This window comes from Algoriphagus sp. UBA3586 (assembly GCF_002376385.1).
GTDB classification, from domain to species: Bacteria; Bacteroidota; Bacteroidia; order Cytophagales; family Cyclobacteriaceae; genus Algoriphagus; species Algoriphagus ornithinivorans.
In genome coordinates, this window is the sequence record NZ_DFMT01000012.1 from 115,033 (window position 1) to 157,356 (window position 42,324).

General features: G+C 38.5%; 37 protein-coding genes and 2 tRNA genes (1 of these 39 only partly in view). 29 read left to right on the forward strand and 10 right to left on the reverse strand.

Translation table 11 applies throughout. The features are described from left to right. The 4 genes in view from B2906_RS02995 to B2906_RS03010 are tightly spaced (at most 1 nt apart) and all read left to right on the forward strand, a layout consistent with a single transcriptional unit that may run on beyond the window. Nucleotides 1–1,507: the 3' portion of a hypothetical protein gene (locus B2906_RS02995; protein ID WP_219958823.1), read on the forward strand. The gene continues 62 nt to the left of window position 1, outside the view; only the last 1,507 of its 1,569 coding nucleotides appear in the window; its start codon lies off the left edge, out of view; its stop codon occupies nucleotides 1,505–1,507. Continuing rightward, nucleotides 1,500–2,966, forward strand: coding sequence for a glycosyltransferase family 2 protein (locus B2906_RS03000; RefSeq protein WP_286935528.1), 1,467 nt, complete (start codon nucleotides 1,500–1,502; stop codon nucleotides 2,964–2,966). Before B2906_RS02995 ends, B2906_RS03000 begins: the two co-directional genes overlap by 8 nt. Continuing rightward, a complete protein-coding gene (locus B2906_RS03005) occupies nucleotides 2,963–4,192 on the forward strand; it encodes a YaiO family outer membrane beta-barrel protein (RefSeq protein ID WP_286935530.1) in 1,230 nt (409 codons plus the stop codon). Before B2906_RS03000 ends, B2906_RS03005 begins: the two co-directional genes overlap by 4 nt. Nucleotide 4,193: 1 nt before the next feature. Further along, nucleotides 4,194–5,375 carry a hypothetical protein gene (locus tag B2906_RS03010; protein WP_286935533.1) on the forward strand — a complete coding sequence of 394 codons (1,182 nt, stop codon included), beginning with the start codon at nucleotides 4,194–4,196 and terminating at the stop codon, nucleotides 5,373–5,375. Here the strand turns inward: B2906_RS03010 and B2906_RS03015 are convergent. Further along, nucleotides 5,372–7,318 (reverse strand): LTA synthase family protein, encoded by a 1,947-nt coding sequence (locus tag B2906_RS03015; protein WP_286935535.1) that lies wholly within the window; start codon nucleotides 7,316–7,318, stop codon nucleotides 5,372–5,374. The genes B2906_RS03010 and B2906_RS03015 overlap by 4 nt on opposite strands. A 151-nt stretch (nucleotides 7,319–7,469) precedes the next feature. Here B2906_RS03015 and B2906_RS03020 point away from each other — a divergent pair, with 151 nt between their 5' ends. The 4 genes from B2906_RS03020 (at nucleotide 7,470) to B2906_RS03035 (ending at nucleotide 10,692) form a co-directional block, all read left to right on the forward strand. Beyond that, the gene (locus B2906_RS03020) at nucleotides 7,470–8,012 is read left to right on the forward strand and encodes a class I SAM-dependent methyltransferase (RefSeq protein WP_219958828.1); all 543 of its coding nucleotides are present in this window, start codon (nucleotides 7,470–7,472) and stop codon (nucleotides 8,010–8,012) included. A gap of 71 nt (nucleotides 8,013–8,083) precedes the next feature. After that, the gene (locus B2906_RS03025; RefSeq protein ID WP_091653823.1) at nucleotides 8,084–8,338 is read left to right on the forward strand and encodes a DUF3253 domain-containing protein; all 255 of its coding nucleotides are present in this window, start codon (nucleotides 8,084–8,086) and stop codon (nucleotides 8,336–8,338) included. An 18-nt stretch (nucleotides 8,339–8,356) separates the two neighbouring features. Then, complete coding sequence (msrA, locus tag B2906_RS03030; RefSeq protein ID WP_219958829.1) at nucleotides 8,357–8,935, forward strand: peptide-methionine (S)-S-oxide reductase MsrA; 579 nt, start codon at nucleotides 8,357–8,359, stop codon at nucleotides 8,933–8,935. 89 nt (nucleotides 8,936–9,024) lie between these two features. Beyond that, on the forward strand, nucleotides 9,025–10,692 hold the full coding sequence (locus tag B2906_RS03035) for a DUF6909 family protein (protein ID WP_219958830.1): 1,668 nt from the start codon (nucleotides 9,025–9,027) through the stop codon (nucleotides 10,690–10,692). Between the two features lie 221 nt (nucleotides 10,693–10,913). Here the strand turns inward: B2906_RS03035 and B2906_RS03040 are convergent, their stop codons facing one another. From B2906_RS03040 to B2906_RS03055, 4 genes are all read right to left on the reverse strand, one after another. Continuing rightward, the gene (locus B2906_RS03040) at nucleotides 10,914–11,369 is read right to left on the reverse strand and encodes a DUF4440 domain-containing protein (protein WP_219958831.1); all 456 of its coding nucleotides are present in this window, start codon (nucleotides 11,367–11,369) and stop codon (nucleotides 10,914–10,916) included. 94 nt (nucleotides 11,370–11,463) lie between these two features. Then, nucleotides 11,464–12,921: an amidohydrolase gene (locus B2906_RS03045; protein ID WP_219958832.1), complete on the reverse strand. Its 1,458-nt coding sequence runs from the start codon at nucleotides 12,919–12,921 to the stop codon at nucleotides 11,464–11,466. A 648-nt stretch (nucleotides 12,922–13,569) separates the two neighbouring features. After that, the gene (locus B2906_RS03050) at nucleotides 13,570–15,441 is read right to left on the reverse strand and encodes a gamma-glutamyltransferase family protein (RefSeq protein WP_219958833.1); all 1,872 of its coding nucleotides are present in this window, start codon (nucleotides 15,439–15,441) and stop codon (nucleotides 13,570–13,572) included. 113 nt (nucleotides 15,442–15,554) lie between these two features. Continuing rightward, complete coding sequence (locus tag B2906_RS03055) at nucleotides 15,555–16,580, reverse strand: carboxypeptidase-like regulatory domain-containing protein (protein WP_286935538.1); 1,026 nt, start codon at nucleotides 16,578–16,580, stop codon at nucleotides 15,555–15,557. Between the two features lie 234 nt (nucleotides 16,581–16,814). On the opposite strand from B2906_RS03055, the gene B2906_RS03060 reads away from it, so the two are divergent. Both B2906_RS03060 and B2906_RS03065 read left to right on the forward strand, forming a co-directional pair. Further along, nucleotides 16,815–18,176 carry a DEAD/DEAH box helicase gene (locus B2906_RS03060; protein WP_286935539.1) on the forward strand — a complete coding sequence of 454 codons (1,362 nt, stop codon included), beginning with the start codon at nucleotides 16,815–16,817 and terminating at the stop codon, nucleotides 18,174–18,176. Between the two features lie 44 nt (nucleotides 18,177–18,220). Next, nucleotides 18,221–18,664: a DinB family protein gene (locus B2906_RS03065; protein WP_286935541.1), complete on the forward strand. Its 444-nt coding sequence runs from the start codon at nucleotides 18,221–18,223 to the stop codon at nucleotides 18,662–18,664. Nucleotides 18,665–18,915: 251 nt separating this feature from the next. On the opposite strand, the gene serA is transcribed toward B2906_RS03065, so the two are convergent. Next, complete coding sequence (serA, locus tag B2906_RS03070; RefSeq protein WP_286935542.1) at nucleotides 18,916–20,808, reverse strand: phosphoglycerate dehydrogenase; 1,893 nt, start codon at nucleotides 20,806–20,808, stop codon at nucleotides 18,916–18,918. A 221-nt stretch (nucleotides 20,809–21,029) separates the two neighbouring features. Between serA and B2906_RS03075 the strand changes: the two genes are divergently transcribed. After that, complete coding sequence (locus B2906_RS03075) at nucleotides 21,030–21,563, forward strand: DUF4920 domain-containing protein (protein WP_286935543.1); 534 nt, start codon at nucleotides 21,030–21,032, stop codon at nucleotides 21,561–21,563. After that, the gene (locus B2906_RS03080) at nucleotides 21,564–21,767 is read left to right on the forward strand and encodes a hypothetical protein (protein WP_286935544.1); all 204 of its coding nucleotides are present in this window, start codon (nucleotides 21,564–21,566) and stop codon (nucleotides 21,765–21,767) included. It abuts the gene before it with no gap. Between the two features lie 151 nt (nucleotides 21,768–21,918). Here B2906_RS03080 and B2906_RS03085 read toward each other — a convergent pair whose 3' ends face one another. Next, nucleotides 21,919–22,806 carry an HAEPLYID family protein gene (locus B2906_RS03085; protein ID WP_286935545.1) on the reverse strand — a complete coding sequence of 296 codons (888 nt, stop codon included), beginning with the start codon at nucleotides 22,804–22,806 and terminating at the stop codon, nucleotides 21,919–21,921. Between the two features lie 43 nt (nucleotides 22,807–22,849). Further along, on the reverse strand, nucleotides 22,850–23,233 hold the full coding sequence (locus B2906_RS03090; protein ID WP_286935546.1) for a hypothetical protein: 384 nt from the start codon (nucleotides 23,231–23,233) through the stop codon (nucleotides 22,850–22,852). Nucleotides 23,234–23,370: 137 nt separating this feature from the next. Between B2906_RS03090 and B2906_RS03095 the strand changes: the two genes are divergently transcribed. Then, complete coding sequence (locus B2906_RS03095; RefSeq protein WP_286935547.1) at nucleotides 23,371–23,745, forward strand: DUF983 domain-containing protein; 375 nt, start codon at nucleotides 23,371–23,373, stop codon at nucleotides 23,743–23,745. On the opposite strand, the gene B2906_RS03100 is transcribed toward B2906_RS03095, so the two are convergent. After that, nucleotides 23,742–25,259, reverse strand: coding sequence for a BCCT family transporter (locus B2906_RS03100; RefSeq protein WP_286935548.1), 1,518 nt, complete (start codon nucleotides 25,257–25,259; stop codon nucleotides 23,742–23,744). The two genes, B2906_RS03095 and B2906_RS03100, sit on opposite strands and share 4 nt — an antisense overlap. Before the next feature lie 260 nt (nucleotides 25,260–25,519). Between B2906_RS03100 and B2906_RS03105 the strand changes: the two genes are divergently transcribed. From B2906_RS03105 to B2906_RS03165, 13 genes are all read left to right on the forward strand, one after another. Further along, nucleotides 25,520–25,903: a DoxX family protein gene (locus tag B2906_RS03105; protein WP_286935549.1), complete on the forward strand. Its 384-nt coding sequence runs from the start codon at nucleotides 25,520–25,522 to the stop codon at nucleotides 25,901–25,903. An 87-nt stretch (nucleotides 25,904–25,990) separates the two neighbouring features. After that, the gene (locus tag B2906_RS03110; RefSeq protein WP_091653794.1) at nucleotides 25,991–26,671 is read left to right on the forward strand and encodes a TetR/AcrR family transcriptional regulator; all 681 of its coding nucleotides are present in this window, start codon (nucleotides 25,991–25,993) and stop codon (nucleotides 26,669–26,671) included. Next, nucleotides 26,661–28,367 (forward strand): peptidase domain-containing ABC transporter, encoded by a 1,707-nt coding sequence (locus tag B2906_RS03115; RefSeq protein WP_286935550.1) that lies wholly within the window; start codon nucleotides 26,661–26,663, stop codon nucleotides 28,365–28,367. The genes B2906_RS03110 and B2906_RS03115 overlap by 11 nt, the downstream gene beginning before the upstream one ends. A gap of 3 nt (nucleotides 28,368–28,370) precedes the next feature. After that, the gene (locus B2906_RS03120; protein ID WP_286935551.1) at nucleotides 28,371–29,726 is read left to right on the forward strand and encodes an HlyD family secretion protein; all 1,356 of its coding nucleotides are present in this window, start codon (nucleotides 28,371–28,373) and stop codon (nucleotides 29,724–29,726) included. Continuing rightward, nucleotides 29,723–31,108, forward strand: a complete 1,386-nt coding sequence (locus tag B2906_RS03125) for a TolC family protein (RefSeq protein WP_286935552.1) — start codon at nucleotides 29,723–29,725, stop codon at nucleotides 31,106–31,108. Before B2906_RS03120 ends, B2906_RS03125 begins: the two co-directional genes overlap by 4 nt. Nucleotides 31,109–31,120: 12 nt before the next feature. Next, nucleotides 31,121–31,408 carry a DUF1330 domain-containing protein gene (locus B2906_RS03130; RefSeq protein ID WP_286935553.1) on the forward strand — a complete coding sequence of 96 codons (288 nt, stop codon included), beginning with the start codon at nucleotides 31,121–31,123 and terminating at the stop codon, nucleotides 31,406–31,408. 32 nt (nucleotides 31,409–31,440) lie between these two features. Next, the gene (locus tag B2906_RS03135; RefSeq protein WP_286935555.1) at nucleotides 31,441–32,157 is read left to right on the forward strand and encodes a hypothetical protein; all 717 of its coding nucleotides are present in this window, start codon (nucleotides 31,441–31,443) and stop codon (nucleotides 32,155–32,157) included. Nucleotides 32,158–32,299: 142 nt separating this feature from the next. After that, nucleotides 32,300–33,289 carry a sugar kinase gene (locus B2906_RS03140; RefSeq protein WP_219958849.1) on the forward strand — a complete coding sequence of 330 codons (990 nt, stop codon included), beginning with the start codon at nucleotides 32,300–32,302 and terminating at the stop codon, nucleotides 33,287–33,289. A 1-nt stretch (nucleotide 33,290) separates the two neighbouring features. After that, nucleotides 33,291–33,953 (forward strand): bifunctional 4-hydroxy-2-oxoglutarate aldolase/2-dehydro-3-deoxy-phosphogluconate aldolase, encoded by a 663-nt coding sequence (locus B2906_RS03145; protein ID WP_286935556.1) that lies wholly within the window; start codon nucleotides 33,291–33,293, stop codon nucleotides 33,951–33,953. A 247-nt stretch (nucleotides 33,954–34,200) separates the two neighbouring features. After that, nucleotides 34,201–34,809 carry a TIGR04282 family arsenosugar biosynthesis glycosyltransferase gene (locus B2906_RS03150; protein WP_219958851.1) on the forward strand — a complete coding sequence of 203 codons (609 nt, stop codon included), beginning with the start codon at nucleotides 34,201–34,203 and terminating at the stop codon, nucleotides 34,807–34,809. Nucleotides 34,810–34,821: 12 nt separating this feature from the next. Continuing rightward, the gene (locus tag B2906_RS03155) at nucleotides 34,822–35,451 is read left to right on the forward strand and encodes a DUF6134 family protein (RefSeq protein ID WP_219958852.1); all 630 of its coding nucleotides are present in this window, start codon (nucleotides 34,822–34,824) and stop codon (nucleotides 35,449–35,451) included. Nucleotides 35,452–35,521: 70 nt separating this feature from the next. Beyond that, nucleotides 35,522–36,160 (forward strand): TIGR04283 family arsenosugar biosynthesis glycosyltransferase, encoded by a 639-nt coding sequence (locus B2906_RS03160; RefSeq protein ID WP_286935562.1) that lies wholly within the window; start codon nucleotides 35,522–35,524, stop codon nucleotides 36,158–36,160. 8 nt (nucleotides 36,161–36,168) lie between these two features. Further along, a complete protein-coding gene (locus B2906_RS03165) occupies nucleotides 36,169–37,224 on the forward strand; it encodes a VOC family protein (RefSeq protein WP_219958853.1) in 1,056 nt (351 codons plus the stop codon). Here the strand turns inward: B2906_RS03165 and gap are convergent. Next, complete coding sequence (gap, locus tag B2906_RS03170; RefSeq protein ID WP_219958854.1) at nucleotides 37,221–38,237, reverse strand: type I glyceraldehyde-3-phosphate dehydrogenase; 1,017 nt, start codon at nucleotides 38,235–38,237, stop codon at nucleotides 37,221–37,223. The two genes, B2906_RS03165 and gap, sit on opposite strands and share 4 nt — an antisense overlap. Before the next feature lie 186 nt (nucleotides 38,238–38,423). Between gap and B2906_RS03175 the strand changes: the two genes are divergently transcribed. From B2906_RS03175 to B2906_RS03185, 3 genes are all read left to right on the forward strand, one after another. Next, nucleotides 38,424–38,495: transfer RNA gene (locus B2906_RS03175), tRNA-Glu, on the forward strand. A gap of 96 nt (nucleotides 38,496–38,591) precedes the next feature. After that, a tRNA-Glu gene (locus B2906_RS03180) sits at nucleotides 38,592–38,666 on the forward strand. A 176-nt stretch (nucleotides 38,667–38,842) separates the two neighbouring features. Continuing rightward, on the forward strand, nucleotides 38,843–42,262 hold the full coding sequence (locus B2906_RS03185) for a HEAT repeat domain-containing protein (RefSeq protein WP_286935563.1): 3,420 nt from the start codon (nucleotides 38,843–38,845) through the stop codon (nucleotides 42,260–42,262). The last annotated feature ends 62 nt before the right edge of the window (nucleotides 42,263–42,324 follow it).

The window sequence follows — 42,324 nt, forward strand, 5'->3', positions numbered from 1 at the left end:
AGAGGGTTTACTTCCTTTTCAGGATTCCGCGGCTTTAATTCAGGAACTGAAGCTTCAGGAAGACATTCCTTCTTTTACCTATAGATTTTTCATTCCAAAGGCCAATATAAACTCAAAAATCACAGCTGACTCCTCCTTTTTATGGGTTGAGACTGATACTGCTTTTATCTCAAAATCATTCAAAAATGGCACTCTTATAGATTCGCTTTATGGGCAATTACAGGGGAATTCTGCCAATCTTCTATTTTTTGTATACGAGGAAAAAACAAATGTAGAAGGGCTACAGAGTTATCTGGAAACTATGTATGCTACTGGAGACTTTGTATTGGCTGAAGACAAAGAGCAACCCGAAAACGACATCATGTTATTGGCTTCATCCAATAATTATCAACCTTTAGACGCCTATAAAAATCGTCTGCTTGGGGATTTCAAATTATTGGCTGTAACCCTGATTATCCTATTTTTCATATTTACTGCGGCAAGCATGATCATTTTCATGTTGATATTCAAAACCCAAAGAAATCAGCGAGAAGAGAATATTAAGAATTACGAAAATGAGATTATTGGCCCACTAACCAATCTTCTTTTTGAAAAAGATTTGGATGAAATCAGCCAAATGAGTGATCAGGAGATTTCTGAAATTTTTCCAAGATCACTTTTCAAAAAGCGCTTATTCAAGCAGGTACTGATAGAAAGGATCATAGGTCTTAATAAAAAAATGAAGGGTGAGTTTAAAGATAAATTAAAGACCCTTTATAAACGGCTTGGCCTGGTTGACCTGACTAAAGCCAATTTAAAAGATTCTCGTTGGGATATAATCGCTTCAGGTTTAGTCCAGGTCAATGAAATGGATTTGAGTGAATTGATTAATGAAGTTAAAAGCTTTACCAATTCCAAAAATTTCCATGTGCGTTCTTTGGCTGGGGCAACCCTCCTCAACCTTTCTGAAAAAGTCGATTTGAGTTTTTTGAAAGATCAGGATTATCCTCTCTCTGATTGGCAACAGATGAATTACCTCCGCATCATCAAGTTTGTGGGGTCCTCCAAATTTCTGAATATTCCAATCCTTTTTAAATCAAAAAATCCATCCGTGAGAGAATTTGCCATCAAAATGGTAAGAATGCTGGGTAGGGTAGATTTGATAGCTGAATTGCATATGATTAATGAGGCTTCTACGGAAGAGGAAAAAATTGAATTGATTAAAACTTATGATGCGTTAGGAGCCCATATGGAAGTGGAGTTTATCAATAACTGTATGTTATCCAATAATCCAGATTTGAAGAAAATCGCGGTGAAAGCTGCAGGGAATTTAGGGAATTCCTATTCAGAGGTCATTCTGATGGACATTCTTCTTCAAAATATTGATTTCAGACTTCGTAGAGCATGTCTAACGAGTTTGAATAAATTGAATGCTCAAACTTTCGAAAAGTTTGTAGCAACTCAGCCTTTACCGGAAAACAAAGCACTTAAAGCCCAAATTCAAGACCCTCTGTTAAGCAATGTATAATTTTCTGTTCTATTTTCTTATTGAACTCATAGGGCTCTTTTACTTGATCCTCAGTTTCTCTGTGATCGTGATTTACTTCATCATTATGATATTGAGTGCTCTAGAGATGAGGGATTACAGACGAAAAAATAGATTTGCGGATTACGAAGACATCATCACTTCTCCAATCGCTCCGGGGGTAAGCATACTTGCCCCAGCTTACAATGAGGGCTCTAATATTGTTCAAAATGTCAAAAGTCTGCTCTCCCTTCATTATGGAAAATTTGAGGTAATTATCATCAACGATGGCTCCAAAGATGATACTTTGACCAAGCTTTTGGATGCTTTTGAGTTGCAAAAAGTTTCTTACGCCTATAATCCGGAGATTATTACCCAAGAAGTGAAGGGAGTCTATAAATCTCAGAATAAATCATACAGAAGGCTGACTGTAATAGACAAGGAAAATGGGGGCAAAGCAGATGCGCTTAATGCAGGAATTAATATTTCCCAAATGGAAATATTGGCTTGTATAGATGTGGATTGTATTCTAGCCAATGATTCTCTGACTAGAATGGTTCGCCCATTTATGGAGGAAACCAACCGTAAGGTAATCGCAGTAGGAGGAGCAATTGGAATTGCAAATAACTGTGATGTACAGGATGGAGCAGTGACCAAATATAGGGTGCCACAAAGTACCTTGGGTCAATTTCAGGTCATTGAATACTGTCGGGCATTTTTGATGGGAAGAATGGCCTGGACCAGAATAAACGGGCTCATGCTTATATCAGGAGCTTTCGGATTTTTTAGACGAGACTTGGTTTTGAATGTGGGTGGATATTTCCCGAAAACAGTGGGAGAAGATATGGAGCTGGTTGTGAGGATGAGAAGATATATGGAAGAAAAAAAGATTCCATATAAAGTTTCTTTTATACCAGATCCTCTTTGTTGGACCGAAGTTCCAGAAGATGTTGAGGTTTTGGGAAGGCAGAGAAACCGTTGGATGAGGGGAACAATTGAGACCCTACAGCTTCACAGGAAGATCGGCTTGAATCCGAAGTTTGGTATTCTAGGAACCATATCTTACCCTTTCTGGTCTGTTTTTGAAAAGATGGCACCTATCATTGAGATTTTTGGGTTGATATATACTTTGATCCTTCTAATCATCGGTGATTTTTCAGCTATTTACTTCGTGGCTTTATTGTTCATGATTTATCTGTTGTCTCTATTGGTATCATCTTTTAGTATCCTTTACGAGCAGATTTCATACAATAATTACAAAAATAAAAGTGATCTCAAGAAGCTAATTTGGATCATTTTGATAGAGCCATTATACATTCATCCCAAGGTGCTTTTGTGGGGACTGAAAGGTCATCTTGACTTTATCATCGGAAAAGGTGGATGGGGACAAATGATCCGGACTGGATTTAAAACTGCTGAGGAAAGAAAAACAATAGAAGCCCAAGCTGAGAAAAGCCTATGAAAAATCTAACACTGATATTTCTAATTCTGATTGGATCTTATGGTTTCAGCCTTGCCCAGGATAATTTTGATCCGGACCAGCTTTTCTATGAAGCTAGAACTTTAATCCTTGACGGAAAATATCAGGAAGGGCGATCAATTGCTTTTAGGGCTTTGAACAAATATCCCGAATACGCGGATATTTTGATACTTGTCGGAAGAAGCTATGCCTGGGAAGGGAAAAATGATTCCGCTAGTATTTATTTAGAAAGAGCGATCGTTGCATCTCCAAAATATGCTGATGCTTATGTAGCCTATTTGGATAATTTGTCTTGGGCCGAGCAATACCAAAAAGCAGATGAAATTTTGCAAAGAGCAAAACAGAATTTCGAAGGAAAGCTTCCTGATCCAATTAGATACCGAGAGTCTAGATTATTGTATTACCAAGAAAATTATGACGAGGCCTATACAGTTGCACAAAACCTTTTTGATCAGGGATTCAAGCAGGAAGGCCTGTTAGGTTATATTCAAAATTTGCAAAGACTGAGAAGAAATTCTGCTTTAGGTGTGACCTACGATTACGATACATTTCAAGGTGAAATTAGCCCTTGGCACACTTGGTCAGTTTATGGAAGAACCATGACCAAGCTGACTGGATCTTTAATTGCCAGAGTTACTCAAAGTTCCCGATTTGATGGATTTGGAACCTTATATGAATTGGATGCATATCCTTCACTTGGTAAAAGTTCCTATGCTTATTTAAACATTGGGGGATCAAGCGCCTCCTTCTTTCCTAAATTAAGAATGGGTGCATCCATTTATTTCAACTTGCCAAAAGCTTGGGAAATCGATGGTGGATACCGTTATCTAGGTTTTTCGGAAGTCACCCATATTTTGACAGGTTCACTTGGGAAATATGTGGGGAGTTGGTGGTTGAACTTCAGGGTCAACGTGGTTCCATCTGCTAATAATGGTACCAGTACATCAGGTAATTTTCAGGCCAGGTACTATTTCAAAACCGCAGAAGATTTCTTTTCACTACAGCTAAGTACCGGAGTTTCTCCTGATGAAGAAAGCAGAGATCAGTCCCAGCTATTGAACTCTTACCGTGCAAGACTTGGCTATCAGCAATTAGTCAGTCCTAGGTTTATGATTTTTGGATTTACCGGATATAGCAGGGATGAATTAGCTGCAGATCGATTTAGAAATAATATTAACATTTCCATAGGTACTGAATATAGATTCTAAAATGGGACAGGAATTAAAACTCTTTTTTCTTCGCCTTTGGCCATTCTTTTTGATCTTGGTTGTGATTCCGGGAATAAGCTTTGGTGTCTGGTGGATAGAATCAAAAAAAGACCTTTCTGTTTTAGTAATTGACAAAACAGTCCCTAATTCGACTTTCAGAGAGCACAAAGGCCTGTTCTGGGCCTTGGAATATGATAAGTACATCAAAAAGGATGGCTTTTATTACGATGAAAAAAAAGACTATTTAGGTTTTTTCCCTTCCGAATTTCAAGAGGATATAGGAGAAGTAAAAGACTTGATTCAGCCTACCAAGCTTGATTTAGAAAAGCTGGTTCAGGATCATGAGTTGTTTTATTATGCGGATACATATGGTGTGTATGAAAATAATTTTTTTGCCAGTCAAAGAAGAAGCAACGAAAGAAGTAAAAAAATCTATGGCGGTCTGAGTCAGGCAGATATAGATTTATTGACTTTAGCAAAGGAAAATGAAAAAACCATTGTAGCTGAATATAACACCATGGCTTCTCCAACACTAAGATCAATTCGATCTCAATTTGAACGTTTGATGGGTTTGAAATGGACGGGTTGGATTGGGAGATACTTTGATGAATTGGATGTCAATAAAAATGGAGATCTACCTCAATGGTTGATTAGTAATTATAGAAAGCAAAATGACAATCAATGGCCTTTTGTTGGGCCAGGGCTGGTGTTTGTCAATGAACTAGGAGAAATAGAAATTTTTGTAGCGAATGAAGATTTCACTAACACAACACCGTTGATTCGTACGCAAAAAGTAAATAAGCATGGCTTCAGTCTACCGGAAGTAGTGCCTTATCCTGATTGGTTCGATATTGTTTTAATTGAAAGGGATTATCAGGTAGTTTCCTATTTTGATATAGGAGCTACCAATCAGGGATTAGAGAGGCTCAGAGAAATGGGGCTTCCGAGATTTTTTCCTGCTACGGTATTTAAACCAAATGGAAAAGGAGAAATTTACTACATGTCCGGTGATTTTTCCGATATGCAGGGTGATCTGGGCGCTGCTAGTTTTAAAGGGCTGCCATTTTTCTACAGAGGGCTTTATGTAGCTTCTGATTACAGAGATAGGCAGAGCTTTTTCTGGAATTACTACCTCCCTTTGACTAGGCAGATTTTAAAACGAACCCACCAAAAACAGAATTAATTGCTGGCCAAATTAGGTGGTGGTAAGAGTTTTCTGGTCTGGATCATGTAGTTGTTTTTGTTTTTAAAATCCTCAAACTCCCCAATCATTTGCGTTAAATCATCCGGAGAATTAATCGGATCAATGTTTAACTGATCAGAAACCTTAAATAATTGACCATCAGAAAGGAATAACTCGCCGTGGATATATTCCATCAACTGATTTTTGTTTCTCATCAATGGCATAGCAATACGGGATTGAAAATTCCTTGCAGTATCTAAAACCTGCCCTTGCCAAGTGACTTGCTCAGGCAATTCTATTCCAACTTGAGCTTCCAAAAAGGCTAAAATACTGGGCGTTATTTCATAGTGACTTGTAACCCCTTTGAAGTAATCTGTTTTCTCCAAAAGAGGAGAATAAATAATCAAGGGAACATGAAATCTATCCAGTCGAGAAGACATGGGGATTTCAGGTAGACGGTGATCTCCAGTGATTATAAATATGGTATTGGAAAACTCCGGTCTTTTTTTGTATTCATTGATGAACTCTTTTACAGCATCATCTGCATATAAAACTGTCATGTATATGTCCTCATATGCCAAATATGAATTAAACTCGGAAGGGTTTAGATTAAGATAATCCCTTAAATGAGTTCTCAGTTTCTCACTATAAAAAGGCCTTTCCGGAACGATATAGGGGTCATGAGAAGTTTGAGTTTGAAATATTCTGACTTGAGGTTTGGTCACCGTCTCGGGTAATTTTTCCAGCCCATTTCGGAAAAGCTCCTTGTCGGCATATCCCCAAGAGAAATTCCCGGATGATGGAGCTCTGGAATATTTAGGATCAAATAACTTTTCATCAACAAACTGAACAGGCCGTTGATAATCGATAAAATCCCCAACATGGTCGAAGTTTTTGTCTGCACCGATAAAGTATCTTATCTCATAGTCATTATCTCTTAAAACACTTAAAAGAGTTTCATGATAGGGGAATTCATCATACAATTCCAAAAAGCCTTTTGCTCCAAAAGGCAAACCACCAAATACTCCAGGTTGCAGCCCAAATGTTCTACCTGTGGAAGAGAGAGCATTTAACCATACCAAACTATGTTGCTCAAGTGAATCTAAAAATGGAGTAAAACTGCCTAGATATGCATCTCTTCCCGAGTAGGCTTTCCCAAAACTTTCCAGAAAAATAAAGACCAAATCAGGGGCTTTTTCCAGAGAATCAAAATAGGGGCTTAGTACATCAGGGTATTCTGCTTTATGCAGAAAAGGGTAGGAGTCACTGGTAAATTCCTTTTTGACAATCAAATCATCTTTTCCGGATCTTAAATAGAAGTCAAAATAATACTCTCCTCCATACATCCAGTAATCAAATGATTGCTCAGCCAGAAATTGACTTTTATTCAGTTTAATATTTTGTTCTACCTCAGTGGATGAGGCTTCTTTAGCTAAATCAAAGGTGATAAAGGAAAAGACTCCAATTCCAAGGATAGCGGAGAATATGGCATAAGTTTTAAGTGAAAAATAAAAGAATCGAGTTCCGTAATGGAAAAGTGCTATTAGGGCTAAAAAAATAACGATTCCTCCAAACACGGAAATAAAATTCAGTTGTCCTGATGCCTGTACGGTAAGAATTAAATCATTCCAGTTATAAGCAAAAAGATCTTTGCCTAGGGGGAGTAATGTTTTAATGAAGTAAAATATCAATGCTACTTGAACAATTACGACAATTGTCAATGCAATTTGAAGGAGAATTTTAGCCAGATTTCCTGAAAGCAATGAAAGCAAAACATAAAGCGTGAAAAAAATTCCCAAGAGATAAAGACTCCAGGCTATATCCGATAAAAAACTACCGACTATGACATCGGTTGGAGTCAGATTTAAAACGTGATTTTGAAATACCAAATACAGCTCTAAGGCTCTCAGTATTGTCATTAAAACAATGAAAACCAGTGCCATGCCCCAGAAATTCTTGAGGATTTGGCGTAATCTATAAGGTAACGTGGATCTAATGGATGCCTTTTGGGACATAATAAAAACTATAATTAATCAGGATGTCGGGGAAAATATAGGGTAAAATCGGGTATCTTCAAGGTCTCAAATCACTATTATGAGTAAATCTAATCTTCTTATAGAGTTATATTCTAATTTAAGCACCACTGGAGCGCTTACTTTTAGCTCAAAAGCTTTGGTCAATAAAATGATTTCCCAAGCAGATCTAACCGAGTCCAAATTAATTGTAGAAATGGGAGGAGGAGATGGAAGTATTACCCAGGGTATCTTCAACCGCATGCGTCCTGATGCTGAGCTTTTGGTTTTCGAAATCAACCCATCTTTTTGCGAAGCTATGAAAAAGCAGTTTCCACAGGAAAATATCAGAATCATCAACGATTCTGCCGGAAACTTGGATAAGTATTTAGATGGAAGAAAAGTTGATTTTATCTTTTCATCCTTGCCATTTTCTTTTCTTTCTAAGGAGGTAACGGATGAAATTTTAAGCCAGTCTAAAAATGCTTTAAGCCAAGGCGGTGCTTTTATTCAAATTTGTTATTCCTATTTATTAAAGAAGCTGTTTCAGAAATATTTCGGAAAGGTACAAGCCAGCTTTACTATCAAAAATCTCCCTCCAGCTTTTGTGATGGTCTGTCAATGAGATGGACCTACCTTTAATCCAATATTAAAGTTGTAGGGTTATTCAACTTTACCAATTCACCGATCTTTCTCATGGATATTTTAAAAGTAGCCATTTTGGAAATGAGTAGAATTCGGGCAGATAAAAGTTTTTGTCCTTCTGAAGTGGTACGTGCCATGTATCCAGAATCATGGAGGCATTTTCTCACAGATGTAAGAGAAAAGGCTTGGGAAATGTATTTGGAAGGAGAAATAAACTTAAGTCAGAAAGGGAAAAGTTTAGATAAGCATCAAAAACCAAGAGGACCTTTAAGAATTTCGAAACCAATTTCGGAGGGAGGCTGTTGACCTGTAAACTTTGATATTATGAACGAACTTCAACTTCCGAAAACCACAGTTTCCATACCAGATGGCCTTTCCTTGATTACTCTAGGAGCAGGATGTTTCTGGTGTACTGAAGCAGTCTTTCAAAGACTGGAAGGAGTAGAGCAAGTGGTTTCCGGGTATTCTGGGGGATTCGTGGAAAATCCAACTTATAGAGAAATCTGTTCTGCGACGACAGGTCATGCAGAGGTAATTCAGGTTTATTTTGATCCTAAAAAAATTAGTTTGGAGCTGATTTTAGAAGTTTTTTGGGCAACCCATGATCCAACCACATTGAATAGACAAGGAGCCGATGTAGGTCCTCAATATCGTTCCGCTATATTCTTCCACAATGAGGAGCAAGGAAGAATTGCGTCAGACTTGAAGGCTAAACTCAACCAAGAGCAAGTTTTTGATAATCCTATTGTGACAGAAGTAACAGCTTTTACAAATTTTTATAAGGCCGAAAATTATCATCAGGACTACTACAACCAAAATGGTTATCAGCCTTATTGTCAGTTCGTTGTAAAACCTAAAGTAGACAAATTGAAAAAATTCTTTTCGGATCATTTAAAGAGCTAATCACTCATTAGAAAGATCAGATTTTAAATACTATTCAGATTTCAGCTCAGAAAAGCGTATTTTTGCTGAATTTAACCTAAATAAAACGAATGAAGAGAACCAGAGCACAGGAATCCAGAGCAGCTATTGAGCGACTTTACATCACCATGAGACATCTTTTTACCAGAGGCAGCTATAAGCCAATGGGAGTTTCGGGTGAAAGCTTGGTACAATCACTAATGGTGCTGAGTCCAGAAATTTATGGAACAATCACAGATTCGGAAAAAGTAGAACTAGACGGACTCCTTTATGTGATGGAGAGACTTCCCAGGGGAATCGAAGAATGTAGACTGGTTCGATTGATCAGTAGAGAAGGTTTAGAAACATCTCATCTAAGTCCAATAGTGCCTCCCAAAAGAAAGAGAAACTGCTACCGCTTGGATGAACAAGTGATGTATGTAGAGATGACGAGAGGTCGCTCTGATATCTACGATATTCTAACTCACTTAACCTTTTTATATATAGAATCCAATAAGATCTATAATAACAGCACTGATCCAAAAGGGAAAATTTCCTTGAACTGGACCATGTTGGAAGATGTGGTAAAAAAAGAATCAGCAGGAGAGGATTTTGACAGAGAGGCAGCTGCGGCTTATTTGAGCCATTTGATAGGTAGAACTTTCGAAGAAACAGTTGCCGCAGTTGATAAATTTGAAAGAAGCTCAAATTCCAATAGCCTTTTCTCTATCGTTTACCATATGGGTAAATTGGCTTTGGAAGAAGCTAAGCACAATCATGATCGAGAGATATCTTTCTCAGCAACTTTGAGAGAGCGAATTGGACACCACGTTTATGGCGAGCTTTGGGCCAAAAAAATCAAAATGACCTTAGATGAATTGGACTTGCTTAAGCGTCCAATCCATGTCATTTCAGCCAATTTACACTCTGTTTTGAATACCATTTATGCCCCTCAGAAACTAGGTTCAAAGACCTATGAGGACATAGAAAAAGTGGTCATGGACATCTCTGTGAATGCAAAAGGGAATCATGGCAAGGCTATTTATGATTATGCATCAAAGCATGGTTTTGTAGATATTCCGGATGAATCCGGAACTAATATTGGCGCACAAATTATAGATACTGCTCTGCTTGAAAAGGCTGAAATTATTCCTGGAATAGCCTTGCCAAAAGAAAAGGAAAAGAGGCCTGTATTTGTAGTGATGGATTATGCCTTTGGTGAGCAAGCTTATGAATGTTTTGATGAGCTATTGAAGCCTTATAAAAAGGGAGATAAGGAATTGCCACTTAATATCGTCTCTACCTCTATCATGGGTAAAGCAGGGATATTATATGGAGGTAAAGGTGACCTGATGATTCCTGATGCTCACGTTTTCGAGGGAACTGCCGATAATTATCCTTTCAAAAATGAGTTGAAAAAGTCAGACTTTGAAGGATTTGGACTTGGTGTTTACAGTGGAAGTATGGTAACTGTATTGGGCACTTCCTTGCAGAACAAGGATATCCTGAAATACTTTATGGAATCTTCCTGGAATGCTGTTGGGCTGGAAATGGAAGGAGCACATTATCAGAAAGCTATTCAATCTGCTTCTAAAATCAGAAAAAGCATCAAATCCAATGTAAAAGTTCTTTATGCTTATTATGCTTCTGATAATCCTTTGGAAACAGGTAGTACTTTAGCTTCTGGTGCATTGGGTATGGAAGGAGTAAGGCCCACTTACTTGATTACTTATAAGATATTGGAAAAGCTGTTTTCTTAATTGACGTAAATAATAAAAATGATTATCCGGAATCTTACCACTGGCAAAATCTCCTTTGTTCATTGGGAGGGAAGACGGATGACCGAAGACCGAAGCTTCCGAATACTGATCCATTGAGCTAATAATAGGCCGTTTTTTTCTTTGCTGTCAATAAAGCGGATACACACATAATAAATCCATTAAAAAAGGCTGATTAAATTTAATCAGCCTATTTTTTATTGTTAATCTTTTTCAACTCTTGTGGAGTGCAACATATCCAGTCTCCAACCATCTTTGGTTTTTACAGCTGTTGCACTTTCCAGCCATCTTATTTCTCTGACAATTTCCCCATTCAATGAAATTGTTGCGAAATTATGATAAGCAATCCAAGCTCTATTTCCTTCAATTTTGGTTTCAATGAACTCAAACCTGTTGACTCGGCTAGGAGGGTTTGGGTTTTGTTTGGCTCTGTCGAAATAATTTAAAATGGTTGGGATATCCCATAATTCCCCCTGCTCCAACAGTATAAAATCATCTGTATAGTAGTCCTTTAATTTTTCAGAATGAAAGGAAGAAAAAAGATCATCAAAAGAGTTTTGAATTAAATCTTGAATCTGTTTTTCTTCATTCTGAGTTTGAGAAAAAGCAGAAAGGCATATCAAACTCAGGAAAAGAGTAGAAAGAATTAATTTTTTCATAGTCAAAGAGAGTTTAGTATAAAAATGCAGCTGTCTCAAAATGCACTGAGATACTACGTAATAAATCAGGACTATTTGAGACAGCATAGAGGTATTATTGTAAGTTTGAATTAATAGGAGGAGGGCCATCTGGAACGAAGCCTTTGTAGACATAGTCGCCTTTTTTCTCCTTAAATTCAGCTTTTACGGACTCTACTAATTCAGGGTTTTGGAATAAATCTACCATTGTCATCGATAGTGCCTTAGCAGCATAAGCCATTCCCTTATGGCCAATGGACATTCCTCCGGAAGCTACAACCGCCCATGAATGCCATGGAGTCCCATTCGGAGCAGTAGTTGCAGAAAGACGGATAGTAGGAACTACCCAGCTAACATCACCCACATCTGTGCTTCCTCCCATGCTATGTTCTGCAGTTTCTTCCATGGGTTCGATTTTGGAGACCAAACCGATTTGAGGCTTTCCAGTAGCCTCTTGGATCTTTTTTGCGAAGTTTTGCTCCTCTTCGGTATAGCTTATAGAGCCTAGGCTCTCAAGATTTTTCTGAAGTGCTGCTGAGCCGGTTCTATTAACTAAAACCTCATGCACCCCTGAAATTAAATTGACCTTATAATCTACATTAGCCAAAATAGCAGCTCCTTCAGCCATTTCTTCCACACGCTTCCATACAGGCACTAATCCTTCTCTACTGCTGTCTCTTACTCTTACCCAAATTCTGCTATAATCAGGAACAACATTTACAACCTGGCCAGCATCTTGAATATGGTAATGGATTCTAACAGTAGGTTTGATATGCTCACGATAATAATTAATTCCGGAAGTGTATAGTTCTAGAGCATCACTGGCACTTCTTCCATTCCAAGGATCGGCAGAAGCGTGTGCAGCCTGACCAAAAAATTCCACTTGAAAATCAACTAGAGCCAGTCCTTTCTGAACAGCAGCTTTTGTTTCAGCAGCAGGATGCCAATCCATCACTACATCTACATCCTTAAAAAGTCCTGCTCTCACCATCCACAATTTCCCAAAGAACTTTTCTTCAGCAGGAGTACCATAAAATCTGACTGTACCCTTAATTTTTCCCTGATCTATCAAGTCTTTAATGGAAGCTGCTGCTCCTAAGGATGCTACTCCAAATAGATTGTGTCCACAACCATGACCAGGAGCTCCTTCATTCAAAGGGCTTTTATAAGGAACCTTGTTTTGAGATAAACCGGGTAAAGCATCAAATTCACCTAATATGCCGATCACCGGAGATCCAGAACCATACTCAGCCACAAATGCCGTAGGAATTTCAGCAACACCTCTTGTCACTCTGAACCCTAGTTCTTCTGCATAATCAGCCAAAGCTTTGGCTGATTGAGTTTCTCTAAAAGCGATTTCTTCAAAGGACCAAATCCTATCGCTTAGGTCGGTCAGTGCATCAAATCTTTTGTCTACAGAGGCTTTAACTTCTTCCTTTAATGGGTTGGTTTTCACCTTCTTTTGAGCAAAAGAAATATTGCTCAAGCTTAAAGTGAATATAGCAGTTGTAATTGCTAGGTAATTGTATCTCATCTATTTATCTATTTAATTTTTTGATGTGTTTCTACTAAAATACCTCCCGTCATTCGGAGGGACAGTCCCTCGCATCTTTTAATGAAGTATTTCTAATTATTTCTACTGAATTTTCTATAGTTCCATACCTACGGCATGGAGATGGGTTTGTGCTCATTTTTGCTACCTAGCTAAAATCCCTACGGGATTGGATATTCCCACAATGTTTATCGAATATCTTGCTGGCACGGTGATACCGGTTCTTATTGGAAATTCTGCGCCAGCGCTAGAGGATAATTTACCTACCTTACCTCGGGTTTCACCCGAGCCTGTGCGCCTCTGGTGTGGCTATTGAGGGGTTTAAGCCCTTCAGGCTTTTCATTAAGGAGGCAAAACGGAACAGATTGAACATTGAACCATGAACTATTGAACCTATAAATTCATCAATAATATCCAAGAGCCTTGGGCTTCGATTACTCAATTAACCAATTATACAATTACTCCTTTTCTTGCTCAAGGCATATTTTTAGTTATTTCAATTGTATTTCTTTTAAAATCCCCCTTGCCCCCTTTTAATTTTTCTCACTTTTTTGAAATTTATATAAAGGTCCAAAGGGGGAATTGATCCGTATCTCGCCGAAGGCATTTCTTAATTGTAATATTTAAAATCTACCAAGCTATTCCATAATCATCTCCATAATTGGAGCTTCCTCCCCAGAAACTGCCATGCTTCCAGTCAAACCAAATGGCATTGATAGGTCCTGAAGTTCTTGGCCAGAAATCCATGATATAGCCTTTTTTCATTAATTCTGCTCTTATCCAGGTAGGTGTATCATCTCTCAATGACATGGCGCCCGGTTTAATCTCATGAGCCCCGAAAGAGCTTTGCATTTGGTAAGAATTGATATTCGCAGCCTCTGCAGCTTCCTGCACATCCATGTCAAATTCTACAATGTTTAGGAAGTATTGTAGCAGGTTTTGGTCTTGAGAGTCTCCGCCTTGAACAGCAAATGATAAAAATGGCTTTCCATCTTTTAAAGCTAGGCTTGGAGTAAGAGTAACCCTTGGTCTTTTTCCTGGTTCAGGTAAATTATAAGGATTTAATTTTTCGTCCAATACAAAGCTTTGCATACGCTGAGAAAGTCCAACGCCTGTATTCCCTGCAATCACGGCAGGAACCCATCCACCACTTGGAGTTACAGAAACTACCCAACCTTCTGCATCTGCTGCTTGAATAGAAGTGGTGCCACTTTGAAATTCCTGTAAAAATGGATCATTTGGACCCTGAATTGGCATTCCTGGATTATTGATTGCCATTGAATTATCGGAATTATTCAAAAGGCTTTTAAACGGATTACTCCCTCCCTGAAAAGGGTAAGGATCACCAGCCTTGATCGTTGGATCGTTTTTATCTTTGATAAGCTTGGCTCTTTCTTTGGCATATTCTTTTGAAAGAAGGCCTTTGATTGGACTTCTAGGCTCGAATGCTGGGTCTGAATAATAAAAGTCCCTATCAGCAAAAGCCAAATTCATCGCTTGGTAAATCGTATGGATATATTCGGAAGAATTATAGCCCATTGATTTCAAGTCAAAGTTTTCGAGGATATTTAAACTTTGTAATAAAGCTGGACCCTGAGTCCATTCTTGAAGTTTATAGACGTCTATACCTTTGTAATTCACAGACAAAGGCTCCTCAATTTTCACTTTCCAATTAGCTAAATCTTCTTCTGTGAACAAGCCGCCTTGCTCTCGAGTACCTCTTACAATTTCTTTTCCAATATCTCCCCTGTAGAATCTATCATTAGCCGCATAAATAGCTTCTTTTCTTGATTTCCCATTTGCCAAAGCCTCTTTTTCGGCATTCACCAATTTCTGTAATGTTTGGAAAAGATCTTCCTGTACAAATATTTCACCCGCTTCAGGTCCTTCTTTATCTTCTCCTAAGTGAGGTAAAAATATCTTTTTGGAATAAGGCCATTGCTTGATCCGCTCTTTTCCGCTTTCAATGCTATTGGCTGTTTGTGCCTCTATAGGATATCCTTTTGCGAGTTGCATGGCAGGCTTTAAAACCTGCTCCAAACTCATGCTTCCATATTCAGCCAACATGGTCATCAAACCTCCAGGTGTGCCAGGAGTAGTTGCTGCTAACGGGCCATAAGCAGGTGGGTAATCCATTCCTTTAGATTTGTAAAAATCTACTGTTGCTCCTGTGGGAGCCACTCCCATTGCATTGATAGCGATTACTTTCTTCAAACCTGGATGGTAGATTAAAGCCTGAGTTTCTCCACCCCAAGAAAGCACATCCCACATGGTAGCTGTAGCAGCAAGCATAGCACAGGCAGCATCTACAGCATTTCCTCCTTGCTGAAAGATGGTGGCACCTGCAGTGGCTGCCAATGGTTTACCAGTGATGGCCATCCAGTTTTTACCATGTAAAACAGGCTTGTTGGTTGGAGTTTGGCCTGGAGCTAAACCCGGAAGACTTTGTCCCATAACTGCTATTGGAAATAGAGCAAGGACAATCAGTATCAGTTTTTTCATATGATTATTATTTTTTTTAAAGGCCATATAGAATCCCTGCCTGCGGCAGGCAGGTCGGACAGTTTTTAATCAATCCAATAAGTGTCGATCTCGTGGAGTTGGACCTTATTGGGTTAAGGATTTTTTTCATCCAAATCGTCCAGAAGCTGGCTCATAATTGGCCTGAATCCAGGAAATTGGGAATTATATTGGGTGAATAGTTTGAAAATAGCATTTGGGTCTTTGATATTTAGACTATTATCCTCAGCAAATTCTTCCATTTCCTCAGCATCCTCACCAAAAATCAGGAAAAATTTCTTTCTGTTCTTAGGTACTTCGATTACGTTTTTTCCCTCGAGATAATAGTAAACATTTCTTTTGATGATCTGATCATTTCGCTGACCCACCATCAAGGCTGTATTATAATTGGATTCTTTGAAAATTGCCATAGTTCTTCGCATTAGTGGTAATTCTCCATCCACTAAAACTTCAAAAAAGCCCGAAATTGGACTTCCTTCATCTCTGAAATCCATCCCATTGACAAAGTATCTTGGAACTCTGTGGGTAGAGTCCACCCAAACTATATTCTGAATTCTTAATCCGGGCATGACGGAAACAAGATTATTTTCCGGCTCCATCAATTCAAACATATTCGAGACAATATTATATCGTACCCGAAACCCTTCCAGCATTTGCTGATCTCTGTAGAGTAGGATGGAGGCTGAATTCCATTTGGGATCTAAATAATTGTTCCCTTCCAATTTTTTAGGTTCAGGTGCTATTCCATACACCATGTTGCCACCAATAAAATTAGGCCGTTCATTGATAAGCCTCAGAATATTGTCGGATCTGATTGTTTTCTGAAGTGCGGCTCCGCTTCCTTCCGCTCCAAAACGAACCAAAAACAAATCCCCGAGATCTGTATCTTTTTGAAGGTTAACTACTCTCTCCAAGCGATTATATCCTTCAAGGTTGAGAGAAAGAGTATACTTATCTTCTGGTAAATCTTTGAATTCAAAATTACCACCGGCTACACTTACCCTGCCATAGGCAGTTCCTCTAAGAGTAACACTGACTCCATCGAGATAATTATTGGATTCTGAATCCAAAACTCTTCCGGACAGCGTAAAATTTTGAGCACTTGCCCAAAAAATGCTCACTAAAAATAAGATTGATGTTATAAATAGTTTTGGGAATAATTTCATTGTAATAGTTACATAATAGTGGGAATATGAAATATAGGTAAATCATAGGTCCTGATCAACAGTTCAAAAAGTATGGCTGGAATTTTAGGACTACAGGCTATAATCTTTTGCAAATTGGCATACCTAGGGAATTAGAGTTATATTTGAAAAGGCTCGGCCTGAAGTTTTTAATCATTAAATAATCCCAAATTGGATTTCTCATCATTTAATTTCGAATCTTCTTTACAAGAAGGATTGGATGCAATGGGTTTTGATCAACCCACACCTATACAAGAAAAGGCAATTCCTGTCATTATAGAAGGCAAAGATTTAATCGCCTGTGCTCAGACCGGAACTGGTAAGACAGCTGCTTTTATTCTGCCTGTACTGAACAAAATAAGTAAGTCTGGCTCCAATAATTTAAACACCCTGATTTTAGCACCTACCCGGGAGCTAGCCATTCAAATAGACCAGCAAATACAAGGCTTCGCCTATTTCTTGGGAATAAGTTCTATCCCAGTATATGGCGGCGGAGATGGCTTGGTTTGGGAGCAGCAAAAAAAGGCTCTTGAAACAGGAGCAGAAATTGTGGTTGCTACTCCTGGAAGACTCATCGCGCTATTGGCGGGAGGAAAAATAGATCTCAGCTCTTTGGAACACCTGATTTTGGATGAAGCTGACAGGATGATGGATATGGGTTTTTCAGATGATATTTTGAAAATCGTGAATTATCTACCCAAAAAAAGGCAAACAATCCTGTTTTCAGCAACTATGCCTCCAAAAATCAGAAGCTTCAGCATGAAGATTTTGAATAAACCTGAGGAGATTTCAATTGCTATTGGAAAAACAGCTGCTGGAGTTACTCAGTCCATGTATTCTGTATATGATACCCAAAAAGAAGACTTAGTATCCCATATATTATCTCAAAAAAACTATGAAGCAGTAATCATCTTTGCCTCAACAAAGGATAAGGTGAAAGCTCTTTATAAAGCTTTAAAGAAAAAGTTTGATGTAGAAGCCTTTCACTCTGATTTGGAGCAGCTTGAGCGAGAAAAGATCATGTCTGCCTTTAAAAACAGAGCTGTAAAAATTTTAGTCGGAACGGATATCATTTCTAGAGGAATTGATGTGGTAGGTATTGAGTTGGTGATCAATTATGACACCCCAAGTGATCCGGAAGATTACGTGCATAGGGTGGGTAGAACTGCTAGGGCGGATATGGAAGGAGAGGCCATCACTTTTGTAAATCCTAAGGACCAATACAAGTTTGTCAGGATCGAAAACCTGATTGGTATGGAAGTAACTCAAGTGCCGCTTCCAGAGGGATTTGAAAAAGGACCAGATTATAATCGAGAGCCAAAGAAAAAATCTGGAGATTCTTTTAAATCAAAAAATAAGAAGTCAGGATTCTCAAAGAAAAAAGGAGGTTTTAAGGCTACACCTCATAAAAAGAGAGAGAATTTTGATTCCTCTGCACCCAAATCAGCTGATATCCCTCAAGAGAAGAAAAGTACATCTAAAAAGCCAGGAAAATTTGGTCCAAGGAGAAACGTGATTGATGACGCCGGCTAAGAATTAGGTTTGGCAAGTAATATTTTCAGTCAATAGCTATTCATATGATCAAGGAATTAATTGAATTATTTGAAAGAGATTTAAAAAGATTAGGGAAAGAGTTAGAGGCTTTTAAGAAGGAAGAAAATCTTTGGAAAACTCAGGGAGGAATTAGTAATACCGCAGGAAATCTGATCCTTCATTTAAATGGAAATTTGCGAACCTTCATTTGTAAAGAAATAGGAGGATTCGATTACACCCGGGATAGAGATTTTGAGTTTGCAGGAAAAGGTGTTTCCAGAGAAAAAATGAGAGCTGAGATTGAATTGGTTTCTAAGCAATTAGTAGCAAGTCTGGAAGGGTTAAACGAAGAAACCTTAAATCAACCTTATCCGGAGGAAAAATTTGGGTACCCCATGACATACAACTTTTTCTTGATGCACCTTTATGGTCATTTTAATTATCATTTGGGTCAGATCAACTATTTAAGGAGAATTTTGGAAGGATAATTTGAATCCAAAATAAGCTTGTTAATAAATAATCTGATTATCCGCAATCATGGCAGTTGCCTTATTTTCCTTGCTTGACAGGTTGGAAGACCGATGACCGAAGACCGAAGCTTCCGGATTTTGATCCTTTCAGCAGACAATAAGCCATATTTTTGTCAATACTGGTAAGAAAGCGGATACGCATAATAAATAAAAACGCCCTGCTGTATAGCAAGGCGTTTTTAATTAAATTAAAATCTACTTTCAGATTTTTAGTATAGCATCCTGAAGCGAATCGTTCCCGGAATTGTTTTAAGTGCTTCAATCGCGTCGGGAGAATAGGCCTTGTCAATATCAGTGATTACGTAGCCTATTTTTTCATTTGTCTTCAAATATTGACCGACGATATTGATCTCAAAGTTTGCCAAAATCTGATTGATTTTCGCCAATACTCCCGGCTCATTTTGGTGAATATGGATCAGTCTGTGAGCATCTTTCAGGAATGGTAATTGGATGTTAGGGAAATTAACTGAGTTAAAAGTATTCCCCGTATTGATATACTCCATGATTTTACCAGGAACAAATCGAGCGATATTTTCCTGAGCTTCCAAGGTACTTCCTCCAATATGTGGAGTAAGAATAGTATTTGGTAGGCCGATCAATTCAGAAACAAAGGGCTCACTATTGTTCTTAGGTTCCTCTGGGAAAACGTCAACTGCACAGCCTCCCAAATGGCCGCTTTCCATTGCCTCTTTCAGCGCTTCAATTTCTACAACATGACCTCTACTCAAATTGACTAAAATTGCACCCTTTTTCATCTTTTGGATTCTCTTTTTGTCCAAGAGGCAATTATTGTCTTTTCGACCGTCCACATGGAGAGAAACAATATCACAGGTTTCCAGTAGCTTGTCTAAGGAGTCTAGTTTTGTTGCATTTCCAAGGGCTAATTTTTCTATTACATCATAATAGAAAACATTCATACCCATATTTTCTGCCAAAACTGAAAGTTGGGCACCAATATTTCCGTAGCCTACGATTCCTAACTTTTTACCCCTGATTTCAAAGCTACCGCTAGCAGACTTATCCCACTTACCCTGATGCATATTGACAGATTTATCAAAAAATCCACGCATCAAGAAAATGATTTCTGCGATAGCCATTTCTACTACAGAACGGGTATTGCTAAAAGGTGCATTGAAAACTGCAATTCCTTTTTCCTGACAGGTTTCCAGGTCAATTTGGTTAGTCCCTATACAAAAGGCTCCAATAGCAATCAGACGATTGGCGTTTTCCAATACCTTTTTGGTCACGTTAGTCTTAGACCTGATTCCAAGGATGGATACATTTTGAATTTTCTCACAAAGCTCCTCTTCGCTCATTGCTGAGCTTACGACTTCAACCTGGTATCCTTCTTCTTTTAATAACTCGACTCCGATCGGATGAACGTTTTCAAGCAGCAATACCTTGATTCTGCTTTTGGGATAAGAAAACTTGGTATTGAGTTTATTGATGTATAAAATCTCATCCAAACTAGGGGCCACGTGATCTGCTTGAGAAGCTACTTTAGGGCGATGTACATTCTCTGTGAAAGCATAGAATTTATTCGCCAAACCAGAAGCTTTGATTTCATAGTCGGTATACCCATCACCTATCACATAGATATCGCCCTCCAAATTGATCTTTTTGATAGTTTCTGCCTTGCCGTTGTTTTTGGATAGGGGATTATCTCTATTAAAGTCTACGATCTTTCCAGACTCATCGTAGACGAATTCATTGGCAAATACATTTTCCTTTTTGATACCATAATCAGCTACAATCGGAATTATGAAATCCTTGAATCCATTGGAAATTATGAATATATCATCTGCATTTTCCTGTAAAAATTCCTTATTCCTTTCGAAGGATTTGGATACTTTCTTTTTCAAAGCATCAATCAGGTCTGAAATCTGAGCTTTGTTGGCTTTGAGAATATCCAATCTTAGCTCCAAACTTTCGCGGAAAGTCACCGAGCCCTCCATCCCTTTATCTGTAATGTCCTTGATGGCCTGAAGTTTTTCTTTTGCTTTTGGATCGCCACTGAGGGAGATTTCGCCCAATATATCCAAGGCTTCTACCTGAGTAAAGGTACTGTCAAAATCGATGATGAATTTTTTGGTTTGAGACATGTGCAGGGTCTTATTGAGAATTCTCTGTAAAATTAGCGTATTGTTAAAAAAATTGAAGTTTTATTAGAAATTTTGTTTCAAATACTTTTGAAAGTAGAATTTTCCGCAATCGATTGTGTGGTTTTAAACAAAATAGAGCCCGATTTCTTTGAATCAAAACAAGCATATTAAATTTTTATCCTGCGCTCTTTCATTCTATTTTTACAGTAAAATATTCAGTTATGCATAAGTCAACTATCTACTCACTTTTAATCGGACTATGTTTTATCAGTCTTTCATGCTCTAATTCCAAAGATCCGTACGCTAACCTTCCTAAGCATGAAATGGGAAAAGTCGTTGGCGAGGTCGAGTCGGTACCTGGGAAATTTGGAGAAAATATGGACGGAAACTTCCAGCTTACTCAATTAAGCTCCATGATGGAAGAGGTAGAAAAGACTGGATCTTATGAAGGAGTTATTCAAGGCGAAATCAAAGAAGTATGTACCAATAAAGGCTGCTGGTTTTCCATGGATTTACCTAATGGAGAAAGTATGAGAGTTACATTTAAGGATTATGGATTCTTTTTGCCTACTAACAGTCAAGGGTATCCAATAATCATAAAAGGAGTGGCCAATATGGTGGAAACTGATGTGGAAACCTTAAGGCATTTCGCTGAAGATCAAGGCAAATCAGAAGAAGAAATAGCAAAAATTACAGAGCCGAAAAGAGAAATCACCTTTGAGGCAAGTTCGGCAATCATTCAGGAGAAAGCGTAAATGGCAATAGCGTTAGATAATCTTCGAATAGGAAGAAGGTATGTGTTGGTCAATCAAGGGGAGGTTAGAAAACTCGAGATTATGGCTAGGCTTCATGGAGATAACTTTAAGGTGAAAGATCTGGAAACCTTAGAGTATTATACCATTGAAGAGCTTTTGCAATGGGGCAAAGGAAAAGATTATGATTTGGACGAAATCAGGTAAATGTAAAACCCCAGATCAAATTCATTTATAAAAATTAAACGCCTCCTTCACAATCAAGTGGGGAGGCGTTTTCAGTTTTACGGTCAGTGTCTTAATCGATTCAAATTTTTTGTGCTTGAATGAAAAAGAGTTTTGAGAAGTAAGTTAATTTTTAATGCATGGACCTGAATCCAGGTTCATAAATGATTCTCACAAAACTTCCCAATCCTCTATTGGGATTATCGATAGGAATGGCGCTGACAATGCCTACCATTAAATTTTCGGCCAAACCAACCCTCATTTGAGGTCTCAATACGGTATGAAGGTTTCCATCATTCAGCACCTTGTTAATTTCTACACCTATGAAGTTTCTGGTTCCTGAAATCATGTAATGGAAATTGGAATTGATTTCATATTCAACATGAGATCTGCCACCAAACTCTTTTTCGATGCGGGGTCCAGTATAAACCAAGGTATGATAATTAGTGCCCCATCTTTTTGCCGCGATTAGAAAGGGATTGAAAATGTTTCCTTTGAAAGTGCCCTCATTTTCCCATCTATCAAATCCTCTCATTTCAAATTCATGGATGTAACCCAAGGCCATGGAGATATTTTGTTTTTCCTTGACTAAGAAAGTCCACTGCGTTGCTAGCTTGATCGACTCCAGTCTATTTTCGGGCTGACTATTTGGGTTTTCCAAATTTCTAAAAGAATAAAATGAAAATGGAAGTTCAACCTCGAAACCTAAGCGGTCAATTGGCGCCCATTCGTACTCCACTAAGGCATGGAATTCATCAAAATCTCTTCTGTCATCCATACCAAAGCCTATGTTCCATTCCTTTTCCCCCTTTCTTGCACCCAGGTCACGGATCAAGTCAATGTAAAGTGGCTCAGCATGGAGAACCTTTGGCTTTTTGTATGAAATATCGGGCTGTTCTACCTCCCGGATAAAGACTGAGTCTAGGTATTGTCTTTCTAATTTGGTACTGTCAGTTTCTGTTTGGCCGTATGCATGCCATGTCAGGCAGACTGCAAAAGCCGCCGTAAATATTTTTTTCATTATGGTTCCTGTTTAATTTGAGTTTGAAAACTGCTTAAATTAATCAGGATCTATCAGGAGGGGGAGGAGTGAGGGAAAGTAGAGGAGGAAGTGTCTTTTTTACCAAAGACCAATCTTTTTTCTCCAATAAAAATAATTCTGGTTTCAGAGTAAGTTCTGGAATCAAACACTGATAAACCTTTAATTTTTTCAGTGATTTGTCTTCTTGATTGGTCCCATTATCAGGGATAACATCTCCATCACCATCTAATATGTATTCGAAAATCACTTCGGATATATTATCAATAGGATCATCTAAGTACATTTTAGCATGTCCTTCTACGCCTCCTTCATAAAAATTTGCGGAGAGGTTGATAAAATTGATAAGGAGAATGTAGGAAAAAACCCTTACCCAAGTTGCATACTTACTAGTTGATCGAACTGACAATTTGATATTCTTTTTCCAGCTGCAAAATTAACGAACTTATTTAGCCTAGGTTGTTAATTTTCATAAAAAGAAGAATGTGCTGGAAGTCACTGACAACTTTTGAATAATTAGTACCTTCGTGGTAAACATAAAAGAAGATGTCAAAAAGTCTAGCTGGCGCAATTGTAGAAGCCAAATGTCCACGTTGCAGGAAAGGAAATGTCTTTTCTGTTTCAATCTTTAGTTTCAATAAATTGACTGATATTAAGCATTCCTGCGAAGTATGTAATGCCAGTTTCCAGCCAGAACCGAGATTTTACGATGGAGCCATGTACATCAGTTATGCCTTTTCCGTGGCATTGGTGATAGCAGTTTTTGTGGCGATTAATGTGTTGGTAGACGTTCCCAAGCTATGGATGTATTTAACAACCATAGTGGTGATCAACTTGGTTTTGCTCCCGGCTATGCTCCGATATTCTAAAGTTCTTTACTTATATGCAGTCGGGAAACTTAAATATAAGGAAGGCTATTAAAGATATTTTTTAGGGGAGAAACTGACCAAAGTTAATCCTATACTTACCAAACTTAAAAAGAAAAGTGCTGGAAGACCACCGATCACTGAAAGGATTCTGACTCCGTCAATGCCTGAAAAGTTGATCATTATCCAGGCTGTTGCGCCTATTAAAATTCCCCAAAAGATTTTTATCGAACTGGGAACATGAAAATCATCTTCCGCTCCGCCTCGCATACTTAAACTGGCCAAGGCTTCAGTGCTGGAGTCAGCAGCAGTGACATAGGAAATAAACATGGCGATCAAAAATATTCCTGCAAAAAGGGGATAGTATCCAATTTCTTCAAAAACTAAGTAGATGATGGATTCAGGCCCCCTTTCTACAAAAGAATCTAGAAATTTATCAGGGGATATTAAAGCCAAATCGAGGGTACTTCCTCCAAAAATCCCCATCCAAATCAAACAAAATAGGGCTGGGAAAAACCAGGAAACCAAGAGGAATTCCCGCACTGTTCTTCCTATAGCAATTTTCCCTAAGAATAATGCTGTAATAGGTGCCCAAGCCATCCAAATCGCAAAATTGAAGGTAGACCAATCATAAGTCCACTGCTTTTTTTTCCCGGAGATTTGAAGGCTGAGATCAAGAAAGTTTGAGAAATATTGTTGGAAACCCAACATGATGTTCTTTAGAAATTCCCCATTAGTTAAGATCAAAAAGAGGCTTATAAAAATTAGGAAAAAACCCAAGTTGAAGAGAGATAAGTTTTTTATCCCTTTTTCTATGCCTGATTTGGCAGAAATCACAAATGTGAAGACTATTAGCAAAGTCACTACAGAGGAGGATAAAGAGAAACTCACATTAGGGAAAATATTTTGGATCCCGCCTGAAAGACTCAAGATCCCTGCTCCCAGAGATGCCGCCATCCCTGCCACCAAAGCAAAGAGACTGATCATATCTACTAATGATTCTGAAAGTTTTGATTTTTTTGTTCCCAAAGTAGGTTTAAGCATCAGCCCCAATCGAAACTTATTCTTCTTTTGATGATACATCAATCCAAAAAGCAAAGCAGGAACAGCATAGATAGCATAAGGAGTGAAGCCCCAGTGAAAAAAAAGAGCACCCAAAGCAAATGATTTTGCAGCCTCAGATTGTTGTTTGATTGGAAAGAACTCAGGAGGGAAGAGAAAATGAGAAAGTGGTTCTGCACTTCCCCAAAATAGAATTCCCACTGCAATAGTGGTACAAAGGACAATTGCAAACCAAGAAACAGTGTGTAATCGAGGTTTAGCATTTTCGCCTCCTATTCGGTATTTTCCCAAAGGGGAAAAGAATACCCATCCAATTAATAGAGTCATTAAGAAAGAAAGCCAACTAAATCCCAGTGAAAAATTAATAAGTATCCAGTTTTGGATTTCCCTCATCTTTAGATCAAAAACTCCAGGGTATAAAATGGAGAGAACTACTGCAAAAATGAGCAGAATTACGGGTGGCCAAAAAACCGATTTTCTTACTGGAAGCTCGGGAGGAAACTGCATTCAAATGATCAATTAAAAAGATTTCAAATCAATTTATAGGATTGTAAGTTATGAATATACATTTAACTGATTATCCGCATTCATGCCTGTTTCCTTATTTTCTTTGATTGGCTGGTTGGAAAACCGATGACCGAAGACCCAGCCACGGCTGGCAAGCGAAGCTTCCGGATTCTGATCCTTTTAGCAGACAATAAGCCGTATTTTGTTGTTGCTTGTAAGAAAGTGGATATCCATATACTTTTAATCCCAATCGCACTACTATGATACAAGTCTTGAAGCGTTATTCCCTTTTTGTCCTATCGGGCTTTTACATATTTGCGGGCATCAATCATTTCCTAAATCCTGAATTTTACCTCCCATTAATTCCTGATTATTTTTCAAATGCTGAATTCATCAATGTTTTGGCAGGCCTAGCTGAAATTATTCTTGGAATAGGTCTTCTGATCAAAAAGGTAAGGAGGGTAGCTATTATTGGGGTCGTTTTAATGCTATTGGCCTTTATTCCATCCCATGTTTATTTTATTCAAAAGGGATCTTGCATTGATGGTGGGCTTTGTGTTTCAAACTGGATTGGATGGATAAGACTGGTTATCATTCACCCTATTCTAATCGCTTGGCCTTTATGGTACTGGAAACAATCCTAATTATTTGTTATTATTACTAACAAAAATCGAAGCGATACTAAACCTTTTTCAAAACTGTCCGTTTCATGGGTTTAAATCAGACCAATTATGGAGGCTATTCTAAGTAAAATCAAAGTAGAAGTCAATCCTAATTTGTATCAAAAAGAGCCATTTAGCTCGGATTTGGGCACATCCATTGTTAAGGAAGGCTCCAAGCTGATTCAGGAATTGGGGATGGAAAATTTTACTTTTAAAAAACTATCCATACAAATCGGAAGTACAGAAGCAGCGATTTATCGGTATTTTGACAATAAACATAAACTTCTGCTTTACCTTACAGCCTGGTATTGGGGTTGGATGGAGCATAATTTAGTGTATAGCACGGCGAACCTGAAGGATCCGGCAGAGAGACTATCAATGGCTATTCGTTTGCTTTCAGAAGGTCCTGTCTTTACCAAAAATGAATATTTGAATCCCTCGATTCTAAGAGATATAGTGGTAAATGAGTCTCTGAAGGGTTTTTTAACAAAAGAAGTAGACGTAGAAAATGAAATTGGAATCTTTGCCCAGGTTTACAAGTTTGGTGAAAGAATAGCCAATATAATTCAGGAAATTAACCCTTCCTATAAATACCCGAAAACCTTGGTTTACACTGTTTTGGAGTCAAGTTTATTGCAGTCTTTTAATTCCCAGCATCTCCCTGGAATGACAGAAAATGGTTTGGGGGCTGCTTCACGTTTTCAATTCTTTCATCAACTGGTCGTAAACACGATTCAAAATGGCAACTAATAGCGATATAACACCCATTAAGCGCTTTTTCAGATTACTGAAAGAAGAAAAAAGTCAAGTATATTCGATTTATTTCTACGCCGTATTAAATGGTTTAATTACACTTACCTTACCTCTTGGTATTCAGGCGATTTTGAACTTTATTCTAGGAGGTAGAATATCAACATCCTGGATAATTTTGGTTCTAATTGTGGCAGCAGGTGTTGCATTTGGTGGATTTCTTCAGATTTCTCAGCTCCAAATTATGGAGAAATTGCAACAGAGAATATTCACCAAATCGGGATTGAGCATTGCTTACAGATTGCCAAGGGTAAAGGCAGAAATTCTTCATGGACAATACGGCCCTGAATTAGTCAATAGATTTTTCGATACAGTCAACTTGCAAAAAGGGCTTTCGAAAATTCTGATCGATTTCTCCACTGCCTTGCTTCAGGTAATATTTGGTTTGTTGTTGTTGTCCGTTTATCACCCAACTTTCATTCTTTTTGGAATTGCCTTGTTCGTGATTTTGGGATTGATTTTCTACATCACAGGACCAAGAGGTATGGAAACTGCCATGAAAGAGTCTTCCTACAAATACGAAACAGCTTACTGGCTGGAAGAAATAGGAAGAACCATGAATACCTTCAAATTGGTGGGGAATACTCGTTTGCCAATTTTAAGGGCTGATAAACTCTTACAGTTTTATGTGGATTTCAGATCCAAGCACTTTGCCGTTTTGATCTTCCAATACAAGATCATGATTGCATTTAAGGTATTAATTGTATCCAGTTTATTGGTTGCAGGAAGCTTACTTTTAATAAACGATCAAATCAGTATTGGACAGTTTGTAGCTGCTGAGGTAATCATTGTATTGGTGGTTAACTCTGTAGAAAAGTTGATTCTTTCTCTTGAAACTGTATATGACACATTGGTGGCAACAGAAAAGCTTGGTCATGTAATGGATTTGGAACTGGAGAATACTAGAGGCACAGAAAAAGTAATCGTATCTAATCCAAAAGGATTGAAGTTTGGAATGGAAAACGTGGTTTTTCATCCCCAGGATTCAGATCATCCTATTCTTAGAGGAATTTCTTTGACTATAGAACCCGGTAAAAAAGTCGCCGTAACTGGAAAGAGTGGCAGTGGAAAAAGTGCCTTTTTGGCTTTGCTTTCTGGATTGTATGAAGAATACGAAGGTAAAGTCATGGTCAATGATTTATCCATTGACATGATTCAATTGGAAAAATACAGATCCATGGTTGGGGATGTTTTGGAAATGGAGCAGATTTTCCACGGGACCATTCGGGAAAACATTATCGTTGGAAGAGAATATGATGATAAGCAACTTGAATCTGTATTAGAATTGGTGGATTTGAAAGAGTACGTATACCAATTGCCGAACGATTTGGAAACCAAGTTGCAACCTGAAGGAAAAGGTCTTTCAAAGCGTATAATTCAAAGTATTTTGGTGGCTAGAGCATTGATTGGCAAGCCAAAAGCGATCATTATGGAGAACGCGCTTCTTCACTTATATGAGGATGTAAAAAATCGAATCTTGGATTATTTGATTAAGGGAGATTGGACCTTGATTTTGGTAACCAAAGATGAGGAAGCCATTAAGCGAGTTGATGAAATTATTGTTATGGATCAGGGTAAAAATGTCTTCCAGGGAAATCATGAGGGCTATTTATCATTCACTTCAAATTCTAATTAAGTCATGCTGAATATTTCAAATATTAGAATCAAGGAATCTATTCCTTTCAGTGGGGCCAAAAGTTTGGTGATGACTTTACCTGTCAAAGAAAGTCAGAAGAGAGTCAGGATTTTGACAGTGATCATGTTAGTTTTCTTTGGAATGTTATTCCTTCCCTGGACTCAAAACATTAGATCTAAAGGATATGTGACAGCTTTAAGGCCTGATCAAAGACCTCAAACCATTCATTCTGTCATTGCCGGTAGGATTGAAAAGTGGTATGTAAGTGAAGGCGCCTTTGTTTCAAAAGGAGATACAATATTAAGGATATCAGAAATCAAAGATGAGTATTTTGATTCCTTGTTATTGCCTAGAACACAGCAGCAGGTTAATGCTAAAACTTTCGCAGCTAGATCATATGGGGAAAAAGTAGAGGCTTTGAAGGCTCAGATCCAGGCTTTGGAGAGAAATAACATACTCAAAATTCAACAGGCTGAGAATAAGCTCAGAATGGCAGAATTAAAAGTGGAATCGGATAGCATCAAGTTCTATCAGGCTTCTGTAAACTTTGATATTGGAAAGCAGCAGCTTGCCCGTTATGAGACTTTGTATCTTGAAGGTTTGCAGTCGCTGACTGAATTGGAATCAAGAAGACTCCGTTTTCAGGATGTAAATGCTAAATTAATTGCTGCTGAAAACGACTATTTATCCAGTCAAAATGAGCTTCTTTCCGCTCAAATTGAGTTGGGTGCGATTGACAATGAATTTAAAGATAAATTAGCGAAGGCGAGGTCCGAAATGTATACAGCCATGTCCTCTCAGTTTGATACGGAGGCTACAGTTTCCAAACTGGAAAACACCTATTCGAATTATGAAGCTAGGACTGGCTTTAGATATATTCTGGCACCGCAAGATGGATACTTAGCGAGAGCGATCCAGGTAGGTTTAGGCGAGACCATCAAAGAAGGTGATCCAATTCTCAACATAGTACCGGCTGAAGCTGCTTTGGCAGTAGAAATGTATGTGCAGCCTGTAGATCTTCCATTGATTAAGGTTGGAAATAAGGTAAGATTCATTTTCGATGGATGGCCTGCAATTGTTTTCTCTGGTTGGCCTCAGATTTCTAATGGTACATTCGGTGGGGTTGTAGTAGCAATAGACCAATTTGCAGGAAATAATAATCAATATCGTGTTTTAGTAATCGAAGATCCAGAAGAAGAAGCTTGGCCAGAGATGCTAAGAATCGGGTCTGGAGCTGATGGAATCGCTCTTCTTAACGATGTGCCGGTATGGTATGAAATCTGGCGTCAGTTGAATGGATTCCCTGCTGATTATTACACGCAGGAACAAAAAGATGCATTAGCCAAGGAAAAGAAATGAGATATTTCTTCATCGTTTTAGGTCTTTTTCTATCCTCTTTGACTTATAGTCAAGCAGCTGATACCCTGAGAGCGGAAACCTTCATTTCTTGGTTGCAGGCCTATCATCCCATGGCTAGGCAGGCAGAAATCCAGCTGGAATTCGGGGATATGGAATTGAGAACAGCTAGGGGAGCATTTGATCCCTTAGTGTATGGAGACCTTGACAGCAAGCAATACAAAGAGACCAATTATTATGACAAGCGGGAAGCAGGAGTAATTATTCCCACTTGGGCTGGAATTGAGTTGAACGGTACATTTGAACAGAATAATGGACAGTTTCTGAATGAGGAGAGAACTGTTCCATCTGGAGGATTATTTGCAGCAGGCGCTGCGGTTAATTTGGGTCAAGGATTGATTTTGGATGAAAGAAGGGCAAGTTTGAGACAGGCTCAGATTTATCAGCAGTCCACAGAAGTTGAGCGAGCTAGAATGCTCAATGAACTCTATGTAAGAGGATATGAGGCTTATTGGAACTGGGCATTAACTTATGCCAATCAAGAAGCCTTGGAAGAAGCTGTGAGACTTACACAATTCCGGTTTGAGGGAATAGTAAGTTCTTATAAGCAGGGCGACGTAGCCGCTATTGACACGGTTGAAGCCTATTCTCAATTGCTTAACAGGCAGTATAGACTACAAAATGCCAGAAATGAGTATTTCGCAGCTACTCAATTCTTAAGCGCATTTCTTTGGAGTGAGGATGGATTTCCCATGGTTTTGGATGAGCAAACTATCCCTGAAAATCTGGAAATTGATTTGTCTTTAGTCCTAAACCCTGAGGAATTAAGAACTCTGATTGCCAATCATCCAGAACTTCAATTGGTAGATTACGAATTGGCGGGCTTGGAAATCGACAGAAAACTCAAGGCGCAGTCGCTTTTGCCAGTGGTTAAGCTTAAGTACAATTTCTTGGTTGAGACCTTTGACGGATTTCAGGAAGCACCGTTTTTTGAGAACAATTACAAATTTGGGCTTTCAGTTTATACTCCATTGCTTTGGAGAAAAGCTCGAGGTTCTTTAGGGTTAGCAAAAGCTAAAATTGACTTCAAACAAAACTCCAGAGACATCAAAGCATTGGAACTTAGAACCAAACTAGAAGCTGAGATTAATAACTTCTCTGCTTTGAGTACACAGGTTCAGGTCTTTTCAGAAAATGTATTCAGTCTTCAAAGATTATTGGATGCCGAAATCCGGAAGTTTGACATGGGAGAGAGTAGTTTGTTCTTGGTCAATGCCCGTGAGGTTTCGGTCTTTGACTCGAGACTGACTTTGAACCAATTAATTGCAAAAAGGAAAGTTGCTGTAGCCAAGGCAAGGTTTGCTGCGGGTATAGGATTTGAATAATTAAAAAAGAATATGCCAGCTTATATTATTGTTGAAGTTGATATTACCGATCAGGCTCAGTATGAGGAGTACAAAAAATTAACTCCTGCCACTGTTGAAAAATACGGAGGGAAATTTGTGCTTCGAGGGCAGCCTGTGGAAGCGCTTGAAGGCAAATGGAATCACGATAGATTGGTGATGTTGCAGTTCCCAGATGGGAAAAGTGCAAAAAGTTGGTACAATTCAAAGGAATATCAAGAAGCAAAGGAAATTCGATCAAAAGCAGGCTCAGCCAAATTTTTTCTTATCGAATCTGAATAATTGGCATTTTTATTGGTGTGTAATACAAATAAATGGATTTGAGTTATCTAATCGCCTCAAATCCATTCAAAATATTTGTTTCACATAACCATAAAGTTCAATCATCTTTAAAAATTATTCAAATGAAAAAGAATTACTTCTTTGCTAAGAGTTTTTTAATTCTAGCAGCATCGTCCTTAATCGTAACGTCCTGTATGACAGATACAGAGGGTCCTTTAGAAGAATCAATACTAACTGAGAAAGCTCTGGAAGTTACTGATTCAGAAGGTGGTGAGAATTTGAGAAAAGGTAAAACTCTAAAATACCAAGAGAAATTTATTAATGAAATTGAGCTTCAGTTTATTGGTTCTGCTTTATTTCTACCAGGAGAAGGTACAGGCAACGCGACTTTTATGGGTAAAGCAAAATCTTATATTAATCAAATGGTAGTTTCTGAAAATCAGTCAATAGGAGCACCAGTTAGTTTGATTTATGAAAATGACCTAAAAGATTTAGGTATTGAAAATTTGCCTGATAACGTTCACTCAGTAACTGTAGACAAAAAGGGTAATGCAATATTTTTTAGCACCCCTGAAAATAATGCCGTAGAAGTAAATGATGAACGGACTGAATTTTCTGCAATAGTATTTATTATTGGTGGTACAGGGATATTTAAAGATGCAAGCGGAAAAGGCATTGTAAATGGTTTTTATAATCCCAATACTTTCATTGGTGAAACTGTTTTGTCTGCGGATATTACTTTCAATTAAATTATTATTTGTTCGAACAAGGCGGCCTCGGTCGCCTTTTTTTATGCCCTGAAATGGATTCCGCTATTTTTTATATTGAAGAAGGGGGACTTTCGGTCGCTATTTTCTAATTTGGAAGACATACCAACCAATTCTCTTTTTCATGAATAAAATAATCACTCTGGGAGAAGTGATGCTGCGGTTATCTCCGGCAGATAATAGAAGATTTGCTCAGGCTAATTCTTTTCAAATAGATTTTGGAGGCTCAGAAGCAAATGTCGGGGCAGCTTTAGCTTACTGGGGAGAACATGTTTCCCATGTGACAGCCTTTCCAGATGATGAATTGGGTAAAAGGGCTGTATCCGAATTACGAAAAAGTGGCTTGGATACCAGTTTAATAAGCTTTTTGCCCGGAAGATTGGGCTTGTATTATTTGGAAAATGGGAGTTTACAAAGAAGCTCAAAAATCATCTATGATCGATTCGGTTCAAGTTTTTCGAAATATGATGGAAGCGATAAGAACTGGGAGAAAGAATTAGAAGGAGTTACTTGGGTTCATTGGTCAGGTATCAGTCCTGCTATTTCACAAGAAGCTGCGGATTTAACTTACAGAATTCTGAAAATAGCCAGAAGCAAAAATATTGAAGTATCGGGGGATATTAATTATAGAAGTAATCTCTGGCAATATGGGAAAATGGCGCATGAAGTAATGCCTGAGTTAATTGAGCTTTCTTCAGTTTTGATAGCAGGAACCAGAGATTTTAATCAATGCTTAAACAAGGACTTTAATGATTTTAGTGAGGCTAAAGCCTATGCTTTTGAAAAATACCCTCAGTTGAAGTTCATCGCCAAAACCAATAGAAAAACTCATTCAGCCAGCCACAATTCTTTAGATGCAGAACTTCACAGTAAGGAGCAGGTTTGGAATTCGAAAAATTATGAGGTGAATCCCATATTAGACCGGGTAGGTACAGGTGATGCATTTGCTGCCGGATTAATTCTTGGCCTCAGAAAAAATGATCCCAAATGGGCAATAGAATTTGGAATGGCTGCAGGAGTCCTGAAACATGCGGTGCATGGAGACTTATTATTATCTTCCATAGAAGAAGTTCAGGAGGTCGCCGACGGCACATCAGGAAAAATCAAAAGATGATATGAGAAACACTGAAAGCCCATTTATCAAACAAATAAATCAGGCAGGACTAATGCCCATTTTTTACCATTCCAGTGAGGAGGTTTGCTTAAGTATTTTGAAGGTTGCTTATGATTCAGGAATCAGGGTCATTGAATTAGTCAATAGGGGTTCGGAAGCAACAAAAATATTTCCTAGCCTTAGGAAATTGGCAAATCAATTACCGGGACTAAGCCTAGGGATAGGAACAATTTATCATCCCTATGAAGCTGAAGAATTTTTAGAAATGGGTGCTGAATTTATTGTCGCTCCGGTAATGAATCCTCGACTTGGGGAGTACTGTAGCCGAAACGATGTGCCTTGGGTTCCTGGGTGTGGAACAGTTACTGAGATTTGGCAAGCTCAAGAACTGGGAGCAGAGTTGGTGAAAATCTATCCGGCAAACTTGCTCACTCCAGAATTTGTCCCTGCTGTGCATGCGGTCTTACCAAAAATTGAAATTATCCCAACCGGCGGAATTGAACCTACATTGGAAAGTATCAAGCCTTGGTTTGATGCAGGTGTACTCTGTGTGGGAATGGGCTCTCAATTAATTCGAAAAGACTGGGTTCAATCCGGCAATTATGAGCAGCTAGGCAAAGCTTTTAAGCAGGCGGTTAATTTGGTCGAACAAATCAAGTCATAGAATAACATGGGCTTTGATTTTATTTTTTTGCAATAAATTGGGTTTCCCAATTTAAGATTGACAATCATCAAAAATCAAGATTAATCCTTCCTTTAGGATTACTTCGTATTTTATTTCCTAATTTGGATTTTCTTAGGCTTTATCACCTTCAGAAAATTTTATTTAGCCTTAATCTCCCTTGAGTTTAAAACTTTTTAAGGTTTCTAAACTTAAGGTAATGTGTTTTATCCCTAACGAGTAAATTGAAATGAGTCTTTACAATTCAGCAATTATCATATTTCAAAAAAATGCCCAAAAAGGAAGAGTAAAAACCCGACTTGCGGCAACTATTGGAGATGAAGAAGCTTTAAAAGTATACCGCCTTCTTACAGAATATACCCATCAGGTATGCCTTGAATTAGATTGTCCAAAGTTTCTTTATTTTTCAGATTTTATCACAGATTCAGAGAGCAGGGATCATTACGAACTGAGAGTTCAAGATGGAAAAGATCTCGGAGAAAGAATGAAAAATGCCTTTGAAGCGTTATTTGAAGCTGGATACGAAAAAATATTAATCTTAGGAACTGATTGTGCTGAATTGGATGCGACAATTTTGAAAAAAGCATTCAAAGATCTCAAAAATGAGGAGGTCGTAATTGGACCGGCTAGAGATGGTGGGTACTATTTATTAGGCATGTCAAAATTTGTTCCTGAACTTTTTGAAGATATGCCTTGGAGTACCAAAGATGTGGCTCCAGAAACTATGAAAAGGTTGAATGAACTTTCTATCCCTTTTACAACGCTACCTACACTATCTGATGTGGACAACGAAGCGGATTGGGAACGTGTTAAAGGAAAGTTTGTATTTCAGGGGTAATTGATCAAGAACATGTGTACCAAGCGTCTAGATGCAATGATCAGGTCTATTTTCTTCCTTTTATTATTGCAAATATTTCTTTTTACCAATTCCTATAGTCAATCTGTCCAGGAAAAGCGTCAGTTTGAAATCAAAGTGGCAGGAATTAAAATCGGTGATTTGGAAGCTCAACAAGTCAAAGAAAATTTAAACACGAATTATAGCCTTAAGAGTAGTGTGAGCTTTTGGTTTTTCGGGAAGTTATTCGTGGACTTTTTAATCAATGCAAAATATGGAGAAGACAGATTGTTGAATTCAATTGCAGACCTTAAATCTAATAGGGGTGAGTTTTTATCTACAATTATCTGGAAAAAGAATTTCTATGAAGTAGATGCAAATACTTATAAATTCGAAAACACAGATCCTGTCAAGGAATCAATTGACCTTTCTGTCAGCAAGCTCTATTTCAAAAAACCCAAGCACAATCAATTATTAATATCTGAAACATATGGCTTGGTTAGTCTAGTCAAAGAAGTTGAACCGAATGTGTTCGAAATAGAAATAGATGGCAACAGAAATCAATTTCATTACAAGGGTGATGAATTGGATAAAGTAATTATCCAAAACCCCATAAAAAACTATGTAATCCAGAGAGTGTATTGAGCGAAGAGAATTCTTGTATGTTTTTATCCATCATCATCCCAATTTACAACGAAGAAAAAAATCTAAAGGAATGCTTCCTTTGTTGATTCAAAATTCTCCCAAATCGGATAGAGAAATCCTGGTAGTAGATGCAGCAAGTACCGATCAAAGTAAAGAGGTATGTCATCAACTGGGAGTAAAATATATTCTGGCTTCAGAAGCCTCTAGAGCAGCTCAAATGAACAAAGGGGCTGCTGAAGCTAAGGGTTCGGTATTGTATTTTGTGCATGCGGATTCTAGACCAAAAGAAAGTTTTTTTGAGGATATTTCTTTAGCTATTTCCGGTGGAAAAAAAGCGGGTTGTTATCGCTATAAGTTTGATTCAGATAGTTGGATGCTAAAAATCAATGGTTGGTTTACCCGATTCAATGGCCTGTTTGCAGGGGGTGGGGATCAGACCTTATTCATCCAAAAAAGCTTTTTTGAAGAATTGGAAGGATTCGATGAAGAATACTGTATCATGGAGGATTTTGATTTGGTCAAAAGAATCAAGGCAGTTTCAGATTTTCATATCATTCCCAAATCAATAATAGTTTCCGCTAGGAAATATGACGAAAACAGCTGGTTAAGGGTTCAAATAGCCAATTTGGTTGCATTTGCATACTTCCTGATGAAATATCCGCCGTCTAAAATTAAATCTGCTTATTTCCAATTATTAAAACATCGATAGGAGCTCTTATGACAGGTTATTCAATCAATGGAATTCAGCAAGTAGGTATTGGCGTAGAAAATGCAACCGAGGCCTGGAAATGGTACAGAAAAGCATTTGGCATGAACGTGCCTATCTTTGAGGATAAGGCAGAAGCCAAGTTGATGACTCGCTATACTAGTGGGAAGGTGCATAGTAGACATGCCATTTTAGCCATGAATATGCAAGGGGGAGGCGGTTTCGAAATTTGGCAATACGAATCCAAAAAACCACAAAAAGCAGACTTTGATCTTGATTTTAGAAACCTTGGAATTTTGGCTGTTAAAATTCGATGTAGACAAATTGAAGGCTGCTTTAATCATCTGAAGAAAATAGGAGCTCAAATATTGACTGAGCCTTGTAAAGATCCTCTGGGAGTTTCACACTTTTTCATCAAAGATCCATTCGGAAACACATTCGAGCTAAGAGAAAATTCTTCCTGGTTTAGTCAGTCGGAAGCCTTAACTGGAGGTGTTTGTGGCGTAACTATTGGCACCAGCTCCATTGATCAGTCACTTTCATTGTACCAAAACCTTTTACAGCATCCTCATCAACTTTTGGATCAAACTGAAAAATGGGAAGACCTACCAACCCAGAAGTTAGATTCTGCTTCATTTAGACGGGTTTTTCTTCAGAATAATCAAAGTCCTACTGGAGCATTTGGCAAACTTCTCTGTCAAAATCAGATTGAATTGCTCGAATATCAAGGGGATAAAGGAGTTCCAGTATTTGAAAATCGAGATTGGGGAGACCTGGGCTTTATCCATGTTTGCTTTGATGTGAATCAAATGGATGAACTCAAATCCAAAAGTCAGGATATGAATTTGGCCTTTACAGTGGATAGCCAGAATAATTTTGACATGGGAGAGGCCGCAGGAAGGTTTTCATATTTAGAAGACCTTGACGGTACTTTGATTGAATTTGTGGAGACTTACCGTGTACCTATTTTTAAAAAACTGGGACTTTATTTCAAACTCAAGGAAAATCAAAAGCCTTTACCAAATATTATGGTAAAGGCCTTAGGATTGAATAGGGTCAAAGATTAGTGAATATTCACTGAAATTCTTTTGGCGAGTTCAACTAGCCTATTGGCATAACCTGCTTCGTTGTCATACCAGCCTACTATCTTCACCAAGTTGCCTTTAGAAGAAGTAAGCGCTGCATCTAAAATGCAGGAGTATGGATTGCCAATAATATCCATGGAGACGATGGGATCTTTCTCCACCTGAATGATTCCTTTTAAGTTACCTTGGGCAGCCTTCTCAAATGCAGAATTAATCTCTTCAACGGATGCCTCTTTTTCCAAAGAAATTATCAAATCCGTCAAAGAACCGTCAGGAACTGGAACTCTCATGGCAGATGCTTCGATTTTTCCGTCCAAAGCAGGCATGACACGGTCCAAAGCCTTTCCTGCATTGGTGGTGGTAGGAATGATGCTATATGCAGCAGCGCGGGCTCTCCTGAGGTCTCTATGAGGTGCATCATGGAGGTTTTGATCATTGGTATAGGAGTGAACAGTGGATGCATAGCCTTTCACTATTCCAAAGTTCTCTTCCAAGACCTGGACCATCGGAGCAAGGCAATTTGTGGTACAAGATGCGTTGGAAATGATTTTCTCTTCTCCTGTAAGAATAGAATCATTCACACCCAGTACCACCATTTTAATACCCGGATCCTGAGAAGGTGCTGAAATAATGACTTTCTTAGCACCTGCATGAAGATGCTTTTCAGCATTTTCTCTGTCGGTAAATCTACCTGTGCTTTCTATAACCACATCAATATCCAATTCCTTCCAGGGAAGTTTGTCAGGAGATGATTGGCTGAGTAATTTGATTTTTTGATCACCAACATTCAGGATGGATTGATTGACCGATATCTCTAAATCCAACTTTCCATGTATGGAGTCATATTTCAGCAAATGAGCGATGGCTTTATCATCTGCCAAGTCATTGATTGCTATTAATTCAAAGTCGGGATTTTCTATTAAAAGTTTTGCAGTATACCTTCCTATTCTTCCAAAGCCATTGATGGCAATTCTCGTCTTGGGTTTATATGACATGAGTCTATTTATTGAATCGTAAAATTAGAAAAAGGATTACAGGGATTGAAATGAAATTTTAATTGCTTTGGTTCAGGTTTTTAGGTGAAATACAGAAGAAATTTTTGTGGGCACTTTGCTATTCTAAAACCAAGCCTCTATATTTGCACAACATTTCAGGAAAGGACGTTTTCTGAATCTTTTAATGGTCCGTTCGTCTAGGGGTTAGGACGCATCCCTTTCACGGATGAAACACGGGTTCGATTCCCGTACGGACTACTATATTGCTGATTATCAAGTGACTAGCTTGATTTGAGAATTTAAGATTTTCATTCATAATCAGTGCAACTTCTTGATAATTTTTCAACCCCAAATGGTCCGTTCGTCTAGGGGTTAGGACGCATCCCTTTCACGGATGAAACACGGGTTCGATTCCCGTACGGACTACCAAAGTAACTCGTTTACTGAGTTTAAAAGCATTTTTGTTTTATGGTTGTTAGTGGTTAAAGTGAACAAAATCCCGACTTCTGGTCGGGATTTTTGTTTTACAGCATTTTTGATCAACGGAAAATACTCCCTTAATCATTTTGATTATTTTGCATTTGTCAAACCTATTATTTGTCAATATGCATCAATCCCAAAACCTATTTTCCAATTTGATAGCTTTGCTTCTAATTGGAACTGTCACCTTATCCTCCTGTAAAAAAGAAGAGCCGGTTGATTTAAGGATCAAAACTTTTACCCTAGAGCAACTCAGTCCTCAAGCTGAAGCGGCAAGAGCTCAAATTAATCCTGTTCTCAAAGATGGTCTCAAGCTCTCTATTTGGGGAGTTGATTCCTTGGTATATGACCCAATTTCAATTCATATCAATGATCAGGGGGAATTATTTTATTCCAGAACAAACCGACAGAAAAATTCTGAATTTGATATTAGAGGTCATCAGGATTGGGAAATCAGATCCATTGCCTTGCAGAATATTGAAGACAAAAGAGCATTTCTAAGAGCTGAATTATCTCCAGAAAGAAGTGAGTTCAACACTTGGTTAGAAGATTTGAATGGTGACGGTTCCCATGATTGGAGAGACATGACTGTGGAAAAGGAGCATATCTATAAATTAAAAGATACTGATGGAGATGGGCTTGCAGATTTTTCACAATTGATCTTAGAGGATTTCAACGATGAGGTGACTGATGTAGCCGGAGCTGTGATGATGGGCGAAGATGCGCTCTATGTTGGTGTGGGACCTGATATGTGGAGATTGGTTGACAAAAATGGAGATGGTATCATGGACGATAAAACCTCCATTTCACATGGCTATGGGATTCATATTGGATTTGGAGCTCATGGGATGTCAGGATTGGAAATGGGGCCTGATGGCCGTGTTTACTGGGGAATTGGAGACATTGGTTTTAATGGAAAAGGACCAGATGGCCAGGAATGGAAATATCCGAATAGAGGAGTTATAGCTAGGGCTAATCCAGATGGCTCTGATTTTGAAATTTTTGCCATGGGTGTCAGAAATACCCATGAATTTGTTTTCGATGCGCATAATAATTTGATTTCCGTTGACAACGATGGAGATCATCCTGGAGAAAAAGAAAGATTGGTCTACCTGACTAACGGCTCCGATACTGGCTGGAGAATCAACTGGCAATTTGGAAAATATCGTGATCCCGATAACAATGCTTATAAGGTTTGGATGGATGAGCGCTATTTTATTCCCCGCTGGGAATCTCAGGCAGCCTTTATTACTCCACCCATTGCCAATTATGTATCCGGGCCAACAGGTATGGTTTTCAACCCAGGATCTGGTTTAGGCCCCAAATGGAAGGATCATTTCTTTGTAGTTGAATTTGTAGGAAATGCTGCCAACTCAGGTATTCATGCGTTCACTTTGGAACCTAAGGGAGCGAGTTTTGAACTGAAGTCAACGGAAAGAATATTGTCCGGGGTTTTACCTACAGGAATGGATTTTGGTCCGGAAGGATCATTGTATTTTGCTGATTGGGTTGATGGATGGGGTACCAAAAACTATGGACGAATTTGGAAATTGGAAGATGAAGAGGCTATTAACTGGGAGCTACAAAAAGATACTGAAAAGGAGCTTAAGGCCGATTTCAAGAAATTAAAGGAATCTGAATTACAAAGCAGACTGTTTCACCAAGATTTGAGAGTTCGAAGAAAGTCTCAATTCGAATTAGCCAAAAGAGGAGAGAAGGGTGCAAAGGTTTTTGAGACAGTTCTGAAAGATCAATCGAACCAATATGCCAGAATCCACGCGATAGTAGGCTTGAGTCAATTAGCAAGAATGGAGTCAATGGACTATGCGAATGCGATTGTTCCATTTTTAAAAGACAAAGATCCTGAAATCAAAGCCCAATCAGCTAAATGGTTAGGAGATATTCGCTATAAAAAAGCAAGCAAGGAATTAATTGCCAACCTAAAGGATTCTAATGCAAGAGCTCAGTTTTTTGCGGCAGAGGCATTGGGAAGAGCCGCCGAAAAAAGTGCTACTGAACCATTAATTCATCTTTTGGAACAAAATAGTGATGAAGATGCCTACCTCAGACATGCTGCAAGTTTGGCATTAGCCAGAATAGGTGAAGAAGCTAAAATCACTGCCTTATCCAATCATCCCTCGGCAGCTGTTAGAATGGGAGCTGTTTTGGCTTTAAGAAGATTAGAAAGCCCTGGTTTAGCTAATTTCTTACAAGACTCGGAGGAGTTAATCGTAACTGAAGCTGCGAGGGCGATTCACGATGATTTTTCAGTAACGGAAGCTATGCCAGCTTTAGCAGCACTTTTGAATCAAACTCCATTTACGAACGAGCCATTGGTTAGAAGAATTATTAGTGCAAATCAGCGAATTGGCGGAGAAGAACAGTTAAATCATGTACTGTCCTATGTTTCCAGGAGCAATGTGCCAGAATCCCTCAAATTGGAGGCTATAGCTGCAGTTGGAACTTGGGTTAAACCATCTCTTGTAGATAGAGTGGATGGAAGATTCCGTGGAGAGGTTAAAAGAGAAGGTTCTTTATTTCGTGAAAAAAGTAAGGATGTATTGATCGCTGGCTTATCAAGTTCTCAGATGGAAGTTAGGAAGGAAGCTGCCAAAGCCATTGGTAAGTTAGGAATTCAAGAGGCATCGGAAGCCCTCTTAGCCAAATTAAAAACTGACCCTTATGAATCAGTGAAAATAGAAGCACTCACAGCCTTAGAAAGAATGAAGGCTACTGAATTAGCTCAAGCTATTACTTTGGCCATGAAAGACAGCAATCAAGGGGTCAGAGTTGCAGGCTTGGGCTTACTTTCCCAAACGTCAATTCCAGCTGAGCAAAAGGTTAGCCTCTTGATGGATATTATTGATAAAAGAACAAGTCCGGAAAAGCAAAGGGCTTTATTAACTCTAGGAAGCATGGAAAACAGCGCTTCGTTTAAGGAATGGAATTCCATTTTGGCTTCCTTCTCTAAAGGTGATTTACCAAGTAGCACTTGGATTGAATTAGAAGAAGCTATCGATGCAACATCATCCAATGAATTGAAATCTCAGTTTAACAAAATGCTGGAGCAAAAGACCGGAGGAGAGTCATGGAAACTCTATGCTGGAGCCTTGGCAGAAGGAAATGTACGGGCCGGGAGATCTATTTTCTTTCAAAACCAGACTGCGCAATGTATTCGTTGCCATGCGTATGATGACATGGGTGGAAACGCTGGTCCTAAGTTAAATGGAGTGGCCAATAAATTAAGTCGAGAGGAATTATTGATTGCGCTAGTAGAGCCTAGTAAAAGAATAGCTCCTGGTTTTGGTTTTATTACATTGGAATTAAAAAATGGAGAAAGCATAACTGGCACTTATTTGGGAGAGAGTCAAGCTGGAGTAACTATTAAAGTTGGATCCAACCCTGAAAAAACCTATTCGGAAGCAGAGATTCAAAGCAAAAAATTAGCATCGTCAAGTATGCCAAATCAAGGAGAACTTCTCAGCAAGAGAGAAATCAGGGATTTGGTGAGTTTCTTAAGTACTTTGAATAAGGAAGAAGAGTAGGTTAGAAGTCTGAATGCTGAAGTGTGAAAGCTGAAAAGTGTGTACATCCCTAAATAACGTTG

Coding starts and splice junctions, on each gene's coding strand:
- B2906_RS03125 (WP_286935552.1), top strand. CDS start 29,723: ATGAGATATTTCTTCATCGTTTTAGGTCTTTTTCTATCCTCTTTGACT.
- B2906_RS03110 (WP_091653794.1), top strand. CDS start 25,991: ATGGAGGCTATTCTAAGTAAAATCAAAGTAGAAGTCAATCCTAATTTG.
- B2906_RS03135 (WP_286935555.1), top strand. CDS start 31,441: ATGGATTTGAGTTATCTAATCGCCTCAAATCCATTCAAAATATTTGTT.
- B2906_RS03130 (WP_286935553.1), top strand. CDS start 31,121: ATGCCAGCTTATATTATTGTTGAAGTTGATATTACCGATCAGGCTCAG.
- gap (WP_219958854.1), bottom strand. CDS start 38,237: ATGTCATATAAACCCAAGACGAGAATTGCCATCAATGGCTTTGGAAGA.
- B2906_RS03080 (WP_286935544.1), top strand. CDS start 21,564: ATGGCAATAGCGTTAGATAATCTTCGAATAGGAAGAAGGTATGTGTTG.
- B2906_RS03185 (WP_286935563.1), top strand. CDS start 38,843: ATGCATCAATCCCAAAACCTATTTTCCAATTTGATAGCTTTGCTTCTA.
- B2906_RS03100 (WP_286935548.1), bottom strand. CDS start 25,259: ATGCAGTTTCCTCCCGAGCTTCCAGTAAGAAAATCGGTTTTTTGGCCA.
- B2906_RS03025 (WP_091653823.1), top strand. CDS start 8,084: ATGGATATTTTAAAAGTAGCCATTTTGGAAATGAGTAGAATTCGGGCA.
- B2906_RS03065 (WP_286935541.1), top strand. CDS start 18,221: ATGATCAAGGAATTAATTGAATTATTTGAAAGAGATTTAAAAAGATTA.
- B2906_RS03015 (WP_286935535.1), bottom strand. CDS start 7,318: ATGGCACTGGTTTTCATTGTTTTAATGACAATACTGAGAGCCTTAGAG.
- B2906_RS03050 (WP_219958833.1), bottom strand. CDS start 15,441: ATGAAAAAACTGATACTGATTGTCCTTGCTCTATTTCCAATAGCAGTT.
- B2906_RS03115 (WP_286935550.1), top strand. CDS start 26,661: ATGGCAACTAATAGCGATATAACACCCATTAAGCGCTTTTTCAGATTA.
- B2906_RS03155 (WP_219958852.1), top strand. CDS start 34,822: ATGTGTACCAAGCGTCTAGATGCAATGATCAGGTCTATTTTCTTCCTT.
- msrA (WP_219958829.1), top strand. CDS start 8,357: ATGAACGAACTTCAACTTCCGAAAACCACAGTTTCCATACCAGATGGC.
- B2906_RS03085 (WP_286935545.1), bottom strand. CDS start 22,806: ATGAAAAAAATATTTACGGCGGCTTTTGCAGTCTGCCTGACATGGCAT.
- B2906_RS03020 (WP_219958828.1), top strand. CDS start 7,470: ATGAGTAAATCTAATCTTCTTATAGAGTTATATTCTAATTTAAGCACC.
- serA (WP_286935542.1), bottom strand. CDS start 20,808: ATGTCTCAAACCAAAAAATTCATCATCGATTTTGACAGTACCTTTACT.
- B2906_RS03010 (WP_286935533.1), top strand. CDS start 4,194: ATGGGACAGGAATTAAAACTCTTTTTTCTTCGCCTTTGGCCATTCTTT.
- B2906_RS03105 (WP_286935549.1), top strand. CDS start 25,520: ATGATACAAGTCTTGAAGCGTTATTCCCTTTTTGTCCTATCGGGCTTT.
- B2906_RS03165 (WP_219958853.1), top strand. CDS start 36,169: ATGACAGGTTATTCAATCAATGGAATTCAGCAAGTAGGTATTGGCGTA.
- B2906_RS03095 (WP_286935547.1), top strand. CDS start 23,371: ATGTCAAAAAGTCTAGCTGGCGCAATTGTAGAAGCCAAATGTCCACGT.
- B2906_RS03040 (WP_219958831.1), bottom strand. CDS start 11,369: ATGAAAAAATTAATTCTTTCTACTCTTTTCCTGAGTTTGATATGCCTT.
- B2906_RS03160 (WP_286935562.1), top strand. CDS start 35,522: ATGCTTCCTTTGTTGATTCAAAATTCTCCCAAATCGGATAGAGAAATC.
- B2906_RS03140 (WP_219958849.1), top strand. CDS start 32,300: ATGAATAAAATAATCACTCTGGGAGAAGTGATGCTGCGGTTATCTCCG.
- B2906_RS03045 (WP_219958832.1), bottom strand. CDS start 12,921: ATGAGATACAATTACCTAGCAATTACAACTGCTATATTCACTTTAAGC.
- B2906_RS03000 (WP_286935528.1), top strand. CDS start 1,500: ATGTATAATTTTCTGTTCTATTTTCTTATTGAACTCATAGGGCTCTTT.
- B2906_RS03035 (WP_219958830.1), top strand. CDS start 9,025: ATGAAGAGAACCAGAGCACAGGAATCCAGAGCAGCTATTGAGCGACTT.
- B2906_RS03075 (WP_286935543.1), top strand. CDS start 21,030: ATGCATAAGTCAACTATCTACTCACTTTTAATCGGACTATGTTTTATC.
- B2906_RS03145 (WP_286935556.1), top strand. CDS start 33,291: ATGAGAAACACTGAAAGCCCATTTATCAAACAAATAAATCAGGCAGGA.
- B2906_RS03150 (WP_219958851.1), top strand. CDS start 34,201: ATGAGTCTTTACAATTCAGCAATTATCATATTTCAAAAAAATGCCCAA.
- B2906_RS03005 (WP_286935530.1), top strand. CDS start 2,963: ATGAAAAATCTAACACTGATATTTCTAATTCTGATTGGATCTTATGGT.
- B2906_RS03120 (WP_286935551.1), top strand. CDS start 28,371: ATGCTGAATATTTCAAATATTAGAATCAAGGAATCTATTCCTTTCAGT.